Annotated in this window: 52 protein-coding genes (2 of these 52 only partly in view); 26 read left to right on the top strand and 26 right to left on the bottom strand. The window is 57.1% G+C overall.

The genetic code is table 11. The annotated features are described in order from the left end of the window. The 3 genes from ACI7MX_RS01600 to ACI7MX_RS01610 all read left to right on the top strand — a co-directional run. A protein-coding gene (locus ACI7MX_RS01600) for an alginate O-acetyltransferase AlgF (protein ID WP_405588858.1) crosses the window boundary here: on the top strand, positions 1-63 show its 3' end. The gene continues 594 nt to the left of window position 1, outside the view; only the last 63 of its 657 coding nucleotides appear in the window; its start codon lies off the left edge, out of view; the stop codon is at positions 61-63. Between the two features lie 31 nt (positions 64-94). Beyond that, positions 95-1,546, top strand: a complete 1,452-nt coding sequence (locus ACI7MX_RS01605; RefSeq protein WP_314485540.1) for a mannose-1-phosphate guanylyltransferase/mannose-6-phosphate isomerase — start codon at positions 95-97, stop codon at positions 1,544-1,546. A gap of 129 nt (positions 1,547-1,675) precedes the next feature. Continuing rightward, positions 1,676-2,140: a multidrug transporter gene (locus ACI7MX_RS01610; protein ID WP_405588774.1), complete on the top strand. Its 465-nt coding sequence runs from the start codon at positions 1,676-1,678 to the stop codon at positions 2,138-2,140. Between the two features lie 31 nt (positions 2,141-2,171). Here ACI7MX_RS01610 and ACI7MX_RS01615 read toward each other — a convergent pair whose 3' ends face one another. Next, positions 2,172-2,900, bottom strand: coding sequence for a hypothetical protein (locus ACI7MX_RS01615; protein ID WP_405588771.1), 729 nt, complete (start codon positions 2,898-2,900; stop codon positions 2,172-2,174). Between the two features lie 149 nt (positions 2,901-3,049). On the opposite strand from ACI7MX_RS01615, the gene ACI7MX_RS01620 reads away from it, so the two are divergent. Both ACI7MX_RS01620 and ACI7MX_RS01625 read left to right on the top strand, forming a co-directional pair. Continuing rightward, entirely contained in the window at positions 3,050-3,874 is an 825-nt protein-coding gene (locus ACI7MX_RS01620; RefSeq protein ID WP_405588768.1) for an SDR family oxidoreductase, read from the top strand. Between the two features lie 198 nt (positions 3,875-4,072). Next, positions 4,073-4,465, top strand: coding sequence for a DUF4440 domain-containing protein (locus ACI7MX_RS01625; protein ID WP_314485532.1), 393 nt, complete (start codon positions 4,073-4,075; stop codon positions 4,463-4,465). 7 nt (positions 4,466-4,472) lie between these two features. Here the strand turns inward: ACI7MX_RS01625 and ACI7MX_RS01630 are convergent, their stop codons facing one another. Genes ACI7MX_RS01630 through ACI7MX_RS01645 form a run of 4 tightly spaced genes read right to left on the bottom strand, consistent with a single transcriptional unit; the run spans position 4,473 to position 9,277 of the window. Continuing rightward, on the bottom strand, positions 4,473-5,342 hold the full coding sequence (locus ACI7MX_RS01630; RefSeq protein WP_314485530.1) for an HlyD family secretion protein: 870 nt from the start codon (positions 5,340-5,342) through the stop codon (positions 4,473-4,475). 10 nt (positions 5,343-5,352) lie between these two features. Continuing rightward, the gene (locus tag ACI7MX_RS01635) at positions 5,353-5,553 is read right to left on the bottom strand and encodes a DUF1656 domain-containing protein (RefSeq protein ID WP_314485528.1); all 201 of its coding nucleotides are present in this window, start codon (positions 5,551-5,553) and stop codon (positions 5,353-5,355) included. Beyond that, on the bottom strand, positions 5,543-7,729 hold the full coding sequence (locus ACI7MX_RS01640) for an FUSC family protein (RefSeq protein WP_405588764.1): 2,187 nt from the start codon (positions 7,727-7,729) through the stop codon (positions 5,543-5,545). The genes ACI7MX_RS01635 and ACI7MX_RS01640 overlap by 11 nt, the downstream gene beginning before the upstream one ends. 36 nt (positions 7,730-7,765) lie before the next feature. After that, entirely contained in the window at positions 7,766-9,277 is a 1,512-nt protein-coding gene (locus tag ACI7MX_RS01645) for an efflux transporter outer membrane subunit (RefSeq protein WP_314485525.1), read from the bottom strand. Positions 9,278-9,501: 224 nt separating this feature from the next. Between ACI7MX_RS01645 and ACI7MX_RS01650 the strand changes: the two genes are divergently transcribed. Then, entirely contained in the window at positions 9,502-10,434 is a 933-nt protein-coding gene (locus tag ACI7MX_RS01650) for a LysR family transcriptional regulator (protein ID WP_122786454.1), read from the top strand. 420 nt (positions 10,435-10,854) lie between these two features. On the opposite strand, the gene ACI7MX_RS01655 is transcribed toward ACI7MX_RS01650, so the two are convergent. Continuing rightward, positions 10,855-11,601: a 3-oxoacyl-ACP reductase family protein gene (locus tag ACI7MX_RS01655; RefSeq protein WP_405588759.1), complete on the bottom strand. Its 747-nt coding sequence runs from the start codon at positions 11,599-11,601 to the stop codon at positions 10,855-10,857. A gap of 125 nt (positions 11,602-11,726) precedes the next feature. On the opposite strand from ACI7MX_RS01655, the gene ACI7MX_RS01660 reads away from it, so the two are divergent. The 4 genes from ACI7MX_RS01660 to ACI7MX_RS01675 all read left to right on the top strand — a co-directional run bounded on the left by ACI7MX_RS01660 (position 11,727) and on the right by ACI7MX_RS01675 (position 17,587). Beyond that, positions 11,727-12,650 (top strand): LysR family transcriptional regulator, encoded by a 924-nt coding sequence (locus ACI7MX_RS01660; protein ID WP_405588855.1) that lies wholly within the window; start codon positions 11,727-11,729, stop codon positions 12,648-12,650. A 78-nt stretch (positions 12,651-12,728) separates the two neighbouring features. After that, positions 12,729-13,718 carry a D-glycerate dehydrogenase gene (locus tag ACI7MX_RS01665; protein ID WP_314485523.1) on the top strand — a complete coding sequence of 330 codons (990 nt, stop codon included), beginning with the start codon at positions 12,729-12,731 and terminating at the stop codon, positions 13,716-13,718. Between the two features lie 402 nt (positions 13,719-14,120). Beyond that, on the top strand, positions 14,121-14,309 hold the full coding sequence (locus ACI7MX_RS01670; RefSeq protein ID WP_314485521.1) for a ribbon-helix-helix protein, CopG family: 189 nt from the start codon (positions 14,121-14,123) through the stop codon (positions 14,307-14,309). A 131-nt stretch (positions 14,310-14,440) separates the two neighbouring features. Further along, positions 14,441-17,587: a Mur ligase family protein gene (locus tag ACI7MX_RS01675; protein ID WP_405588755.1), complete on the top strand. Its 3,147-nt coding sequence runs from the start codon at positions 14,441-14,443 to the stop codon at positions 17,585-17,587. Between the two features lie 26 nt (positions 17,588-17,613). Here the strand turns inward: ACI7MX_RS01675 and ACI7MX_RS01680 are convergent, their stop codons facing one another. The 6 genes from ACI7MX_RS01680 to ACI7MX_RS01705 all read right to left on the bottom strand — a co-directional run bounded on the left by ACI7MX_RS01680 (position 17,614) and on the right by ACI7MX_RS01705 (position 31,137). Beyond that, a complete protein-coding gene (locus tag ACI7MX_RS01680; RefSeq protein WP_405588752.1) occupies positions 17,614-18,474 on the bottom strand; it encodes an alpha/beta hydrolase family protein in 861 nt (286 codons plus the stop codon). A 203-nt stretch (positions 18,475-18,677) separates the two neighbouring features. Next, positions 18,678-19,892, bottom strand: a complete 1,215-nt coding sequence (locus ACI7MX_RS01685; RefSeq protein WP_405588749.1) for an HlyD family efflux transporter periplasmic adaptor subunit — start codon at positions 19,890-19,892, stop codon at positions 18,678-18,680. A gap of 42 nt (positions 19,893-19,934) precedes the next feature. Continuing rightward, positions 19,935-22,130, bottom strand: coding sequence for a type I secretion system permease/ATPase (locus tag ACI7MX_RS01690; protein WP_405588746.1), 2,196 nt, complete (start codon positions 22,128-22,130; stop codon positions 19,935-19,937). Then, complete coding sequence (locus ACI7MX_RS01695) at positions 22,127-23,494, bottom strand: TolC family outer membrane protein (protein ID WP_405588743.1); 1,368 nt, start codon at positions 23,492-23,494, stop codon at positions 22,127-22,129. The genes ACI7MX_RS01690 and ACI7MX_RS01695 overlap by 4 nt, the downstream gene beginning before the upstream one ends. 269 nt (positions 23,495-23,763) lie before the next feature. Then, a complete protein-coding gene (locus tag ACI7MX_RS01700) occupies positions 23,764-29,370 on the bottom strand; it encodes a BapA/Bap/LapF family large adhesin (RefSeq protein WP_405634545.1) in 5,607 nt (1,868 codons plus the stop codon). A gap of 861 nt (positions 29,371-30,231) precedes the next feature. Then, the gene (locus ACI7MX_RS01705) at positions 30,232-31,137 is read right to left on the bottom strand and encodes a DMT family transporter (RefSeq protein ID WP_314485507.1); all 906 of its coding nucleotides are present in this window, start codon (positions 31,135-31,137) and stop codon (positions 30,232-30,234) included. Between the two features lie 118 nt (positions 31,138-31,255). Between ACI7MX_RS01705 and ACI7MX_RS01710 the strand changes: the two genes are divergently transcribed. Further along, entirely contained in the window at positions 31,256-32,131 is an 876-nt protein-coding gene (locus ACI7MX_RS01710; RefSeq protein ID WP_405588736.1) for a helix-turn-helix domain-containing protein, read from the top strand. A gap of 8 nt (positions 32,132-32,139) precedes the next feature. On the opposite strand, the gene ACI7MX_RS01715 is transcribed toward ACI7MX_RS01710, so the two are convergent. The 3 genes from ACI7MX_RS01715 to ACI7MX_RS01725 all read right to left on the bottom strand — a co-directional run bounded on the left by ACI7MX_RS01715 (position 32,140) and on the right by ACI7MX_RS01725 (position 36,310). Next, entirely contained in the window at positions 32,140-34,560 is a 2,421-nt protein-coding gene (locus tag ACI7MX_RS01715; RefSeq protein WP_405588734.1) for a TonB-dependent siderophore receptor, read from the bottom strand. A 203-nt stretch (positions 34,561-34,763) separates the two neighbouring features. Next, entirely contained in the window at positions 34,764-35,753 is a 990-nt protein-coding gene (locus ACI7MX_RS01720; RefSeq protein WP_314485501.1) for a FecR domain-containing protein, read from the bottom strand. Further along, complete coding sequence (locus tag ACI7MX_RS01725) at positions 35,750-36,310, bottom strand: sigma-70 family RNA polymerase sigma factor (RefSeq protein WP_314485498.1); 561 nt, start codon at positions 36,308-36,310, stop codon at positions 35,750-35,752. Before ACI7MX_RS01725 ends, ACI7MX_RS01720 begins: the two co-directional genes overlap by 4 nt. Positions 36,311-36,488: 178 nt before the next feature. Here ACI7MX_RS01725 and ACI7MX_RS01730 point away from each other — a divergent pair, with 178 nt between their 5' ends. The 4 genes from ACI7MX_RS01730 (at position 36,489) to ACI7MX_RS01745 (ending at position 41,142) form a co-directional block, all read left to right on the top strand. After that, entirely contained in the window at positions 36,489-36,977 is a 489-nt protein-coding gene (locus ACI7MX_RS01730; protein ID WP_314485496.1) for a sigma-70 family RNA polymerase sigma factor, read from the top strand. Continuing rightward, positions 36,974-37,939: a FecR domain-containing protein gene (locus tag ACI7MX_RS01735; RefSeq protein WP_405588729.1), complete on the top strand. Its 966-nt coding sequence runs from the start codon at positions 36,974-36,976 to the stop codon at positions 37,937-37,939. Before ACI7MX_RS01730 ends, ACI7MX_RS01735 begins: the two co-directional genes overlap by 4 nt. A gap of 233 nt (positions 37,940-38,172) precedes the next feature. Next, positions 38,173-40,512 (top strand): TonB-dependent Fe(3+) dicitrate receptor FecA, encoded by a 2,340-nt coding sequence (gene fecA, locus ACI7MX_RS01740; RefSeq protein WP_405588726.1) that lies wholly within the window; start codon positions 38,173-38,175, stop codon positions 40,510-40,512. A 201-nt stretch (positions 40,513-40,713) separates the two neighbouring features. After that, a complete protein-coding gene (locus ACI7MX_RS01745) occupies positions 40,714-41,142 on the top strand; it encodes an HPF/RaiA family ribosome-associated protein (RefSeq protein WP_314485490.1) in 429 nt (142 codons plus the stop codon). A 78-nt stretch (positions 41,143-41,220) separates the two neighbouring features. On the opposite strand, the gene ACI7MX_RS01750 is transcribed toward ACI7MX_RS01745, so the two are convergent. Continuing rightward, positions 41,221-41,721, bottom strand: a complete 501-nt coding sequence (locus tag ACI7MX_RS01750; protein ID WP_146385394.1) for a phosphate-starvation-inducible protein PsiE — start codon at positions 41,719-41,721, stop codon at positions 41,221-41,223. 428 nt (positions 41,722-42,149) lie between these two features. Between ACI7MX_RS01750 and ACI7MX_RS01755 the strand changes: the two genes are divergently transcribed. Further along, a complete protein-coding gene (locus tag ACI7MX_RS01755; protein ID WP_019410845.1) occupies positions 42,150-42,407 on the top strand; it encodes a YebG family protein in 258 nt (85 codons plus the stop codon). 80 nt (positions 42,408-42,487) lie between these two features. Here ACI7MX_RS01755 and ACI7MX_RS01760 read toward each other — a convergent pair whose 3' ends face one another. The 4 genes from ACI7MX_RS01760 to hmgA all read right to left on the bottom strand — a co-directional run bounded on the left by ACI7MX_RS01760 (position 42,488) and on the right by hmgA (position 46,937). Next, positions 42,488-43,519 carry a Glu/Leu/Phe/Val dehydrogenase dimerization domain-containing protein gene (locus ACI7MX_RS01760; RefSeq protein ID WP_314490690.1) on the bottom strand — a complete coding sequence of 344 codons (1,032 nt, stop codon included), beginning with the start codon at positions 43,517-43,519 and terminating at the stop codon, positions 42,488-42,490. Positions 43,520-43,674: 155 nt separating this feature from the next. Then, on the bottom strand, positions 43,675-44,313 hold the full coding sequence (maiA, locus tag ACI7MX_RS01765) for a maleylacetoacetate isomerase (protein WP_405588720.1): 639 nt from the start codon (positions 44,311-44,313) through the stop codon (positions 43,675-43,677). A gap of 11 nt (positions 44,314-44,324) precedes the next feature. Further along, positions 44,325-45,629, bottom strand: a complete 1,305-nt coding sequence (gene fahA / locus ACI7MX_RS01770) for a fumarylacetoacetase (RefSeq protein WP_405588717.1) — start codon at positions 45,627-45,629, stop codon at positions 44,325-44,327. A gap of 3 nt (positions 45,630-45,632) precedes the next feature. After that, complete coding sequence (hmgA, locus tag ACI7MX_RS01775; RefSeq protein WP_314490683.1) at positions 45,633-46,937, bottom strand: homogentisate 1,2-dioxygenase; 1,305 nt, start codon at positions 46,935-46,937, stop codon at positions 45,633-45,635. A gap of 163 nt (positions 46,938-47,100) precedes the next feature. Between hmgA and ACI7MX_RS01780 the strand changes: the two genes are divergently transcribed. Continuing rightward, positions 47,101-47,895 carry an IclR family transcriptional regulator gene (locus ACI7MX_RS01780; RefSeq protein ID WP_314490680.1) on the top strand — a complete coding sequence of 265 codons (795 nt, stop codon included), beginning with the start codon at positions 47,101-47,103 and terminating at the stop codon, positions 47,893-47,895. Positions 47,896-47,907: 12 nt separating this feature from the next. Here the strand turns inward: ACI7MX_RS01780 and ACI7MX_RS01785 are convergent, their stop codons facing one another. The 3 genes from ACI7MX_RS01785 to ACI7MX_RS01795 all read right to left on the bottom strand — a co-directional run bounded on the left by ACI7MX_RS01785 (position 47,908) and on the right by ACI7MX_RS01795 (position 49,804). After that, complete coding sequence (locus ACI7MX_RS01785; protein WP_314490677.1) at positions 47,908-48,282, bottom strand: hypothetical protein; 375 nt, start codon at positions 48,280-48,282, stop codon at positions 47,908-47,910. Positions 48,283-48,741: 459 nt separating this feature from the next. Then, complete coding sequence (locus ACI7MX_RS01790) at positions 48,742-49,428, bottom strand: LrgB family protein (RefSeq protein ID WP_314490675.1); 687 nt, start codon at positions 49,426-49,428, stop codon at positions 48,742-48,744. Continuing rightward, entirely contained in the window at positions 49,418-49,804 is a 387-nt protein-coding gene (locus tag ACI7MX_RS01795; RefSeq protein WP_314490673.1) for a CidA/LrgA family protein, read from the bottom strand. The genes ACI7MX_RS01790 and ACI7MX_RS01795 overlap by 11 nt, the downstream gene beginning before the upstream one ends. Before the next feature lie 99 nt (positions 49,805-49,903). On the opposite strand from ACI7MX_RS01795, the gene ACI7MX_RS01800 reads away from it, so the two are divergent. Beyond that, complete coding sequence (locus ACI7MX_RS01800; protein ID WP_314490670.1) at positions 49,904-50,803, top strand: LysR family transcriptional regulator; 900 nt, start codon at positions 49,904-49,906, stop codon at positions 50,801-50,803. On the opposite strand, the gene ACI7MX_RS01805 is transcribed toward ACI7MX_RS01800, so the two are convergent. Further along, positions 50,781-51,236, bottom strand: coding sequence for a flavodoxin (locus ACI7MX_RS01805; protein WP_314490667.1), 456 nt, complete (start codon positions 51,234-51,236; stop codon positions 50,781-50,783). The genes ACI7MX_RS01800 and ACI7MX_RS01805 overlap by 23 nt on opposite strands. A 109-nt stretch (positions 51,237-51,345) precedes the next feature. Here ACI7MX_RS01805 and ACI7MX_RS01810 point away from each other — a divergent pair, with 109 nt between their 5' ends. Continuing rightward, positions 51,346-51,819 carry a PAS domain-containing protein gene (locus ACI7MX_RS01810; protein ID WP_314490664.1) on the top strand — a complete coding sequence of 158 codons (474 nt, stop codon included), beginning with the start codon at positions 51,346-51,348 and terminating at the stop codon, positions 51,817-51,819. A gap of 51 nt (positions 51,820-51,870) precedes the next feature. Then, a complete protein-coding gene (locus tag ACI7MX_RS01815) occupies positions 51,871-52,476 on the top strand; it encodes a hypothetical protein (protein WP_314490660.1) in 606 nt (201 codons plus the stop codon). A gap of 5 nt (positions 52,477-52,481) precedes the next feature. Here the strand turns inward: ACI7MX_RS01815 and ACI7MX_RS01820 are convergent, their stop codons facing one another. Beyond that, positions 52,482-53,435 carry a MerR family transcriptional regulator gene (locus ACI7MX_RS01820; RefSeq protein WP_314490657.1) on the bottom strand — a complete coding sequence of 318 codons (954 nt, stop codon included), beginning with the start codon at positions 53,433-53,435 and terminating at the stop codon, positions 52,482-52,484. A gap of 203 nt (positions 53,436-53,638) precedes the next feature. Between ACI7MX_RS01820 and ACI7MX_RS01825 the strand changes: the two genes are divergently transcribed. The 6 genes from ACI7MX_RS01825 (at position 53,639) to ACI7MX_RS01850 (ending at position 56,719) form a co-directional block, all read left to right on the top strand. Then, a complete protein-coding gene (locus ACI7MX_RS01825; protein WP_314490655.1) occupies positions 53,639-54,208 on the top strand; it encodes an antibiotic biosynthesis monooxygenase in 570 nt (189 codons plus the stop codon). Between the two features lie 87 nt (positions 54,209-54,295). Continuing rightward, complete coding sequence (gene folM, locus ACI7MX_RS01830) at positions 54,296-55,006, top strand: dihydromonapterin reductase (RefSeq protein ID WP_405588708.1); 711 nt, start codon at positions 54,296-54,298, stop codon at positions 55,004-55,006. A gap of 23 nt (positions 55,007-55,029) precedes the next feature. After that, entirely contained in the window at positions 55,030-55,590 is a 561-nt protein-coding gene (gene folE / locus ACI7MX_RS01835; RefSeq protein ID WP_314490648.1) for a GTP cyclohydrolase I FolE, read from the top strand. Next, entirely contained in the window at positions 55,590-55,961 is a 372-nt protein-coding gene (folX, locus tag ACI7MX_RS01840) for a dihydroneopterin triphosphate 2'-epimerase (RefSeq protein ID WP_314490645.1), read from the top strand. Before folE ends, folX begins: the two co-directional genes overlap by 1 nt. A gap of 127 nt (positions 55,962-56,088) precedes the next feature. Beyond that, entirely contained in the window at positions 56,089-56,385 is a 297-nt protein-coding gene (locus ACI7MX_RS01845) for a DUF1244 domain-containing protein (RefSeq protein ID WP_314490642.1), read from the top strand. Next, entirely contained in the window at positions 56,378-56,719 is a 342-nt protein-coding gene (locus ACI7MX_RS01850; protein ID WP_314490639.1) for a HopJ type III effector protein, read from the top strand. The genes ACI7MX_RS01845 and ACI7MX_RS01850 overlap by 8 nt, the downstream gene beginning before the upstream one ends. Before the next feature lie 209 nt (positions 56,720-56,928). Here the strand turns inward: ACI7MX_RS01850 and trxB are convergent, their stop codons facing one another. Continuing rightward, positions 56,929-57,671, bottom strand: partial view of a thioredoxin-disulfide reductase gene (trxB, locus tag ACI7MX_RS01855; RefSeq protein WP_405588703.1) — the 3' portion only. 223 nt of this gene lie beyond the right edge of the window; 743 of the gene's 966 nt are visible here — the last part of the coding sequence; the start codon falls outside the window, past its right edge; its stop codon occupies positions 56,929-56,931.

Raw genomic sequence — 57,671 nt, forward strand, 5'->3', positions numbered from 1 at the left:
ATCACGGGCAGCGGCAGCAGCCTGGCACCGACCTGGGTAAAACGCCCGGTATCGACTCGTTAATTCACCTTTTTTAAATTTTTGGAGAGACAACATGATTCCGGTAATTCTTTCAGGTGGTAGCGGTTCGCGTCTGTGGCCTTTGTCGCGCAAGCAATTTCCCAAGCAGTTTCTGGCCTTGACCGGCGAACAGACCCTGTTCCAGCAAACCCTGGAGCGTTTGGTATTTGACGGCATGGACACGCCGATTGTGGTCTGCAACAAAGAACACCGCTTCATCGTCAACGAACAACTGGCCAGCCGCAGGCTCGACACTCAGCGCATCCTGATGGAACCGTTTGGCCGCAACACTGCGCCGGCCGTGGCCCTGACTGCGATGATGCTGGTCAACGAAGGTCGCGACGAATTGATGCTGGTGCTGCCCGCCGACCATGTGCTCGAAGACCAGAAAGCCCTGCAACGTGCCTTGGCGCTGGCCACTGTCGCGGCGGAGCGTGGCGAGCTGGTGCTGTTCGGCGTTCCGGCCCTCAAGCCTGAAACCGGCTATGGCTATATCAAGTCAACCACAGACGCCCAATTGCCCGAAGGTGTTAGCCGGGTCGAGTCGTTTGTCGAAAAGCCGGATGCCAAGCGTGCCTCTGAATTCGTCAAAAGCGGCGGTTACTTCTGGAACAGCGGCATGTTTATGTTCCGCGCCAGCCGCTTCCTGGAAGAGCTGAAAAAGCATGACCCGGACATCTATGACACCTGCCTGCTGACGCTGGAACGAAGCCATCAGGACGCTGACACTGTGGACATTGATGAAGCCACTTTCGCCTGCTGCCCGGACAACTCCATCGACTACGCCGTGATGGAAAAAACCGAGCATGCGTGTGTGGTGCCGTTGTCGGCGGGCTGGAGCGATGTGGGATGCTGGTCGTCGCTGTGGGACGTCAATGAAAAGGACGCCAACGGCAACGTCAGCAAAGGCGATGTAGTGATTCAGGACAGTACCAACTGCATGATTCACGGCAATGGCAAGCTGGTGTCGGTCATCGGCCTGGACAACATCGTGGTGGTCGAAACCAAAGACGCCATGATGATTGCCCACAAAGACAGCGTTCAGGGCGTTAAACAGATGGTCAACACCCTTAACGCGCAAGGCCGCAGCGAAACCCAGAACCACTGCGAGGTCTATCGTCCTTGGGGTTCTTATGACTCCGTGGACATGGGCGGCCGTTTCCAGGTCAAACATATTTCGGTCAAGCCGGGTGCCTCGCTGTCCTTGCAAATGCACCACCACCGCGCTGAACACTGGATTGTGGTGTCGGGCACGGCGGAAGTGACCTGCGATGAAAATGTGTTTCTGCTCACCGAGAACCAGTCGACCTACATCCCGATTGCCTCGGTTCACCGCCTGCGCAACCCGGGCAAGATCCCGCTGGAAATCATTGAAGTCCAGTCCGGCAGCTACCTGGGCGAAGACGACATTGAGCGCTTTGAAGATGTGTACGGACGTTTGACGCCGGTTGAACGCGGCGTATCGATCAAAACCATCGCTCAGTAATACGATGCTGTAACAAGGCCAACCACGACACCAGTGTCTGTGGTTGGCTTTTTTTTGCCCTGCGAAACCCTCGCCATACGCGCCTTCCCTTGCGTAGGATGTTCGTTCACACGTTTTGAGACGAGCACCATGCTAATCGGCGGCCTGCTTATCATCACCTGGCTCATTCTGCTGCTGCGCTACCCGGCCAAGGCCTTGCCAGTGTCAATGGCTGCTCTTTTGGGGCTTGGGTTAGTGGCCGCATCGGTGGCATGGCTCGATTACCGCGAGGCCCGGCAATTGACACGCCTTGACCTTAGAATCATCTACGCCCCCGGCGAGTGTCCGGCCGACCGGCCTTTGCTACTGACGCTGCGCAATAACAATGACGTGCCCCTGATTGAACTCGGCTGGCGTGTCGGCGCTTATGCCCCCGGCGATACCGTTAACCTTGCCGACGACCTGTATACCGCGCCTCGTTATAGCGGGCCCGGCGAACTGCAACCGGCGCAGAGCTGGCAGGATTGTTTACCCCTGCCACCGTTACGCACCGGGTATCGCCCGCAAACGCTGGAGTTTAGTGCTGAACGCCTGCAAGGCAGTTTCTCAAACTAAAGCGTTTATGGCCTTGGAATAAACCAGCCCTTCAAATCACCCAAAATTTCCAGTGACGGGTGTTGCCCCATTGAAGCGGGGTACAACAATTGGAAGCCAATTGAAGGGGAGATGTCGGCTTGCGGGCAAGCTCACTGACAGGTTTAAACAACTTGATCACACCGATCTCTTCATCGAAGATCACGTCTGACCACGGCCGTTTATATAAGACTGTTCCTACAGGAACAGCAAATGAAACGCTCCATGTTTCAACGGAGGTTATATCAAGTTCAAAATACACTTCAAAACTGTATATCCACCCTTTAGTTATTAAATCTTGCCACTTCCCAAGCACCCTGCTTTTGACAGGCAGGGGGACTTCCAAGTGCGCAATGATGTTGGCCATGATCGGTATGGCGACACCCTTGACCCCTTGGTGGGTGTAGTACGTGAAACTGCCAATTTGCCTGATACCCGTGCCTTTCAAGTCCTCATCTGCGGTCAACCTCAAATAAGCGATGGGTTTCCAGGTATCCCCGATCAGCAACGCCCAAAAATTATAGTGACCATCGCGCTGGTTGCTGTGAAGCACAAAACCCTGCCTGAGATACGGCATGACGATGACTTTCATCCGGCAACCTGTATTCAAAATTGCCTCAATGCGGGCCTCTTCGTATTCAGGTTCCCCTGTGGTTTCTACGCCCATACGCAATTCGAATTCGTGCCCTGGCCTTACATCAGGGACATCCATTTGACTAAATCGACTGATCATCTGAAACATAAACAACACCTGCGTTAACAATGAAACCTAACGCTAGTGGATTGTTTAATCCGCTGAGAAACCAGTTATTTATAAATGTAACCATTGTCTTGTACCGTACGTAACGACAGCGTAAGTTCATTTTTTAAAATTCAAAAACAGGACCCTGTATGCCCATCGCTCTTATTACGGGTTGCTCCAGCGGGATTGGCCGTGCCTTGGCGGATGCTTTCAAAGCGGCGGGTTACGAAGTGTGGGCGACGGCGCGCAAAACCGCAGATGTCGACCCATTGAAAGCAGCAGGTTTTGTCGCGGTGCAATTGGATGTCAATGACAGCCTTGAAGTGGATCAACTCAGTGCCCGCCTCAAACAACACGGCAAAGGTCTGGATGTGTTGATCAACAATGCAGGTTACGGCGCTATGGGGCCGTTGCTGGATGGCGGCGTGAAGGGCTTGCAGCAACAGTTCGAAACCAATGTGTTCTCAGTAGTGGGCATCACCCGGGCGTTATTTGACCCCTTGCGCCGTAATCGGGGGCTGGTGATCAATATCGGGAGTGTTTCCGGGGTGCTGGTCACGCCTTTTGCCGGCGCTTACTGCGCCTCCAAAGCCGCCGTTCATGCCTTGAGTGATGCTTTGCGCATGGAGCTGGCCCCTTTCGGGATTCGACTGATGGAGGTACAGCCGGGCGCCATCGACACTCACTTTGGCAAAAATGCCAGCGCGCAAGCCGAACAACTGATTGCTGAAGATTCGCCGTGGTGGCCTGTGCGAGAGGGTATTCGCGCCAGAGCCAATGCCTCCCAAGACAACCCAACGCCTGTCGCGAAATGTGCTGAGGCGGTATTTAACGCTGCGCAAAAAAAACGTCCACCGGCCTTGCTGCGCGTGGGTAATGGCAGCCGAGCCATGCCCTTGCTGGCCGCATTGCTACCCCGAGCGCTGCTGCAAAAAATCCTGATGAAGCGCTTTGGCTTAACCACCTCGTTGTAACCGCGACCGTGTCATCCTTTTTACGGTCGCTTCGCAACCGGACGTCGCCTTCGGCAACTGCTACGCCAGTACACTCCCCCGTAGCAGCTGCCGAAGGCTGCGTCCGGCGGCGTAGCCGTCGTAACTTCGGGCTGGCAGCTCTCTCACCATGCCCTATGCTTGCACCTTCACAGTGCTGCCCTGCTCGAAGAGAGATTTATGACTGACTATTCGCCCTACTTTGACCTTGTCGAAGAAACACTTACTGAGATCGAGAACTGGTTCAGCGGCCTTTCCAGCGTGCTACCCACGCTGCTGGCGCGCTTTTCAAATGAATTTTCGATGATCACACCCAGCGCCAAGGTGCTTGATATTGACGGGATGGAGGAGTTGTTCGAGCAACTGCGAGGCACTCGTCCAGGGCTGGTGATTACCCTCAGCGACTTCAAAGGCATCGCCCTCTACAACGAAGGCGCAGTGATCAGTTATCGAGAGCTGCAAGAGGTCGACAATAAAACACTCACCGACCGCCGAGCCACCGTGGTGTTTGAAAAAGACGCCAGCGGCAAGGTGCTCTGGCGTCATTTGCATGAGACGTTTTTCCCGGGTTAACAACGGATCACTCCGCTGTTTCATCCGTCGGTTGGACGATCACGGTGCAGGTGGTGCCCGCCGCCAGCAAGAAACCGTCGGGAATCTCGTCGATGTGAATACGCACCGGCACCCGCTGGGCCAATCGCACCCAGTTGAAGGTCGGGTTGACGTCCGCCACCAACTCACGGCTCACCGGGTTGTCACGGTCATAGATACCGCGCGAGATGCTTTCGACGTGGCCCTTCAAGACTTCACCGCTCATCATTTGCAGCTCAGCTTTGTCGCCCACCCGGATATGCGGCAATTTGGTTTCTTCAAAGAAGCCATACACCCAGAACGAGTCCTTATCGATCACGGCCATTTTCGGGTCGCCGACACGGGCATAGTCGCCCTTGTGCACATTAAGGTTGGTCACATAACCATCGACCGTCGCTACCACTTTGGTGCGTTTGAGGTCGAGTTTCGCCGCTTCCAGTTGTTGCAGGGCATGCTGGTAGTCGGCAAACGCGGCACTGGCCAGGTTGCTGGCGTCATCGCGGTTTTCACGGGAAATCACCAGGTTGTCCATCTGCGCCCGACGCGAAGCGTTAACCTTGCGCATCTCCCATGTGGCTTTGCGCGAGGCGACCAGCGCTTCGGCTTGCTTGACGGCAATCTCGTAATGCTCGGGGTCGATTTCCAGCAGCACGTCGCCTTTTTTCACCAGCTGGTTATCTTTGACCGGCACGTTGACGACGTAGCCGTTTACGTCCGCTGCAACATTAATAATGTCAGCGCGCACCCGGCCATCACGGGTCCACGGGGTTTCCATGTAATGCACCCACAAGGTCCGGCCGATCCATATCGCAAGGGCCAGAACCAGCAAGGTGGCAAGCAGGCTAAAGAACTTTTTCATCGGATCAGTCTCAACGGTAAACAAGGAGCGCCATGGCGCCAAAAAGACAAGCAAACAGGCTCAGGCGCAACAGCGCCGGGTGCCAGAAAAAACGGTACAGGTCGTAGCCGGACAGCAGTCGGTCAAAGGCCCAGGCCAGCGCTGCCGCGATAAAAAACATCAGGGTCATGGTCGGCATATAGACGCCATGAAAGGCGATTTCACGAGGCATGTTCAACTCCTTGCGGCTGGGCATAAGCCGCCAGCGGTGATTGCGGGTCAAGCAGTGACGAACGAATGAAGTGAAGGTAGCTCTGCACGCGCACCAGTGCGGAAGTATCAAAGTTACGGGCAAAAGGTTCATCGGTCGCTTGCACTCGGTTGATCGCATGATCGACCGCTATCAACGCACGTTCCAAGTTGCTTTCACTCGGGGCAATAAAGAGCCGAACCAGCGCCCGGCCCATGACCCGAATAGCCTGACGCCAGGGTTGAGATTCGGCATACGCCGGGTGAACCGGCAACACAGCCTGCTCTTTACGCAACTCGATAATGGCGTGGCCCACTTCAAGTACCACAAACATCCAGCGCAGCAAGGTGCGTTGCACCTGCGGATTACCGGCGGCCAGGCCGTAGGCCTGGTGCATCAGGTCACGGGTGCGGCTTTCGAGGCTGGAACTCAAGCCGCGCAGCTTGCCACTGATGGCGTACACCACTTGTTCACGCAAGTCTTGCTCCAGACGGCTCCACAACCAGCGGCTGTTGGGCGGCAGAATAATTGCACCCGCCGCTGCGCAGACCAGCATGCCCAGTACCATTGCGATGTAGTCGTTGATGAACTGGTAAGGGTTGTAGATGGTCAGGTTATCGGGCACTGAGCCTGAGGTAAAAAAGATCAACAAGCCCAATCCGATCCCGGCGTAGTTAGCCCACGAGGTGAGGAACGAACCCAACACAATCACCGGCGTCAGCACCAGGCAAAGCAGTGCAAAGCCATCGATATGAGGCAGCACGAAGAACATTTCAACAAAGCCGATGATCGCCCCAAGGAACGTCCCGCAGGCCATTTGGAACGACATGCGTTTGGGGTTGGGCGTGGCCGCCGACAAACCCACCGTGGCCGCAGCGATGAGGGTCATGGTGGCGCCACTGGGCCACGCGGTCATCACCCAATAGGTGCCGAGCACGGCCAGAATAAACGCCGCCCGGATGCCTGACGCTGCCGCCGACCACCAGTTGGTCTGCGAAACAAAAGGCTGGTCCCACCGCTCGCGTTCGTGAACGTGATCGGCCAGCGAAGCATGGGTCAGCGCGTAGTTATGCAAGTCGTCGACAAAACGGAACAGCAGCTCATACGCGGTGTTGAAGTCGAGAAAGTCCGAAGGGCTCGGTTCACTCTCCAGAAACTTCACCCGCAAGGCACGCACATGTCCCGGCAGACCCGCCTTGAACGCGCTGAGCTGTTCAGCCAGTACGACGGCATCTTTGTCTGTCAATGAGCGACCGGCGTAGGTGTCGAGCAACTGGGCGAGTAATTCCAGCTCCGGCTCAATGGCCTCCACCACTTGCACCACCCCGCGACTGCGCAGACGGGCAAGCAACTGGTGCAAGGCGTTAAAGCGGGTGGTGATGGCCATGAACTCGCTGTTCAAACGGCTCAATCGCCCGCTACGACGACGCATGTGCGGGTCTTCGAAAACGGTCACGCTGCGCATGCCTTCAAGACCGACGCTCTCGCCGATGAAGCGCACATTCTGGGCTTCATAGTCTTCCAGCGAAGACTTGCCGCGCAGGCCTTCAGCGACAAAGCCGGCGAATACGCCAAAGCGTTTGTACAGCGCGTCATGCATCGCCGCACCCGCGGTTTTAGGCAGGATGGCAGCACTCACCAAGGTTGAGCAGAGGATGCCCAGCGAGATTTCAAGCACCCTCCACACGGCCGCCATAAACGCACCGTCCGGATGCGCCAGCGCAGGCAAGCCGACCATCGCGGCGGTATAACCGGCCAACACAAAGCCATAGGCGCGAAAGTTACGGCAACGGGCCGCACCCGCCGAGCATATACCGACCCAAATCGCCATCGCTCCGAGGAACAGCACGGTGTTTTGGGCAAACAGGGCAATCAGCGCAACGGTGACTGCCGAGCCGGTCAGGGTGCCTAAAAACCGGTAAAAGCTTTTGGCAAAGACCTGACCGCTTTGGGGCTGCATCACGATAAACACGGTGATCATCGCGGTGCGCGGCTGTGGCAACTCAAGGCGCATGGCCAGCCACAACGTCAGAAACGCAGCCGTCAGCACCTTGAAAATATGGACCCAGGTCACGCCGTCAGTGCGTGCCCATTCATAAAAGCCTCGGCGCCATTCCAGGGAATGCAGCCAGCGTACCGGGGCGGGTAAATGGTTCATCTACAGGCTCTCAAAATTAGCCATCAGGGTTGAATATCAGCGACTGAACATCGTCATGATTGCCGGTGGTTTGTCGGGCGCGTAACGATCGGCTTTTGGCACATCGTTACCGGCGCCAAGACCACCGCCCAACGCCGTCACCAGCTCGGCATGTGCACTCAGGCGTGAGGCTTCGACCACTTGCTGAACCTGCTGCTGCTGGAACAACAGGGTTTGCGCATTGAGCACGTCGAGGTAGTCGGTCAGGCCCCGTTGGTAAGCAACCATGGCAATGTCATAGGTTTTCTGCGCAGCTTCAACCGACTCACGGGCAAACACTTGCTGCTTGTCCATGGACTCGCGCTTGATCAACTGATCAGAAATTCCTTTAAGTGCATTGACCAGCGTCTGGTTGTACTTGGCCACGGCCATGTCATAACCACTGGAGGCAACGCCCAGTTCGGAGCGTAGACGACCCCCGTCAAAAATGGGCAGCGAGATCGCCGGGCCGACGTTGTAGGTCAGCTTTTTAGCGGCTAAAAACTCAAGCGCACCGCCACCTGTGGCCACAAAACCCAAGCTGGCCATCAAGTTGACATTAGGGTAAAAACCGGCGTGAGCGACGTCAATACCCCGCGCCTGTGCGGCCACTTCCCAACGACTGGCGACCACATCGGGACGTTGACCCAGCAGCTCAACCGGCAAGTTGGAAGGCAATTTAAGGGCGGTGCCCAGCATCAGTGTCGGGCGTTTGAGGCGTGCGCCTTCGCCCGGCCCTTTACCCGCCAACGCCGACAACTGATTACGCGTCAGGGCAATTTCTTCTTCCTGAGCGTCGATCTTGCGATGAATTTCGGGCAGTGGCGCTTGCGCCTGACTGACTTCGAAGTACGTCCCTATTCCGCCATCCAGACGTTTTTGCGCCAGATCGAGAATCTGCTCTTGCTGATGCAAGGTCGATTCAATGATGTCGAGCTGCGCATAATGCAACGACAACTGGATATAGGCGCGAATCACGTTGTTCTGCAATTCGAGTTGAGCCTGACGGGCTTCAGCAGCCGTCATGTGCGCCATGTCCACGGCTTTCTCGGTGGTGTTGCTGTCAAGGCCCCACAGGTCGAGGGAATAGCTGAAACCCAATGAGGCAGCGTTATCCCACGTAGTGGTCTTGTTCAAATCGCCGGGACCATAGAAGTTGTCCGATGGCCATCTGTGTCGTTTAAGCGCGGTTTCGCCGTTGACCTGCACAGACTCGGCCGATTCGGCTACACCCGCCATTGCCTTGGCCTGACGCACGCGCGCAGCGGCCATGGCCATGGTGGGGCTGCCCTGCACGGCCATGTTGATCCAGTCGTTGAGTTGTGGATCGCCATAGGCATTCCACCACTGGGCTTTGGGCCAATGTGCGTCTAGCGCGGCGCTTTGAATCGCCTCGTCGGTAGCTAAAGCATTGGGTGCGAGCATTGTGCCTTTGGGGGCGATGCCACCGAAACCGATGCAACCATTTAATGCTAACGATAAAGCCAAAACACTCAGTGTTTTAAGCTCTCTGCTCATGCGACGTGGCACTGCTGCTATTTCCTGAAAAGGAGGGGGGGATAATTCTTGAGGGAGCCTAGTTTAGGACGTGGCTAACGCAACGATAAGCTGGCAAAACGGTGAATCTTTATTACCGTTACTGGGATAATCCGTTAGTCGTATGTAAAGCTGTCGGTAATACCAGAAACTTCGTGTCACAATTTGGACCCTGTGTAACTGGTTGCTGTCCCCTTTTAGCCCCTTGAGAGCACTTCATGGACACTTTGCAAAACATGCGCGCCTTCAGTTGCGTAGCTGAAGCCGGAAGTTTCACGGCAGCGGCGGCGATGCTGGACACCACCACCGCTAACGTCTCGCGCGCGGTCTCCAACCTTGAGGCCCACCTGCAAACACGCCTGCTCAACCGCACCACCCGGCGCATCGCCCTGACCGAAGCCGGTAAACGTTATTTGCTGCGTTGCGAACAAATTCTGGCCTATGTCGAAGAAGCCGAAGCGGAGGCCAGTGACGCTCACTCACGCCCTGCCGGCCAACTCAAAGTGCACACCATGACCGGCATCGGTCAGCACTTTGTGATCGACGCGATTGCCCGCTACCGCAAAACCCACCCCGATGTGACCTTCGACCTGACGCTGGCCAACCGCGTGCCGGATTTACTCAACGAGGGTTACGACGTGTCCATCGTGCTGGCCAGCGAATTACCGGATTCGGGGTTTGTCTCCCAGCGGCTGGGCATTACGTACAGCATCGTCTGTGCCTCCCCCGGCTACGTAAAAGCCAATGGCACCGCGGACAAACCCAGCGACCTGCTCAATCATGCCTGCCTGCGCCTGGTCAGCCCGGTGATTGCGCTGGACAAGTGGGTGTTTGAAGGCCCGGAAGGCCAGGAAATGGTGCTGATCAATTCTTCGCCGTTTCTGGTCAACTCGGCCGATGCGATGAAAACGGCTATCACCAGCGGCATGGGCGTGGGCGTGTTGCCGGTGTACGCGGCGATTGATGGCCTGCGCAACGGCACGTTGGTGCGCATGCTGCCCAAGTACCGCTCGCAAGAACTGAACCTGTATGCCATCTACCCGTCGCGTCAGTACCTGGATGCGAAGATCAAAACTTGGGTCGAATACCTGAAAGGGTCATTGCCGGAGATTTTGGCGGCGCATCAGACTGAGCTGGCGGCGTATAGCTGATTGGGGTTTTGATCTTGATCTTGATCTACCGCCCTTTCGGGAGGCCGAACGGAATGTACTCGAAGCTTTTTATTGGCCCGCGTACATGTCCATTTGATGCATTAAATCTTTCTACGGGTTCCGCCCTTACGGCGGCTCACTTTTGCCAAACAGCCGAGTGTCGGACCACCACAAAAGTAAGCAAAAAGGCCTTGCCCCTGCGTACGGCTTTCGCTTCGCTCAAGTTCCCTCACTCCGGTCCCGCTCCGTGGGCACGCCGTGATGGGCCATCCTTGGCCCAACACGGCTCTCCCGGCATCCATGCCGGTCGACCCACTACGCGAAACCTCCATTCGGCCTCCCGATGGGGCGGTACATCAAGATCAAAAGCCAGATCAAGATCAAGATCTACTGCAACTGCAACTGCATCATTGCCATGCTTTACGCGCTGAACCCACCATCCGCCGTCAGACTGGCGCCGGTGATATAGCCACTTTCCGGGCCAGCCAGATAGGTCACGAAGCTGGCGATCTCATCCGCCTTTCCATATCGACCAATGGCCATCAAGGGAATCAGGCTTTGGGCGAAATCCCCGGTTGCCGGGTTCATATCGGTGTCCACCGGCCCCGGTTGTACGGTATTGATGGTAATCCCCCGCGGCCCCAGATCACGCGCCAGACCTTTGGTCAGCCCCACCAGCGCCGACTTGCTCATGGCATACGGGCCACCGCCCGCGAATGGCATACGCTCGGCATTGGTGCTGCCAATATTGATGATGCGCCCGCCCTCGGTCATGTATTTGGCCGCCGCTTGGGTTGCCACAAATACACTGCGTACGTTGATGGCCAACGTGCGGTCAAAATCTTCGAGACTGAAATCTTCGAGTGGCCCCACCGCCAGCACGCCCGCGTTGTTGACCAAAATATCGAGGCGGCCAAACGCTTTGACGGTGCTGTCGACCGCGTCACAAATGGCTTGGGCATCGGCACTGTCGGCATGAATGGCCAAGACCTTGCCACCACTGGCAGTGAGGCTGTCTTGCAGTGCCTGGGCCTTTGCCGTTGAGCTGACGTAAGTGAATGCAACGGCTGCCCCACTCGCTGCCAGACGTTTGACGATGGCCGCGCCGATCCCCCGCGAACCGCCTTGAACCAATGCGACTTTGCCCTGAAGGTTGTTGGTGCTCATAACTGTCTCCTGTCGTAGCAAGGCCTTATGCCTTGAAGTTGGGACCGAGTATCGACCTCGTCTCCACGTTAGAGTAGCCCGTGCTTGCTATAGTCTCTATAAACCAAAAGTTGTGAATGGCACTCATGGAAAGCTTTAGCAGTATCGAATGTTTTGTGCGCAGTGCAGAAGTCGGCAGTTTTGCTGAGGCCGCTCGGCGCTTAAGCTTGACCCCGGCCGCTGTGGGCAAAAGTGTCGCCAAACTGGAGGCGCGCATCGGTGTTCGTTTGTTTCAGCGCAGCACCCGCCGCCTGACTCTGACAGAAGCAGGCAAGCTGTTTTTGACTGAAGTCGGGCCAAGCCTGATGACTATTCAGAATGCTGTGGCGAATTTGGCGAGTGTTGAAGGACGCCCCTCCGGAACACTCAAAGTCAGCATGGGTGTGGGCACTGGCGTGATGTATATCGTGCCGCTGCTGGGTGAGTTTTTACGTCGTTACCCGGACATTACGCCCGACTGGGATTTCGATAATCGCCAAGTAGATTTGATTGGCCAGGGCTTCGATGCTGCCATTGGCGGGGGCTTTGAACTGCCCCAAGGGATGGTGGCCCGCAAGTTAACGCCTGCCCATCGAGTGCTCGTGGCCTCCACCGCCTACGTGGCACAACACTCGCACATAAATACCCCTGATCAGTTGCGGGGGTGTGACGGTATTTTGATCCGCTCGCCGCAAACGGGCCGAGTACGAACGTGGCAATTGACCAGCCGTTGGCGAGAACAGGCGCCGCTATTGCTTAAACCTCGCATGACCATGAGTGATTCACAGGCCGCCTGTGTAGCCGCCATTCAGGGGCTGGGCATTGCCTTAGTGAGCCTGCCTTTTGCTGCGCCGTTTCTGCACACAAATGAATTGGTACGTGTATTGCCCGATTGGTATGTCGACGACGGCACCATTTCGATCTATTACGCAGAACACAAACTGTTACCGGGCAAGACTCGGGCATTCGTTGACTTCCTTATCGAGCAATTCGCTGAACAGAAACTGGCTCAGCGTTTCAGCGCCGTGTAATCAAACAGGGGGCGCTGCAAAATGTTGCAATGAATGTTAGCGTGCTTACATTCCCGACAGCCGATGAGTCTTGTTCACATGAGTCTTTCCAGCCCCAAGAAAACCGTACTTGCTTTCAGCCGCGTCACCCCCGAGATGGTCGAACGCCTGCAACAGGATTTCAACGTCATCGTGCCCAACCCCAAAGCGGGCGACCTCAACGCGCAGTTTGAAGAAGCATTGCCCCATGCCCACGGCTTGATCGGTGTCGGTCGCAAGTTGGGCCGCCAGCAACTGGAAAACGCTAAACACCTTGAAGTGGTGTCCAGTGTCTCGGTGGGTTACGACAACTACGATGTCGACTACTTCAATGAACGCGGGATCATGCTGACCAACACCCCGGACGTGCTGACTGAGAGCACCGCCGACCTGGGTTTCACGCTGATCATGAGCACGGCCCGTCGGGCTGCCGAACTCGACGCCTGGACCAAGGCCGGTCACTGGCAAGCCAGTGTGCCGCCCGCATTGTTTGGCAGCGATGTGCATGGCAAGACATTGGGCATTGTCGGCATGGGCAATATCGGTGCCGCCGTGGCACGCCGGGGCCACCTGGGTTTTAACATGCCGATTCTGTACAGCGGCAACAGCCGCAAGACCGAGCTTGAGCAAGCGCTGGGCGCGCAGTTCCGCACGCTGGATCAGTTGTTGGCCGAGTCAGACTTTGTCTGCCTGGTGGTGCCGTTAAGCGAGAAAACCAAGCACCTGATCAGCCACCGCGAACTGGGACTGATGAAGAAAAGTGCCATTCTGGTGAATATTTCCCGTGGCCCGGTGGTGGATGAGCCGGCACTGATTGAAGCGCTGCAAAACAACACGATCCGGGGTGCCGGTCTGGATGTATACGAAAAAGAACCGTTGTCCGAATCGCCGTTGTTCCAGCTGAAAAATACCGTGACGTTGCCGCATATTGGCTCGGCCACCCATGAAACCCGCGAGGCGATGGCCAACCGCGCCCTGGCCAACCTGCGCAGTGCGCTGTTGGGTGAGCGTCCGCAGGATCTGGTCAACCCGCAGGTCTGGACGCGCTGATGATCGATGGGCGCCTGCGGTGTGCGGGCGCTTGTTCAATGACCACTCAGTACGACTCTTACCTTGTCTGTTATGAAGAGGGTTCTGTAATCGAACATTAACTTCGCAAGGGTTAAGGCGTCTCTTGTTTAGTTGCCAATGGGCAGACCTGCCGGTGCCCGGCCAGTCGATTTAACTCAAGGGGCACGGCAACTAATTCAGGACGAAGAGTGTCAACGGCACTGACTTCAAACACCGCAAAAAAGTATCAGACCTACTTATATAAATAAGACTGACTATCGTGCATGATGCTCAGGCTTCGTTTGAATAGATCCAATCGACTCCTGCATGCCCCTTATCTCGGATGGTGCACACACTGCACGCGGCAGCTGAACCCGCGCTCTACAAAAGGAATTCTAGCCCATGCCAAACAACACTACCCGCCTCACCGTGCTCATTGATGCGCCCACTAAAGAGAAGCTCGAAATTCTGTCCGAAGAAACCGACCAGACCATTTCACAAGTCATCCGCAAATTGATCAGAGACCATTTGCAGCAGTGCGAAGTGCGGTTGGAAGTTGCTTCAAAGGTTCGAGATAACGAAAAGTCGTAACGCGTCACTACTTACACACGAGTTAATACTTTGGTATTAACTCGTTGGAAGGTACAGCGCAGGTTTGCGGTGTAAGGAAGCTTCGTTCATATAAAAAACATCGTCTTTTTATCTCCTTTGTTGGATTTATCATGCCTTTGAGTCAGCAATTACTCGCAGCCCATGCTTTTTTCCGTCAAACCCAAGCCGTGCCCATCGCTGCCGATAATGCTCAACCCTGCACACTGTTTTTCTCGATCAGTGATACTCGGCAACGTGCTCACACTGTGCATATCAGTGCCGACAGTTTTGCAGAGGCCTGGGCGGGCGGAGTCAAGCAAATCGAGGAAAAACTCACAGTGCTGGCGGCTCGTTCAAGCGAGCATTTTGCGCTGTGGCTTCGAGTCGAACGTGCAATCAATATCACGCCCATGACTTGGGCATCGTTGACCGAGCGCCTGCATCGCCATAAACGAAATTACTTTCGCCGCGGCATTGCCTTTGACAGTCAGTTGCATTGCGCCCTGACGGAACAGGAACTCAACGCCAACGCCATTCTGTATGGCGGATCTCAGTGTGCACACGCCACATTCAACAACGGCAATTTCGCGATCTACGCCAAACGGCGATTTACCGGGGGCGCAGCGGTAGCCGCTGCTCAAAAAGTACACGAACAGCCTGAGACCACGGTTTATTTATTTGATACTGCAGGGGTGTTTTGCGCCGAAGACGCCATTGCCTACCCCCTCAACAGCACAGGTGCCGAGACCGGATGGCGTCACTTGGCTGCGCTGACGCCGGATAAGGCAATAAGCACCATCGAGACCTCGTCGGATTACTTGAGCCGGCAGGTTCAGGCCAGCGGGCAGTTCATTTACGGCTACTTTCCGTGTTTCGATCGGCCCATCAATGCCTACAACACCTTGCGTCACGCCAGCAGTACCTACTCAATGATTGAGGCTTGGGCACTGAGCGGAAATGAAACGCTCAAGGCCTCGATTGATCGCGCTCTGAACTACCTGACACAAGAGTTGATCAAGCTTTACACACTGCCTGATGGCAGCGCAGCGGCTTTTCTGCTGGATACCGGAAACGAGATCAAGCTGGGCGGCAATGCGGTGTGTCTGCTGGCCTTGGTCAAGTACAGCGAAGTCACCGGCTCAGATCACTACTTACCTTTGCTGGAGGCCCTCGCCAACGGCATGGCATGGATGCAAGACTCCGTCACCGGGGCGTTCGTGCATGTATTGCACGCCCATGACTTGAGCCTGAAAGAAGCCTTCAGGATCATTTATTACGATGGCGAAGCCGCCTTCGGCCTTATCCGCCTCTATGCCTTGAGTCGCAATGAGCGCTGGCTTTCGGTGGTGGAAAAAGCCTTCGACTACTTTATTCTCAAGGAACATTGGCGCGAGCATGATCACTGGCTCAGCTATTGCGTCAACGAGCTGACTCGCTACCGTCCTGACGAAAAGTATTTCCGCTTTGGGTTAAGCAACGTCGCGGGGTATCTGGGCTTTGTTCAGCAACGCATCACGACCTTCCCCACCCTGCTTGAACTGATGATGGCGGCCCAGCAAATGCTGGCGCGAATCGAGCAACTGCCCGCGCTGCGCCATTTGCTCAAAGCAATCGACTTGCAGGCGTTTTATACCGCCCTGCACCACCGGGCCCGCTATCTGCTCAATGGTTATTTCTGGCCGGAAATGGCGATGTTCATGCGCAATCCGGCACGCATCGTTGGCTCATTTTTCATTCGTCACCACGCCTTTCGGGTCCGTATAGACGATGTTGAACACTACCTGTCCGGCCTGATTGCCTATCACCGCTATCTGGTAGCAGGAGCCCCGCAGGTGCAGTCACCTGTTGAGCCCGAAGCGCCAGCCAGTGACCTGAGCTGGGACGCCACCACACTGGCCAACGCCACCCAAGGGACATGGGCTGAACTGCCCGATGCAGGCTGGCGCGCCAGTGGCCTGGCGCCTTCCATGGCGTATTTCAAGCCGCTGCGAATGCTGAATCGTCATCCCTCCAAAGTGCAACCCAGTGAGGCACGGCTGGCACGCATCTGGGCCAGCGCCACTCCTGAGCGCAGGCCATCCGCTTTTCTCTGCGTCGACCCGACGCCCTACCTGAACTGCGGTATACCGGCCCTGCAAGTGGCCGATACCCAGCAAGCCATGTTGCAAATGGGCCGCTCTATCCGCCAGCGTTTCGCAGGCAAGGTCGTGGGGGTGACCGGCAGCGTTGGCAAAACCACCGTGGTGGCCATGCTTGGCCATGCGCTGCGCCATTGGGGGGCAGTCGGGCAAACCGAGGGCAACGCCAACTTGCCCCACGGCATTGCCTGGAACATGGCCAGCCTGACAGCACCGAACCTGTTCTGGGTGCTGGAAATGGCCGTGGGCCGCATGCCTATGAATTCAGAACTGGTTCGCCCGCACATTGCCGTCGTGACAGGCCTGGCGCCGGCTCACTTGGAATATCACGGCACGCTGCAAAATCTGGCACGCAAAAAAAGCGCCATTTTCAGTGCCATGGCCCCTGGCGGTCATGCGGTGTTGTGCCGCGACATGCCGTTTTACGAGGTGTTTGCCAAAGCCGCCAACACCGCGCAGTTGCACATCATCAGTTTTGGTGAGCACCCGCAGGCCGATCTGCATCTACTGGATTGGCGCAATGAGACCGATCAGGTAAGCGTTCAGGCACGACACGGGGAGCACACCTTCGATTTCACCCTCAAAGCGCGCGGCAAACACATGGTCATCAACGCTCTGGCGGTGTTGGCCACCCTGCTGGCTGCCGGGCTGGAGGCCAGTCAGGCCTTGCACCTGTTGACTGAGTTCACCCCGGTTGAGGGCCGTGGCAATGTGCAGTCGTTCACCTGTGGCGAAGGCCAGTTTCAGTTGATTAACGATGCATACAATGCCAATCCTGGCTCCATGCAGGCCGCCTTGCAATCTGTGACGGACTTGCCGATTGCGCCCTCTCAGCGTGTGTTGATACTGGGTGACATGCTGGAATTGGGGCCAGACAGCCAGCGTTACCATCTGGAATTGGCTGAACACGTACGTAACGCTTCGCCCCGCCACGTGGTGTTGTGTGGCCCTTACATGCAGGCGCTTTACCACGCCTTGGGTGATGAACTGCCGATGTTGTGGTTTGAAAACGCTCAGGCACTGAACGAAGCGCTGCTGGAACAACGCGGTCACTGGTTTGCGCCGGGCGATTGGGTGCTGGTCAAAAGTTCGGGCGCAACGGGGCTTTCACAGGTAAGCAGGTGGCTGACGGCTTCATAGCGGTTGGCCATGCCGCAGGGGGTGTGTCAATTTTTGGCACAGGCTGCGGCGGTCTTGAGGCCGATGTCGTTGCGCAGCTGATGATTGGCGGGCGGCAACGCGGCGGCTTTGATCAACCGAGGCTGATGCCCTGCCCGCTTCAGCGCGTTGTAAAAACCTTGCTGCAAGCTAAAGGGCGCGATCTGATCGTCAGGGTTGCCGATGACGAACAGTTCACGCTCGGGCACCTTTTTGATGCCGTCGATGTGTTGCCCAGGATCATAGGGGTTGAGCAGCCCATTGGTATCGCGCCCCGGTCGGGAAGGCAGCCCTTTGCTCCGACGAATCATTTGTGCACGCTGCACCAAGTCGAACGCGCCACTGGTCATGACCGCACATTTCACATCAGTGCGGCCCAACGTTAACAACGCTGCGACCGCCGTCGCACCGCCGCTGTGCCCCAACAACACAAACTGGCCAATGCCGTAGCGCTGGCGTAATTCATCAAGGGCTGCATTCAACGCGAGAAACTCTTGTGCCTGACGCCGTTGCCCATGGTTGCCACTGGAGCCGTAGGTGCCCGGACGCGCCATGATCACCACTGGCACACCGGCCCGACGCGTCATCACGGCGGCTTGCCGTACCTTGGCCGCCAGGGTATTGCCCTGAATGGTTTCGGGAGCACGATGCATTTCAATGGTGCGATCGCCATGCAACATCACAATCGCCACGGGCGCACGGCTTAGCGCAGCCCCGACAAAGTAGCGAATGCAGGCGTGAGCTGAGCCAAACTCGACCCACAGCGCGGAGGTTGGCTGACTGCAGGTTGCCTTGTCTGCGGGGGTGTTCCACAGCAATGGAGGGGTGTTGTCGTTACGCTCCTGTGCGTTGGCGGCGCCTGCCAGCATCACAACGATCATCAAAACGAAAGAAACCCACATCCTCGTAGCAGCGGACGAGTAGCACGAGGCCGCGTCCGGGGACGCAGTCGCCGTAATCCAGTCAACGGGTTGCAACTGACACACCGCATTGAATGGTTTTACGGTTGCTACGCAACCGGACGCGGCCTCGTGCTACTCGTCCGCTGCTACGCAGATGAGCGGTAAGGCTCTTAGCGTTCACGCAATGCCTCGCGGGCGCGGTTCATCGGCTTGATCAAATAGTCGAGCACGGTTTTACGCCCGGTCTTGATGTCCACCGAGGCAATCATGCCCGGCACGATGGAGAAGGTTTTACCGGCTTTGTTCTTCAATACGTCAGCATCTGTGCGGATAAAGACGCGGTAATAGAACACCTCGGGCTTGGCTTCGTCTTGAATGGTGTCAGGGGAAATGGTCACTACTTTGCCGTCCATCCCGCCATAAATGGCATAGTCGTAAGCGGTGATTTTGACCTTGGCCACTTGATCCGGGTGAATGAAGGCTATGTCGCGCGGAGACACGCGGGCTTCAATCAGCAACTGTTCATCCAGCGGCACAATTTGCATCAAGCGACCATTGGGCGGGATAACGCCACCAATGGTGGTGACTTCAATCCCTTTGACAATTCCGCGAACAGGCGAACGCAGGGTCAGGCGCGTCACTGAGTCGGAACGTCCGCGCATGATCGAAGACAGGGTCTCGACTTCAGCATTGGCTTTGGCCAACTCCTCACCGGCATGCACCATGTAATCAGAACGGGCCTGAGTCAGTTTCAACTCCAGCTCGGCCTTTTGCCGCTTGAGCCGCAACACTTCAACATTACTGGCAGCGCCCACCTTGGCCAGATTCTCGGTGATGTCCAGCTCACTGCGCACCAGCGCCAATGAAGAGCGAACCCCGGCCAGTGACTCTTCCAGCCCCTTGCGCCGCGTCGTATACAAGTCAGTTTCTGCACGCATCAACGCCGGAAAACGCTGAAGCTCGTCGGGAAAGCTCAAGGGTTTGCTATTCACTTCGGCTTGCAAGCGCACCACACTGGCCAGCGACGCCCGATATTTGGCGGCGCTCTCATCGAAGTTGGATTCGGTTTTGGTCGGGTCGAGTCGGGCAAGCACCTGGCCACTTTTAACGATGTCGCCTTCGCTCACGTTTAATTCGGTAACGATACCGCCCTCCAGCGATTGAATGATTTGCTCACGCGAGGTCGGGATGACTTTGCCGGTGCCGTTGGAGACTTCATCCACCTCAAAGAAATAAGCCCAGGCACCAAAGGCGGCGAGCAAGGCAAAGGCATACCAGACCACCCGCGTAGCCCGCACCACGATGCTTTCATCGACCCCATCGTGGTACGACCGATCGCTGTCGTCTTCACGGGCGAGTATCGGGATTTTTTTATGCTTGTTCATGGGCGCAATCCTCAGCCATGACGACAGGGGGTGAAGTCATCTTCATTGCGGCGCCTTTTGAGGTTTGGAAAGCCGCGTTATGGCATTTTCCTTGGTGTCATCCACGACGATCCTGCCGTTATCGACGACAATGATTCGGTTCACCAGACTCAGCACGCTCATGCGGTGTGTGGCGATGATCAAGGTGCGATGCGCGGCCCATTTGTCCAGGTTCTGAATAAGGCTGCGCTCGGTTGCTTCATCCAGTGAGGCCGTCGGTTCATCCAGCAGGACGATGTGCGGCTGGCGGATAATCAGACGTGACAACAGCAATGACTGGCGTTGCCCGCCCGACAGGCCAAAGCCACCTTCGAGGATCAAGTGGTCCATACCATTGGCGAACTTTGCGACAAAATCCGCCGCCCCCGTCACCGACAGTGCGTGGAGTATTTCTGCGTCGGTGGCATGGGGGGCGCCCATGATCAAGTTGTCTCGCAGGGTGCCGTGAAACAGCCGGGAGTTCTGCGTCAGCAGCCCCAGGTCTCGACGCACATCGGCCGGGTCGATATGGGCCAGTGCCACGCCGTCAAGGCTGATGCTACCGGCCTTGAGGTCTAGCATCCCGGCCAATGCCTGAAGCAAACTCGATTTACCCGCTCCATTGCGCCCTAGAATGGCGATGCGCTCACCCGGCTTGATCTTCAGATCAGCCACCAGCAAGGCGGGCGTTGGCGCGTCGTCGGCGTACTGAAACGCAGCCTGCGACAGCACATAATCGCCTCGCACCACCGGCAAATGCACACGTTTGCTGCCCTCGGCGTGATCCACTGGCAGTTCCATGATGTTGTTGAGGCTTTTAAGCGCAACTTTGGCTTGCTGCCAACGGGTCAGCACCTGGGTGAGCTGCGCCATCGGCGCCATCATGCGTGACGACAGAATCGACGCGGCCACCAGACTGCCGGTGGTCATGTCGCTGGCCATCACCAAAGGCGCACCGAACACGATCACCAGTGCAAATACCGAGCCTTGAACCGTGTTGCTCCAGTTGATCAGCCGGTTAGTCAGCAAGCGCAGGTGCAAATTGGCATCCGCACAACTGGCGTTGTAGTGGTTCCATTGCTGCTGGAAGCGCTGTTCGGCTTGCAGGGCCTTGATGTCGTCCAGCCCTTGCACGGTTTCAACCAGCATTGCGCTGCGCAGCGAGCTTTCGCGCATCGACTCATTGGCCATGCGCGCCAGTTTCTTTTGCGACAACAGCCCCGGAATCACCATAAACAGCACCGCCACCAAGGGCACCGCGACGAGGGGGCCAGCAATAAACCAGAAAATCACCAGAAACAGCAGGAAAAATGGCAAGTCCGCCAAGGCTGTGGCGGTACTGGAGGTGATCAGTTCACGCACCTGCTCCAGCTCTTTGAGCTGGGAAATAAACGAGCCGGTGGACTTGGGCCGTGCGCTGTTGCGCAGGCGAATGGCATGCCCGAAGACCAGATCCGAGACGCGCATGTCCGCGCGCTTGCCCAGCATGTCGGTGATTCGTACACGGGTCATGCGCATGATGAAATCGAAGAGCAACGCCAGCAGCACGCCGCCGAACAGCACATACAAGGTCGGCAGCGACTCGGCCGGGATCACCCGGTCATAGACCTGCATTGAAAACAGCACTCCGGCCAGCCCCAGTACGCTGGTCACCAGTGACGCCAGCATCACATAGCCGTACGGGCGCACATCACGCAGCACAATATTTTTGAACCAGTCCTTTTGGTAGCTCTTTATATAGTCATCAACGCGAGCATCGCGCACCGCGCGCATGGGTCGCAGAATCAGGATTTTACAGGCGTGCTCAATCAGATCCTGACGCGTGATGCGGCTCTGCAGCCCGGCATCACCGCTGTAGATGATGCCTAAATCATCGTCATCCCCCACGGTTTGCAGCACGCCGATCTGGCCATCATCCAGTTGCACGACCAACGGCATTTGCCGCTGCATCAGGGTCGTGGCCGAAAAGTCTGCAATTATGCAGTTGAGTCCGGCCTGGCGGGCCATCTGCCGCACCACGTCCTCGACCACCGTACCTTCGGTCCACTGCACCGCCAGCCGCACGGTTTGCGCCGAGCATTCCAGCCGATAATGCCGGGCCACCAGCAAAATGGCGTCCAGCCACACTTCGTAGTCCAGCGCGCAAGAGCGATTGAGCGTTGTTTGCGCAGTTTGTGCAGCGGCTTGCGTATCAGCCTCAAGCATCACGGCATCGTTCATGGTTGGATCTCCACGCCTTGTATCGCGCTGTTGTCCAGATGGAACGCCGTGCGCAGTCCACCGGTGTTGTAGAGGCAATCGATCTTCAGGCGCCGCAAGTCGGCGGAGGTATTTTCACGGTCCATGCGCGCCTGATGGATTTCCTGCTCGGCATTGAGCAGGTCCAACAGCGGCCGGGTTCCCAGCTCTAAATATTGCTGTTGGTACAAGTCTTTGGTTTCCGTGATGCTGCGCTCGCGAAAATCCAGCGTGGTGAGGCGCTGTGCCAGGCTCGAAATCTGATCCCGCGCCTCCAGCAACCCCTGCCGGACCGATAGCCGGGCCGCGTCGCTGGCGGCCTGAGCCGTACGCAAAGCCTGTTCGGCCGAAGCCTTGCGGGCGTTGATCGCACCGCCCTGATAGATCGGCACTTTCACATTGAGGAACACCCCGTAGCGGGTTCTGTCGCGCCCGCCCTGAATATCGCTGTCGTTGTTGTCCAGGTACTGCGTCAGTTCCGGGTCCAGCGACAGGGTGGGCAAGCCCTCCGCGCGGGCGTTGGCAATTTGCGCCACCGCATCGACCTGTTGCGATTGCGCGATCAACAGCGAAGGCGTTACCGCTTCGTCGGGCACTACACCCTGACAAGAATGCTCAAGCGTGTCGGGGAAACCCGGCGAGACATTGACGGTGGTTTGCGTGCCCAACAGGCTGGCCAAGGCACTGCGCCAGCGATTCAACTGCGCGGCGTATTGCAACTGCGTGGCAATGGCCGCTTCGACCCGCGAACGCGCTTGAAACAGGTCAGAACGGGTACTGGCCCCCATATCGCTGCGTTTTTTCGCCAGTTCTGCGATGGCCGAAACACCCTTGACCTGGTCCCGCGCCAGCACCTCCAGGGTTTGCGCCCGTTGCAGTTCAATCACCGCAAACGAAGTTTCGCGCGTGACCTGATCAATGGCCAAGAGGATGCCCGCCTGACTCCCACTGACACGGGCCCGGGCACTGTCGACGGAACTCGACACCTTGCCGAAGTCATACAGCATCTGCGACATCGACAGCGTAAAGGCCTGGCTTTGGCCATTACCGGAGACCCCGCTGTCATAACCCGAGCGCAGGCCGCCGCTGATTTGCGGGTAATAACCGGAACGGGCAATGGTCACGTTCTGGTTCTGTTGAAACAACTTGCCAATGGATTCGGCAATTGCCGGATGCCACTCCACCACCAACTGCACGGCGCGGTTCAGGTCGAGGGTGTCCGGGATTACATGTTGCGGTGGCACAGGCGCACTGACGCCCATGGGTCCACCCGGTAAATTCGTGTCCAGTTTGCTTGGACTGATGATGCTGACGCCCTGGGCGTCGTCGGAAAACGGTTTGGCCATGATCCGCTCTACGGGCAGCGGAACTACTGCGACTGCCACACACAAGGCAGATAAATGTCTGACCAGCGTTTTATGCCTCAAATCCAGCCCCCAGATGAGTGTTACCCGATAAAGGCTCACTCAGCGAAACAGCAAAGGGGTATCACATGCACGCCGGTTAAGGCCGATGCACACAACAACAGACCGGGGCTAATCCAGGCCCCGGGCCATCGTCGCAATACCGTTAATGCATCAATCCGGGCCTTTCGGCCCGGGTTAAGGGGTGCGACTTACACCACGGTGATGCCGCTCTGAACCCAAAGTTGATGGGTCTGATCTTCCGGACTGGTGTAGATCACGTACTCAAGACCGTTCTGTACCTGACTGACGCCAGACGACCAGTTGCCGGTCAGGTGGACGCTGTCTTGATCGTCACCCTGAATCACCAGACGATCTGCCTCGGGGCCTGTGATGGACACCAGGTCTTCGAGACTCAAGGTCAGGTCAACCGCGCTGACGTTATTCAGGTCGATGGTGTCAATGCCACTGACCTTGCCGATCAGATCGGTGAGGTTGATGGCCGCATCACTGCCCTCCCACAACAGTCCCTCAGTACCCGCGTCTGAAGCGACGTGGGCAAAGTCGGTAGCAGGATCGGTGTGATCAGCATTAGCAGCCTCATCCGTGGGTGTCCCGTCATCCGCAGCAATCGACTGTTCATCGAGCGCCAGTGATGCAACGGCCGGAGCATTCGTGGCCGGAGCCCCCGGGTTTGCATCGTCCCAGACAAGACCGCTGTCTGGCTTGTCCAGGCGAATGTACAGATCGGCCGTGTCGGACTCGCCTGTGGGTGAGGTGAGTTTGTAGGTGAAGTGATCCACCTGACCGATTTTGTCAGCCCCAAGTCCTTGGGTCGGGGTGTACGTGTATTTGCCATCGGCAAACAGGATCAGCGTGCCGAACTCACCGGCAACCACGGTGCCCGCCTGCCCTGGTATCACGTAGGCGCCGTTGGCGAAGACACTGAGGACCGTCAGTTCAGAGCCGAGTTTGTCCGGCCCGGCCAATGTATCGGTCAGCACGTTTCCGGTCGCTGCACTGGCTGGGCCAAACACGAGAGTCCCCGGATCTGTGATCGTGATTTTTTCATTCACGGTAACCGTACCGGCAGACAAGACAGAACCCGTTGTGGCCTTGAATCTATACGTCCCCGCTTCCAGCCCGGAAACCGTGGCCGGGTTACCCGTCAGCGTCCTGAAATCAGTCCAGACGTTGGGACTCGTTTCCTTCTGCACCACAAAGGTAGTGCCGCTGATCACCCCGACCCCGCCTAGCTGTGCCACAACATCGACGCTGGCTGTTTTACCTGCGGCCACCGTGAAACTGCCACCCTGACCAGAGCCACCAAAGACCAGCACGCCATAGTTAAAGGTTGCTGTTGATTCAACGGCTTGTGGTACCAGCGTAATAAGGGTGGTGCCCAAGTCATTATTGGCAACCGGAATCACTACGCCAGGTGCCGATGGATCAGCCGGGTTCCAGGTTATCTCTGCATTCGGCGTGTCTATGCGGATATAAAGCTTGGCTGTGGAGGAACCGGATGCATTGACCAGTTGATATTCGAAGGTATCAACCTGACCAATGCTGCCCAAGTTGCCGTTGGCGGTGTATTTGTAGCTGCCGTCAGCAGAGATCGTCAGTTGCCCATACTGCCCCTCCAGAACGGTACCGTTGGTATCGGGGTCGACAAACACACCGTTCACTTTGATCTGTAGCGTGACAGGGCCACCTGTACCTGGAACGTCCGGATTTCCGCCGATACCGGCATCTGTGATGACGTTCCCGATGATTGCTTCACCCGCTTCACCCGTGAAGTCGGTCAGGCTTTGCTCGGTGACACTGAGTTTGGCAACTGCACTGGCAACAACCGTCACCAGGTTAGGGTCAAGTTTGAAGGTGAAGCGGTACTGACCGGCTGCCAGGCCTTCCACTTTTGCCTCAGACGTACCACCAAACAAGCCCAGCAAATCAAGCAATCCGGAACCCGCACTGCCTTGGGCAACAGGCGACCAATTGCCGGCTGCATCTTTCACTTCAAGTTGAGCAGTCACCCCCCCGCCTAACAGCGAGAGCAAATCGCCCTGACCCGCAGACAAATTCAGTGTCCCTGAAGAGCCCGACGAGATAGTGAACTCTTGAACCTGTTCACTTTGCCCGACACCAATGACTCCACCGACGCCCAACACGGTATAAACGCGCATATCGTTAAGCAACTGGTTAGAAGACACCGGTTTGATAGTTACATCGGCAGTTGCTAGATCGTCATAAGCGACCGGATCAGCATCGGCATCGGCATCGGCGTCAGCATCGGCGTCAGCGTCAGCGTCAGCGTCAGCGTCAGCGTCAGCGTCAGCATCCGCATCCGCATCAGCGTCGGCATCAGCGTCGGCGTCGGCGTCAGCGTCAGCGTCGGCGTCGGCGTCGGCGTCGGCGTCGGCGTCGGCGTCGGCGTCGGCGTCAGCATCAGCGTCCGCATCGGCATCCGCGTCGGCATCCGCGTCGGCGTCGGCATCGGCATCGGCATCCGCATCCGCATCAGCATCCGCATCAGCGTCGGCGTCAGCGTCAGCGTCAGCGTCGGCATCGGCATCGGCATCGGCATCGGCGTCAGCATCAGCGTCGGCATCCGCATCCGCATCCGCATCCGCATCAGCGTCAGCGTCAGCGTCAGCGTCAGCGTCAGCGTCGGCATCAGCATCAGCATCCGCATCCGCATCCGCATCAGCGTCAGCATCCGCATCCGCATCAGCGTCGGCATCGGCATCGGCATCGGCATCGGCATCGGCATCAGCGTCAGCATCCGCATCAGCGTCGGCATCGGCATCGGCATCGGCGTCAGCGTCAGCATCAGCGTCGGCATCCGCATCCGCATCCGCATCCGCATCCGCATCCGCATCCGCATCCGCATCAGCGTCAGCATCCGCATCCGCATCCGCATCCGCATCAGCGTCGGCATCGGCATCGGCATCAGCGTCAGCATCGGCATCGGCATCGGCATCGGCATCGGCATCAGCATCAGCATCGGCATCCGCGTCGGCATCCGCGTCGGCATCGGCATCGGCATCGGCATCAGCATCAGCATCAGCGTCAGCATCCGCATCAGCGTCGGCATCCGCATCGGCATCGGCATCGGCGTCGGCATCGGCATCGGCATCGGCATCGGCGTCAACGTCAGCGTCAGCGTCAGCGTCAGCATCCGCGTCGGCATCGGCATCGGCATCGGCATCGGCATCGGCATCGGCATCAGCATCAGCATCGGCATCGGCATCAGCATCAGCATCAGCATCAGCATCAGCATCAGCATCAGCATCAGCATCAGCATCCGCATCAGCGTCAGCATCGGCATCGGCATCGGCATCGGCATCGGCATCAGCATCCGCATCAGCGTCAGCGTCGGCATCAGCGTCGGCATCGGCATCAGCATCAGCATCAGCGTCGGCATCTGCGTCAGCATCGGCATCGGCATCGGCATCGGCATCGGCATCGGCGTCAGCATCCGCATCCGCATCCGCATCAGCGTCGGCGTCAGCATCCGCATCCGCATCGGCATCAGCGTCTGTGTCATCAGTATCCGGTGCAGTTACATTCGCCGAGTTAGAGACGTTATCGGCGCGGTCAGTCAATGTGACATCCAGTACCTCGCCATTAACCTGAGCCGGGGTGAGGGGTATTTCAAAATTACCGTCAAAACCCACAACACCAATGCCAATCACAATGCCAGCAATGTTTTTGGCGGTGACGGTAGAACCTGGCTCACCCTGACCGGTCAGTAACATGCCATCTGCGCTGACAAGCAAGTCCGTGGGGGCATCGGGAGCGGTGTTGTCGGTGTAAATAACGCTGCTGACAGGGGACACGCCACCTGCCGTATTGGTCAATGTGACATCTACGCGATCCCCGGAGGTAAGAGCAGAACCGAAGGTAATCGTGAAGTTGCCATCGGTGCCCACGAAACCTGTACCGATCACAGTTCCCGCAGCATCCTTGACGATAACCAGGGTCTGAGGTTGCCCCTTGCCGGTCAGAGACAATCCATTCTGGGCCACGACCAGATCAGAAGGCGGCAAAGGACGGGGAGGCTCCACGCCCGGGCCACCTCCCAGTACAAGAAAACTGGTCGCCAGCGACTGGTTCAACGCGGCGTCTGTCAGTGTGGTGCCCGTTTGATCGCCGGCAATCTGCGCCGGGTTCAGGGTCACGGCAAAGTTGCCGTCGGCACCTACAGTGCCAGTGCCCAGTAAATTGCCGTTGTTGTCTCTGACGTGAACAGTGCTGCCCACTTCACCTTTGCCGGTGAAAGACACTCCGTCAGCCGCCAGTGCAAGCTCGGTCGGGGCATTAGGCGCCGTGGTATCGCCCGCCAACACGTTGGTGGCGGGCGACTCATTACCGGCACCATCTGTGAGGGTCACGTCAAGCGGTTGGCCGTTGGTCTGGGACGTGTCCAGTTTGACTGCAAAAGTGCCGTCGGCCGCCACAGTGCCTGTGCCGAGCACATTGCCAGCGGCATCTTTGACGGTGGCTGTCGTGCCTGGCTCGCCTTTGCCTGTGAGGGTCCCGCCATTAACGTTAACGGCTAGAACAGTCGGAGCGTCTGGGGCCGTAGTATCCCCCGCTGTCACCGGAGTGGACGACGATTGATTACCGGCCGCGTCAGTTTGTGTCACGTTGAGGGGCTGACCATTGGTCTGCGGGGCGTTGGGGATGACCGCAAAGGTGCCATCAGTGGCCACTGTGCCGGAGCCAATGACATTGCCAGCACTGTCTTTGACGGTGACTGATGCGCCGGGCTCACCCTTACCGGTGACGCTCAGGCCGTCGGTGCTGACGGCCAGTTCTGTCGGCGCATCAGGCGCCGTGGTATCGCCCGCCACCACAGTCGTGGGCACAGATTGATTGCCCGCAGCGTCGGTAAGGGTTACATCAAGGGGCTGGCCATTGGTTTGCGGGCTATTCGGGGTGACCGCAAAGGTGCCATCAGCGGCCACTGTGCCGTTGCCGATGACATTGCCAGCACTGTCTTTGACGGTGACTGACGCGCCGGGCTCACCTTTACCCGTCACGGTCAGGCCGTCGGTGCTGACGGCCAGTTCTGTCGGCGCATCAGGCGCCGTGGTATCGCCCGCTGTAACCTCACTGACAGGCGACTGATTGCCCGCACCATCGGTCAACGAGACCTCAAGCTTCTCGCCATTGGTCTTGGGCGGATCCAGATTGACCTGAAAATTGCCGTCCGTGCCGACAGTGCCTTTACCGATAACATTACCGGCGGCGTCCTTGACGGTGACTTGCGTACCGGCCTCACCTTTACCCGTTAAAAAAGTGCCATCCTTGCTGACTTCCAAACCGCTCGCGGCCGAGGGAGCCGTGGTATCGACGGGAGTGTCACCGCCACCTCCGCCACCTCCGCCGCCCCCACCGCCGCTAACAGCCGCAATTGCGCCGGCTGCGCCGAGCAAACTCAGCCCCCACACGACCCAATCCGGCACGCTGCTATCACCTGCAGCGGCCAGTGTCAGGTCATCGAGCCCGGAAATGGGGGTGTACGTGAAACCGCTATAAGGCGAGGAATATTGCGCCAACATCAAACTACCGTCAGCGTTCTCCAGCACCAACTGACTCTGTGCACCCTGCACGCCCAAGGTAAAGAAGTTCTGAACCGTTACCGTCTCGCCAGACTTAAGCACAACAACCAGGTCATTACCTATTTGCTGGGAAGACTGAATGCTTTCAGGGCCAAAGGGTAACTTTACAATGCTGGTGCCTTTTAAATTGACACTGCCCGCCGCTTCAGTCACCGCCCCCGTCGCCTTATCGACAACCATTATATTGTTCATATCCCACCTTTTTTCTTGGATTAATACGCGGCAAGCAAACGCACTATTAAAGTCAGCGCGAGCAAATACCCAGCGTCGGCGCTCGCACCGAGCCTTCGTTTAAAGAGTTAGAGATTGAGGCGTGAGAACAGCATTGACGTTTCAACCGACGCCAGCGGGCTCTTGTAGGCCTCTGGTTACGGCATCTCTGCGACTTTGCCTACTGGGCCGTTCAATGCATGCATGGGCGTCGAACAAGCACGTGGAGTTCTGCACCAAGAGCGGGCATAGCACCGTAGAGAGTAACGGCGCGACATAACCATTGAGTTGAGTCCATTCATTATCCATTCCGTTTAAACCTGTACTGCACGCGATGAAATCACGGGGGTAAAGAGTGTGAATTCACTGTGCAAGTAAACTGCACACAGAAAAGTTCTAACCATACTAGCCAGTTGAGTCTCAATATGAAAACGACGACGATCAGGTTTAAAAAAAACGGATTAAAACGCACACACACACTCAACATTCACTGCCAACGGTATTTGAACACAGTGCACACAGGGTGTTATTTAATGATAAGGCAACGCACATAGAACACTCACCCGAGCCCCCTCAAAGTTATTAAATAGCGTTATATACAAAGTACTACCGATGACGAAAAAGCCCTGTAATCATTGGGTTTGCCGCCATGGGTATTTAAATGCCTATAACCCACCCTTCAAGAGGTGTCATTTCGGCGTGAAATAGTGGGTATGGTAAGGGGGTGACGCGCAGCATGATCAGTGTAAAGCAGGGGCATTGTCATAGCTCAAGGTGAGCCGTCATGTGCCTTGCGAGTGATCAGGATGGGATACGCCCACCCTCCTGATCACTCGCTGTGACTTAGCGGGCCGGGGCTACGTTTAGCGGCGCGGCTACAGATTTGGGTTTACGAAACACCAGTACATTGCCCAGCATGACCAGCACCAGCCCCATCAATGCAGGTGCTGTCCACTGATAACCTTCAGCAAAGGCCGACACGTTCAGCGCCACCAACGGGAACAATACGGTGCAATACGCAGCCCTCTCCGGCCCCATGCGACCCACTAGGGTGAGGTAGGCGGTAAAGCCAATCACCGATCCCGGTACCACCAGATACAGCAATGAGCCCATGTAGCGCGCATTCCATTCCATCGTGAACGGGATGCCGCTCAGTGCGCAGTAAAGCGCCAGCATGCTTGCGCCATACAACATGCCCCATGCATTGGTGGTCAGAGGCCTGAGGCCGGCCTTTTGTTGAAGGCTGGACAGCATGTTGCCTGCTGAAAAACACATCGTGCCGAGCAATGCCAATCCCAACCCCAGCAACGTTTGAGGGGTGGCGGTGTGTGCGCTCAGTTCCGGCCAAAATAGAAATGCCAGTCCCAGCAAGCCCAGCGCACCGCCCAGCAATACGTTGCGGGCGATCTTTTGTTTGAAGAAGATCCGCGCGTTCAAGGCGTTCCACAGGGTGGCCGTGGAAAACACCACGGCAATCAAGCCGGTGGTGACCCACTGGCTGGCGGTCAGAAAACACATGAAGTTCACGCAAAACAGGCACACCCCCTGAGCCAGACAAATCAAGTGCCCGCGTCTGTTCATCACCTGCAATTTGCGGCTCAGCAATAACAGGGCGAACAACACCAGTGCAGCCAGCCCAAAGCGGTACACGATGGACACGGGAATGGCCACTTCGCCCAGTTGCAGCTTGAGCGCCAACCAAGTAGTGCCCCAAATCAACACGGTCAATAAGTACAAGGATAGGTTCATGGCACGCTCCTGAAGATGGCCTTCAGTGTGCGTCCTGCTCTGCACGCGCACTTGCAGATTCTTGCGCTTTTGTGGCGCCGGGGCTGGCAGTCGTGAGGCGAGGGAGTACGATGGCCTCATGCCCGTTTTCGATACCCTGCAAGTCTTTCAATCCATGAGCCGCTCGCCCAATGCTCGCCTTGAGCACTGTGCCGAGCTCGGTGACGGAATGGCTGCGGCCTTGTGGACCAACCACCACGACGCCCGCGATTATGAGGCGCCGAGTCATCACACCCTGTCTTGCTACATTTCGGGTGGCACCGGTACGTTTCGCCGCGACCAGCCCAGTGCCAAGGGCGCGCCGGGCAAGCTCTGCGTGTTGCCTGCCGAGCATCAGTCGGCGTGGGTCATCAATGGCGAAATTCGTTTGGCCCATGTGTATGTCAGTCAGGAGCAATTCGCGCTGGGGTGTATCAGCCTGCTGGATAAAGAGCCGCGTACCCTGCAACTGCGTGAGTTTACCTTTTTGGATGATGCGCGCCAGACTCAGCGGTTTCATCAACTGCTGACGTTGAACTGGAATGAACCGGGCGAGCGATTGCTCACCAGCAGCCTGGCCAGCGCCCTGCTCGATCATGCCCTGCTGACTCAGGTGGGGATGCGCAACGGGCTGCAACTCAAGGGTGGGCTGGCCGCCTGGCAACGCCGCCAGCTGGTGGAGCGCATTGAACATTCGTTGGCCGAGCCACTGAGCATTGGTCAACTGGCCGACCAGTGCGCGCTGTCGCCCTATCACTTTGCGCGCATGTTTCGAGAAAGCTTCGGTGTACCGCCGCATCAATACCTGCTAACGCGTCGACTGGCCCGCGCCCGCGAACTGCTGCGCAACAGCACCTTGGGTTTGGGAGACATCGCCTTGGCGTGCGGTTTTGCCAACGCCAGCCATTTTGCCAATCGCTTCAGGCAGAGCCTGGGCGCCACGCCGGGCGAGTACCGCGCGGCGTTCAAGCCATAAACCTGACTCTAAAACTCCAATGTGGTGGAAATGGACACCTGCCTTGCATCGCCCATGGAGACAAACATGCGGCTGGCCGCCGAGGTGTAATACACGCGGTTGAAGAGGTTTTTGACGTTGAGCTGTACCTTCACTTTTTGCCCTTCAACATGGGTGTCGTAGGTGGCAAACGCATCCGCCACGGTGTAGGCCGGCAATTCGAAATCGTTCAGCGCATCACCCGCGCGCTCACCCACATAACGCGCCCCGCCGCCCACGCGCAATGTGTCGCCACCGACCACATTGCCAAAGTCATACACCGCCGACAACGAGCCGCTGTTTTTCGCCACATTCTGCAAGCGCATGCCTTGATAGGTCGCGTCTTTGGTCACTTCGGCATCGGTGTAGGCATAGCTGCCGATCAGGCTCCACTGATCGCTCAACTGACCGCTGACATCCAGCTCCAGCCCCCGCGAACGCACCTGCCCGGCGGTTGAGTAGACGGTATCTTCACCCACCGTAGTCGACACCAGCACGTTGCGTTTTTTAATGTCGTAAAGGGCCACGGTGCCGGTGATGCGCCCCGGAATATCCAGCTTGGCGCCCAGCTCCCAAGACTTGGATTGCTCCGGGGCAATGGCCGAATCCAGCACCAGGCCACCGGTCAACGGCGCGATGGTGGAGTTGGGTTTGAACGACTCGGTGTAGCTGCCATAGAACGACAGCTCATCGGTGTAGCGGTACACCAGGCCGGCTCGCGGTATCCACTTCACACCGTTGGTGTCGGTGTTGGCCTTAAACGGAATACCTTTGCCCGCCAGTTGGTCGTACTTCTGAAAGCGCGCACCGGCCACCAGAATCCATTGATCGGTCAGATGGATCGAATCCTGGGCAAACAGTGAGTCGCTGCGCAGCAGATCGGTCTGATTGCTGTCACTGGCGCTCACCGTGGTGCCGGCCACTTCATTGCCGTACACCGGGTTCAGGTAGCTGAAGTTGGACGCGCTGTTTTGTCGAATCAATTCGGCGCGGTAGATTTTGCGGTACTCATCATCCACCCCGAACACCAGGTCATGCTGCATGCCGGCCGCTTGCACCTTGCCTTGCAGGCTGACGGTGGCGAAACGGTCGGTGGTGATGGCGCCTTGAGTGCCGTCCATTTTGCGGGTCAGAGTGCCCGTCGTCGGGTTGACCGCCGTGACTCGCACTTGACTGGCATCGTAGGTTTCGCGGTTCCAGCTGTAACCAAGGTGGGCGTTCCAGTCATCGTTAAGGTCGTGATCGACTTCAAGGCGGTACAGATCAGAACGTCCTTCCATGTTGTTGAACGGTTCATCGAGTCGGCGTGTGGCCGGAATATCCAGCGGGTGATTGGTGGCCGGGTTGATCGCCGTACCGCGATCGAAAGGGGTCAGAAATTCGCGGTGCTCGTACGCCAGCAGCACGTGTGTGTTATCGCCAAACCAGGCCAGCGACGGGGCGATCAGGGTTTCGCGGTGCAGGCCGAAATTGCGCCAGTAGTCTTCATCCTCGTGGTCGATGATCATCCGGTAAGCCAGCCCCGAATCGCCCAAGGGGCCGGTGCTGTCCAGGCTGCCGCCGCTGCCGTTTTTGCCCGAGCCGTAAGTTGAGCCACGCACGGTCAGCGCGTTGTACTGCTCAAGTTGCGGTTTTTTACTGACCACGTTCACTACGCCCCCCGGATCTTGAATGCCGTAAAGCAGCGAGGCTGGCCCTTTAAGCACTTCAACGCGTTCCGTGGCGGCATTCAATGCCCGCCCCTGCACCAGCGGCATGCCATCGCGCATGATCGAACCGTCACGGTTGTCGCCGAAACCGCGTTTCATCACCGAGTCCTGAGTACCGCCCAATGTGTTGCCCTGGGTGATGCCACTGATATTGTTCAGCGCATCATCCAGATTGCGCGGCGCTTGATCGCGAATCACCTGTGCCGCGACCACGTTGATGGTCTGCGGGACTTCCATGGACGAACCGGTGCCACGCATCACCGATGACACGGCGGGTGGCTGGTAGCGGGTGTCGATGGAGGTCTGCGAAATGATGCTGGTAGCCCCCAGGTTCAGTGCACCGACAGTGGGCAAGGGTTCGAGCGCAAAGGTATTGGCGTCCGTGCGTCGGGCATTGAAGCCTGTCAGTGCAAGCAACTGCTGCAAGGCGTTGTCAGCTGTCATGCGGCCCTTGACCGACGGCGCTTGCAGGCCAAGGGGCGCTTGATCGGTGTAGACCACGCTGAGTCCCGTCAAACGACTGAAATCGTTCAAGGCCTGCGGCAAGTGTTTGGCCGCCAGATTGAAATCAAAAAGCGCACTGGCTTGTTGTAGCGGCGCCTCGCCCGCCATTGCCACGTACAGCGGGTTCAGCGCCAACCCGGCCATCACGAGTGCCGAAGCCCCCAACCACTGTTTCACTGAACTTGCCCTGCACTTCATGCTCATGACCTGTGTGCGACTCGATACGGAATACGAATTTTTCGCATTTTCAAGCACTACACGGATGAGCCTTGGGTTTACCTCACTTGCGCAGTGAAAATAATTTTTACCCTCTCCCGAAGGGAGCTGACCGCATGCAAATTCAAATACACCGCACACCTGCCCCCTCTCCCTATGGGAGAGGGTTGGGGTGAGGGTTAAAGTCAACGCAACACAATCAGCCCAAGCACCCGATGCTGCTCAAACCCGAGCACACCCTGCAACGAATTGAGCACCGCTTGAGGGTCATGACTGGGAAAACTGCCGCTGATTCGCCGTGAACCCAGTTGACTGTCCAGCAGCACAATATTCCCCGAGTCATAGCGTTTGAGATCCGCCACGACCTCCGCCAGCGGCGTATTGGCATAGGTTAACCAACCCGTGCGCCAGGCCAGACGGCTCTGGCTGTCGACTCGATGCACCGCATCGCTTACAACTCCCGCGTCATAAGCAATGTGTTGATCGGCGGCGACTATCTGTTGCGTCGCATTTTTATCCGCCTTGACCCCCACCCGCCCGGACAGCACCGTCACTTGCGCGCCCTCAGGCTGCAAACGCACTTCAAACTCGGTGCCCAATACCCGCGCTTCACCACCGTGAGCCTCCACCACAAAAGGCTCGCCCGTGTGGGTCACGTGAAAAAACGCCACGCCCCGGCGAAGCTCTACATGGCGCTCACCCCCGCTAAAGTTAACGGCAATGGCACTGTCAGCATCCAGCGTGACCTGGGATTGATCGGCCAATCGCACAGTTCGCACCTGCCCCGGCGCAGTAACGTAATCCGCGCCCAGATCATCGACCCAACGCCCGGGCTGCCAGCCCGCCAACACGCCCACCATCACCAACAGGCTGGCCGCGATCGCTAACCCGCCCGTCCAATACTTGCGTCTGCTGCGCCGGTTTACGTCCATTTCAGATAGATAACGCTGCAACACCAGCGCCTCTTCATCCGCCAGCGTCGTGCCCGCCACTTCACTCAACTCCCACACAACCTGTGCCTGAGCATACGCTTGGGCATGAGCCGGGTCGGCCTGGAGCCAGCGACTGAAAGTCGCTTGATCGCCACTGTCGGGCTGATCGTGCAACACACTGAGCCACGCCAGCGCCGTGCGCTCCTGCTGCGGGGTGACGGGGACACTCGAACGATTGTTCACGACACTTTCTCTGCACAGGGCTCACGCACACTGGCCTTGCAGGCCTCCAGGGCACGCATCATATGTTTTTCGACGGCGCTTTGAGACACGCCCATGACCTTGGCGATGTCGGCATAGGTGCGGCCGTGAATGCGATTAAGCAAAAAAATGTGCCGCGTGCGTTCAGGCAAACCGCGCAAGGCGGCCTCAACCTGACGCAAATCATTGCCCGCCTCCAGGGCGGCTTGAGGCTCGCTGCCTTGGGTATCCGACTCGCATTGCCAATGTTGGTCCACTCGACCGCGCACCCCTTCGTTGCGCAGGTGATCAATCGCGATATTGCCAGCACTGCGCAGTAAATAGGTGCTGAGTTCTTCAACCTGCACCAGCGGCCTGCGCCAAAAACGCAAAAACAAATCCTGCACCAGATCAGCCGCCGTGGCCCGACAGCCCACACGGCGACTGACCAGTGCTTCCATCTGCAAACGCTGGGACAAAAACACCTGCAAAAAATGCGCTCGCCCGTGGCGCGCTTCGCGGCCAGGGCCATCCTGAAGTTCGGGGGGATTCATGAGCATCGCAGTACAGGTCGAAAGGGAGAGCGATACTAATGATAAATATTCTCATACGCAAAGCTTGATGAGGCCCTGCGCGCCCGTGTTTGATCAGCGGTGATTGCTCAATACAATCACCCGACCCTACAATGCGAACAATTCTTGTTCTCTAAAGCGTCACCCGCGCGCCATGGAGTGGTCGTTGCCACCGTCAAATACCGTCGAAGTCCTGTATCTGGACCACCACAACTGGCTCACCGGCTGGTTGCGGCGCAGGCTCGGCTGCCCGCACAGTGCTGCCGATCTGGCTCAGGACACCTTCATGCGACTGCTGAGCGCGCGCGAAACACCCAGCATTGCCGAGCCTCGTGCATTTTTGACCGTGGTCGCCAAGCGCGTGCTGTTCAATCATTACCGCCGTCAGGATCTGGAACGCGCCTATCTGCAAGCGCTGGCCGACATGCCCGAACAGCTCGCACCCTCTGAAGAAGAACGCGCCATCATTCTGCAAACCCTGATGGAGCTGGACCAATTGCTCGACGGCCTGCCCAACCCCGTCAAACGCGCTTTTTTGCTGGCTCAGGTCGACGGTTTGAGTTACGCCGACATCGGTGCTCAACTCGGTGTTTCGATTGCCACGGTGAAACGCCATTTGAATAAAGCCGCCCTGCGCTGCTACTTCGCCCTGTGAACGGCGCGCTCAATAGCCCGGTCGATATTTCCTCGGGCGTCGCCGAACAGGCCGTGAGCTGGCTGGTGGAAATGCAGGAAGGACCGCTTGGGCCACACCGCCAGCACGCTTGGGAACAGTGGTTGCAGGCTCACAGTGAACATCAACGTGCGTGGGCGCATATTCAGCAGATCAACCAGCGCTTGCGCGGTTTATCCTCGCCCCTCGCCCACGCGGCTCTGAATGCACCGCAACGCAACGGCCGGCGTCAGGCGCTGAAACTGTTGCTGTTATTGGGGGCTGGTACAGCATTGACCTACGGCTTGCGCGATCAATTGCCCATCACGCCCCTGTTGGCGGACTACAGCAGCCCGTTAGGCCAGCGACGCACGCTGCACCTGCACGACGGCAGCCAGATCCAGCTCAACACAGCCAGTTCCGTGGATGTGCGTTTTGATGGGCAGCAGCGTGTGATTCGCTTGCTCGAAGGCGAGATGCAACTCACCGTCGCCCAAGATGCACGTCCCCTTCATGTAGTGACCGCCCACGGTCGCGTGCGACTGCAAATGGCACGCCTCAACGTGCGTCAGTTCGCCGAGCGCACAGAGCTGGCGGTCTTTGAGGGGCAGGTCGCCCTTGCGCCCACCGCCCACTCGGGCAGTCCGTTGCTTGTGCCCGCCCATCAACAACTGAGCTTTAACCCTCAGGCATGGAGCACTCCGCGCCCGCTGGACGCCGGTACGGGTGCCTGGACTGACGGCATGCTGGTGGCCGCGCACATGCGTCTGGGCGACTTTCTGGCAGAACTGGGACGTTATCGCCGTGGCCAGTTGAACTGCGACCCCAAGGTGGCTGATCTGCTGATTTCCGGCACCTACCCGGTAGATGACAGCGAACGGGTACTCGACTTGCTGACTGTCAGCTTGCCCGTGCAAATCAAGCGCTTCACCCGGTACTGGGTAACCGTTGAAGCAAAAGCCTGAGTGAATGCGCTGCACATCCCCGTAGCAGCTGCCGTAGGCTGCGTCCGGTTGCGCAGCGATCGTAAACCTGAGCGTGCGGTCTTCTGGTTTTACGACGGCTTCGCCGCCGGACGCAGCCTTCGGCAGCTGCTACGGGTTACGGAACTAATTGTTTAAAAAAACATGAGCTGTTTTCAAATCTGGCGTGACAGAGAAGGTAAGCCCTTCAATTTTGACCTTCTCAGGATGTTTTCATGCCCGTCCAGCCTTATCGCCTCACGTCCTTGGCCCGCTTGTTGTTAGGCGCCAGCTTGAGCTTCAGCGCACTGCCGATGGCCTTTGCCGAACCCGCAAAAAGCTATCACATTGCCCCGTCTAACCTGGAAAACGCGCTGAACCAGTTCGGTCGTGAAGCGGGCGTGATGATTTCATTCAGCTCCGAAGTCGCCAGCGGCATTCAGAGCAAGGGCCTCAATGGCGACTACAGCCCTGAACAGGGCTTGCAGACGCTGCTTGAAGGCACCGGGCTGCAAGCCCGCGCCGAAGGGCAAGGCGCATTCAGCCTGCAACCCATGCCTGAGCAGAGCGCCCCGAAAAGCGTTGAATTGGGCGCCTCGACAGTCGTAGGGGACTGGTTGGGCGATGCCGCACAAACCAATGTTTTCGAGCACGCCGGCGCGCGTGACGTGATCCGCCGCGAGGAGTTTGAGCGTCAGGGCGCAACGTCCGCCCGTGAAGTGCTCAACCGTATCCCAGGTGTCAACGCGCCGGAAAACAACGGCACCGGCAGCCATGACATGGCGATGAACTTCGGCATTCGCGGGCTCAACCCGCGCCTTGCCACCCGTTCGACGGTGCTGATGGACGGCATTCCCGTGCCCTTCGCCCCTTACGGTCAACCGCAGCTGTCCTTCGCCCCCATCAGCATGGGCAATATGGAAGCGGTAGACGTCGTACGCGGCGGCGGCGCGGTACGCTATGGGCCGCAAAACGTTGGCGGCATCGTTAACTTTGTGACACGTGCGATCCCCGACCAACCGACCGTCAAAGCCGGCTTCCAAACTGAGACCAGTCCCTCGTCGACCCAAGACGGCTTCAAAAAAACCGCCAACCTGCTGGCGGGTGGAACCGCCGACAATGGGCTGGGCGGCGCGTTGCTGTATTCCGGCGTGCGCGGCGGCGACTGGCGTGAACACAGCGATACGCGCATTGACGACCTGATTCTCAAGGGCAATTTTCAGCTCGACGATGCCAATAGCTTTAATGCGATGGCCCAGTATTACGATGGCGAAGCTGACATGCCCGGCGGCCTGAGCACTGCGGCCTTCAAAGCTGACCCGTATCAGTCCACACGCCCGAACGACAAGTTCTGGGGCCGTCGCACATTGGTCAACTTCGGCTATCGCTATCAGGAGGAACGCCGCGAATTCACGGTCAACAGCTTCTTCACCAAGACCTTGCGCAGCGGCTACCTGGATCAGGGCACGTTCCTCTCACTGTCACCGCGCGAGTATTGGGTTCGGGGCATTGAAACCCGTCTGGCTCAAGGCTTTGATCTGGGCGACAGCCAACATGAAGTGGGCATGGGGTATCGCTATATCAACGAAGCCGGGCACGAGTTGCGCTACCGCACACCGATAGCCGCCAACGAACTGCCGACCACCAACAGCCGCAATGACCGTGACACCCGCGGTGCCACTGAAGCCCACGCATTCTTTATCGACGACAAAATCGACATCGGAAAATGGACGTTCACGCCCGGCATTCGCTATGAAATGATCCAGCAGCAGCAAACCAACCTGCTGACCCACGTGAAGTACAAGGGCGATTACAACACCCCGCTGCCGGCCCTCAACGTGATGTACCACGTCACGGACACCTGGAATATTTACGCCAACACTGAAGGCTCATTCGGCAGCGTGCAGTACAGCCAGATGCCCAACCGCGTCACCGGCGGCGAAGTTAAACCGGAAAAAGCCCGCACTTGGGAAATCGGCACACGCTACGACAATGGCAACCTGAGAGCGGAAATCGGCGCATTTCTTATCAACTTTAATAATCAATATGACAGCAACCAGACCACCGACACGGTGATCGCACGAGGTAAAACCCGCCATCAAGGCATTGAAGCGAGCATCAACTACGCACTCGACGACGTCAGCCCGATACTGTCCGGTTTTGATGTGTACGCCAGCTACGCCTATGTTGACGCAACTATCCGCGAAGATGGCCCCAACAAGGGCAATCGTGTGCCGTTCTCCTCAAAAAACAAGGGCACCTTGGGCGTTGGTTACACCCAGGGCCCATGGAAGGCCAACCTCGACAGCAACTTCCAGAGCAATCAGTTCGCCGATAACGCCAACACCCGCGCAGAAAGTGCCGACGGCAGCACGGGTCTGATCCCTGGCTATATGATTTTCAACAGCCGCGTCGCCTACGATTTCGGCCCAAAACTGGCTGACCTGAATGTTGCCATCGGGGTTAAAAACATCCTCAACCACGAGTACTACACGCGCTCGTTTGACGACAACAACAAAGGCAAATACGTGGGTGAGCCACGAACCTTATACGTCCAGACCTCTGTTGCATTTTGATATGAATCGGCAAAGGCCCGCCCACGCGGGTCTTGGCCTGCATCAAAGACTGACGCCGGTCACAACCTGCATGACTTCCTGAAAATAGTGCTTGAAATATTTGCCCATCGGCCCAAACACTGTAATTGAGCGATGACGATGAACCTTTGACCACACGAGGCCGTCAGACCTCACACGAGCACGCTATATAAGGGAAGAATTATGCAAACTGAAGTCTTTTCCGATAAGAACATCGCCGTTGACGTACGTACTCAGCAGTGGGTTACAGCAACAGTAGAAGTTACGCTCGAACGCCACCTGGAAGACCTGTCCAGAGTCATCGTACATCTCACCGACGAAAACGGTGGTAAGTCAGGCCCTAAAGACAAACGTTGCAAAATGGAGGCTCGACCTAAAGGCCACCAACCTATTGTGGTGACTCAGGATGCAGACACACTGACCCAAGCAGTGGAGGGTGCCGCTGAAAAACTGGAGCACGCTCTGGAACACCTGTTCGGCAAACTGCGCGGCAAGCACACGCCAAAACTTCCCGCTGAAGGGTTTGAAGAGAATGAACTCAAGCAAAGTGCTGACGATCTGCTCGAAGAAGAGTTTTTAGAGAAAGAAAAAGAACTCGATAAAATCAGCTGATTCATCGCTCAGGACGCATAAAAAAGGGCGGGCCTACTTCGGTAGGCTCGCCCTTTTTATTTACCTGAAGCAAAAACACTACAGCTCGCCCTTCTCCACTTCGGGATGCTCACTGGAACCTGCTCCGGTTTTTCGGCGCGGATTCTCGATCTTTACCGACGGGAACTGCGAAGACGCATAGCGCACCACCAGAATGGCTATCGCCAGCAACAAGATTGCCCCGGTCAAATACACCACGCCCATGTCCGGTGGATTGTGGTGAGACACGTTGGAAATCAACAAACGGGTCAAGGCCGTGATTGCCACATAAATAAGGAAGCGCACCGGCATGTGGTTGGTCTTGAAATAAATCCCGACCATGGCGCCCAGTTCAAGGTAGATAAACAGCAGCAAAATATCGTCGATCGAAATATTGCCCTTCTCGACCATCTGCAAAAATTCCATTACCGCGGCCCAGGCGGTCACCGCACCAATGGCGAACAACGCCAGATAGTGGAAGGTTTCAACGAACAAATTGCCCATCGACTCCGCCAGCTCATGTACCTGACGACGTAGCTTTTCAGCTTTGTTAATTCTCACGATGCAGCTCCTTGAATCGACTCGTACGGATCATCCGCGATGCACATGACACTTTCTGCATGCAGTAAAAAGGCCAGCCATTGCCAATGAGATGATAGACGGCGCCGATTAGGCACGTCTGTGGCCGTTGCAGGCATCAATTGCAGCTAGATTAAAAAGGCACTATTCAAATCCAGAGGATTGGCTTATCCTTTTAGCTGTATATAAATACAGTAATCATTAGGATCTGTACGAAATGTGTTCGAGCGAAGGTTAGGCAAGGCGAAAACAGGCGAGGAACGGCCGGGGTCGCGCACGACTCTACGGGTTGTAAATGAGCATTCCGATCGGACTCGCGCACGAGCCTGTTTTCAACGCCGCATAACCGAGCGCAGATACATTCCGTACAGATCCTGGATAAATTATCGTGAAGGCATATGAGGTGGTAAATGGCCGTCGAAGTGGTATACCGCAGCAGCCGAGATCTGGAGCGTTTGTTCATGGATAAAGCCGAAGCTGACCGTCATGACAAAATGCTGGAGTTGGCCGAGCTGCTGGCCGAAGTGTTGCAAAAAGCTGTGCCGTCGTTGAGCGAGCAGCAAGTTGAAGAAGCCGGTATTTACATGGCGAAGAATCGCGATGTTTTTGCCAAGGCGTTTAAAAGCCAGCCGGACGCCCTGTCCGAGTTACTGGTCGATAGCGAATAACCGAACCGACTGTTCGCTTGCCCTGACCCTGAAAGACGCTCTTTCAGGTTGGGCATTTCCTTAAGCCGCTTCCAGCGTCGCTAGTGAGTCTCTTTGCCATAGAGCAGGCGTTGCGCCAGTTCATCCGATACCCTGGCCGGTGACCGTTTTTCAGCTTGAGCGTGAGCGTAAATACCCGTCAACCGTTCGCTGATGCGCAGCAACTGTTGGTTGATTGCCTCAGGGGCAGCGCCCTGATAGGTCAGGGCCATATAGATCAATCCGCCCGAATTGATCACATAGTCGGGGGCATACAAAATGCCCCGGCGCTCCAGTTGATCGGCTACTTGCAGATTGGTCAGCTGGTTATTGGCGCAACCAGCCACTGCCGAACATCGCAATTGTGCCACGCTGTGCCAGTTGAGCACCCCGCCCAAACCACAGGGTGCCAAAATATCGCAGGGTGTACTGAGCAAGGCCTCGCATGCGATGGGGAGTGCCCCCAACTGCTCCATGGCCATACGCACTTTTGCAGGATCAATGTCGCACACCAGCAACTCCGCACCGGCCATGTGCAGTTGCTCAGCCAGGGCGAAACCGACTTTGCCCAACCCCTGAATTGCCACACGCAAACCTTCAAGGTTGTCGCTGCCCAAGCGCGAAGAGGCTGTGCTCCGAATACCGGCAAACACGCCCATGGCCGTATGCGTAGAAGGATCACCCGCCGCCGTGGTGCTGGCAACATGCCGGGTATGCTGGGCGATGCAGTCCATGTCCACGGTGGACGTACCGCTGTCGATGGCCGTGATGTAGCGGCCATCGAGCTGTTCAACGCAGCGCCCAAATGCTTCAAACAGTGCAGCACGGCTTTCGACATGGGGCGCTCGCATAATCACGGCCTTGGCTCCTCCCACCGCCAGACCGGCGAGCGCCGCTTTATAGCTCATGTCCTGAGCCAGGCGAATGGCATCGCTGACGGCGCTTTCATCGTTGGGATACGCCAAATACCGGCACCCTCCCAACGCTGGCCCCAACCGGGTGCTATGAATGGCGATCACGGCTTTGAGCCCCGTAACGGGATCAACGCTAAGGTGCAGCGACTCAACGTGAGCGCTTTGCATGAGAGCAAACATTCACAGGCCCTCGAATGATTTCAGGTATTCGGCAGTATAGGCGGCAGGTAAAACTTCGCCGAAGCACGCGGGAATAAGTCAGCACCCTTTTCAGATTTTCGGACATAACCCTGTAGCAGCTGCCGAACGCAGCCTTCGGCAGCTGCCACGCAGTTTTAAACCGGGGTATCGGGCTGTTGCGAGGGATGGGCCTTGAAAAAGGCCGGATGGTGGTGTGCCAGTGCCGCCACCCGCGCAATGCGCGGGCAGGCGTCCAGCGAGACCTTGAACCGTTCAGCGGCGTATACCTGTGGAATCAAATACACATCGGCCAATCCGGGCTCAGGACCAAAGCAGAAACCGTGGTCGCCAATCATGTGTTCAATGGCCGCCAGCCCTTGGCCAATCCAGAGGCTGATCCACTGCATCACCTGCTCTTCATCCTGCCCCATCTGACGCAGCTGATTGAGCACACTGACGTTGTGCAGCGGATGAATGTCGCACGCCACCAAGGCCGCCACAGCGCGCTCATGGGCGCGAGTAATCAAGTCTGCGGACAGCAACGGAACCTGAGGGTAACGCTCTTCAAGGTATTCGATGATGGCCGGCGACTGGCTTAAAAGGCTGCCTTCGTCAGTGCGCAACGTCGGTACGCGGCCTTGCGGGTTGATCGCCCGGTACTCAGGCTGGCGATGCTCGCCCCCTCCCGAAGCGATCAGATTGACCGGTATCGACTGATAATCCAGACCTTTAAGCGCCAGCGCAATGCGCACCCGGTAAGACGACGTGGAGCGGTAATAGGTAAAGAGCTGCATGACTCACTCCCTTAACACGCGGCCACGACCTTGCCACGGCACTCGCCAAACCCGATTGAGGCGAAACCTTCACAGACGCAACGCGCGCGCAGAATAATTTCGTCGCCATCCTCCAGAAACCGGCGAATCTCGCCTCCAGGCAGCTCGATCGGGTGCTTACCGCCTTCGGTGATTTCCAGCAGACTGCCCAGTTGCGAACGCTGCGGCCCCGATAATGTGCCTGAGCCGAACAAATCACCCGCCTGCAATTGGCAACCGTTGACACTGTGATGCGCCACCAACTGCGCAGCGGTCCAGTACATGTTCAAGCTGTTGCTCAAGCCCAGGCGATGGGCCGGCAGGTTACGCTCTCGCATCGACTCGGTCAGCAACAGTACTTCCAGTTCGATGTCCAGTGCGCCTTTGGCCTGATCATGAGCATCCAGCAAGTAAGCAAGCGGCTGCGGGTCGCCTTCAGGACGAGCCGGCTGTGGTCGGCGGAACGGCTCGAGCGCTTCGGCTGTGACCACCCAAGGCGAAATGCTGGTGATAAAACTCTTGGACAGAAACGGCCCCAACGGCTGGTATTCCCACGCTTGAATATCACGCGCTGACCAGTCATTGAGCAGGCAGAAACCGGCAATGTGCTCGCCCGCCTCACTCACCGGTATTGCATGGCCCATGTCATTGCCCTGCCCGATCCAGATGCCCAATTCCAGCTCGTAATCCAGCCGGGAGCAAGGGCCAAAGCTCGGCTCTGTCTGCCCGGCAGGTAAGGTTTGACCTTTTGGGCGCCGCACTTCGACACCGGACGGGCGAATGGTCGAAGCACGGCCGTGGTATCCAATCGGGACGTACTTGTAGTTAGGCAGCAGCGGGTTATCAGGGCGGAACAATTTACCGACATTTTTGGCGTGTTCGATACCGACATAAAAATCGGTGTAATCGCCAATTTTGGCCGGCAGGTGCATTTCACACTCGCAGGCTAAAGGCAGCAGCCGCGCACCTTGAGCTTCAATCTTGCCGCGCAGGGTGCTGCCTTCGCTGAGCAGTTCCATCAATCGCGCGCGCAAAGCAACTCGCGCGTTGCGGCCCAATGCAAAGAAAGCGTTCAGCGCGCCGCCCAGTGAGGCTTCAACAGCGGCTTTGGCCTCACTTTCAAACAAACCCGCAGCCAGTGCAGCTTCCAGATCAAGGATATGCTCGCCAATGGCGACACCGCTACGAGGCGCAGAGCCCTTGTGACTGAACACGCCCAGCGGCAAGTTTTGCAGTGTGAAATCACTGTGTCCGTTGGCAGACGCCACCCAACTGCGAGCAAGTGAGGACTGGGTCATGGGTTATCTCCGATTCGGGTTGAACGTGGCAGGCAGCGAGGCCCAGCACGCGTCATAACTGGATTGCAATTGCGGGCACTCAAGGGCGAACCGGCTGGGGCGCAACACTTGGCTGGTCTCAAACATAAAGGCCATGGTGTTGTCGATCTTGCTCGGTTGCAGGTCGGCGGCAATGGCTTTGGTACAGGTTTCAGCGTCTGGACCGTGGGCGCTCATGCAACTGTGCAGCGAGGCACCGCCCGGTAGAAAGCCTTCTGCTTTGGCGTCGTAGCTGCCTTGAATCAGGCCCATGTATTCATTCATCAGGTTGCGATGGAACCAGGGAGGCCTGAATGTATTTTCAGCCACCATCCAGCGCGGCGGGAAGATTACGAAGTCGAGGTTAGCCATGCCCGGCACGCTGGTGGGTGAGGTCAAGACAGTAAAAATCGAAGGATCGGGGTGATCGAAGCTGACCGTACCCAAGGTGTTGAAACGGCGCAGGTCATATTTGTAAGGCACGTTATTGCCATGCCACGCGACTACGTTCAGAGGCGAGTGGTCCAGCTCACAGCCCCACAGTTCACCCAGAAATTTCTGCACCAGCGGGGTGCATTGTTGGCCGTCTTCGTAACAGGCAACCGGCGCCAGAAAGTCTCGCGGGTTGGCCAGACCGTTGCTGCCGATCGGCCCCAGGTCAGGCAGGCGCAGCGGCGCGCCATGATTCTCGGCTACGTAACCACGGGCGTTCGCATCGAGCAGTTCAACCCGAAATTTCATACCCCGCGGGATCACGGCAATTTCCAGCGGCTCAAGGTCCAGACAGCCCACCTCAGTTGCAATCCGCAAACGGCCGTGTTCGGGCACCAGCAGCAGTTCACCATCGGCATCGAAGAACACGCGCTGCATCGATGTGTTGGCGCGGTAGTTATAAATGCTGATACCGGCTGGTTTTTCCGAGCTGCTGTTAGCAACCATCGCCACCAGCCCATCGATAAAGTCTGTAGGTTCTTCAGGAATGGGTAGAGGATTCCAGCGCAAGCGGTTGGGTGTGACAGCACCTAATGCGCCGCCCGCTAATTGCCGCTCCAGCTTGACGAAGGCCGGGTGATTGGCTGAAGGCTTGATGCGGTACATCCAGGTTCGCCGCGATTCGCTGCGCGCTATGGTAAACGCGGTCCCCGATAACAACTCGGCGTACAAACCGTAAGGGACTTTTTGCGGTGAGTTCTGACCAATCGGCAAGGCGCCGGGCAGTGCCTCACTGCTGAATTCGTTGCCAAAACCAGACTGATAGGCCAAGGCTGAAGCAGGCGGGTCGAGGTTCATGGAGCCTCCGAAATGGAGAAGGCAGCGACTGCACAGGGTGGTGAATAAGCCTGTGCGTCATTGCGTTATTTTTGTCGTAATTCAATTACGCATAACGTAATTTGATTGGTTTTAAGCGTCAAGCTATAAAGACGCCCTCCCGTCTCGAGGTCACAGCACCACCATGGAAAAGCCCCGCAGTAGCAACGACAGCACTGGCAAGCAAAAAGTGCGCTCCGCCGAGGTGGGTACTGACATTCTCAAAGCCTTGGCAGAGCTTTCACCGTCAACCTCGCTGTCGCGCTTGGCCGAGCATGTGCATATGCCCGCAAGCAAAGTGCATCGCTATTTACAGGCGCTGATTGCCAGTGGCTTTGCCGAGCAAAATGTGGCCACCAATCATTACGGCCTGGGTCGCGAGGCGTTGCGCGTAGGGTTAGCGGCGCTAAACAGCATGGATGTACTGAAAGTCGCTGCTCTGCCCTTGGCCCAATTACGCGACGACTTGAATGAGACCTGCTTTTTGGCGGTGTGGGGCAATCAAGGTGCCACCGTGGTACACATTGAGGCGGCCGTGCGCGCTGTAACGGTAGTGACCAAGCCAGGGTCGGTTCTGCCCTTGTTGAGCTCATCCACAGGCCTGGTGTTCAATGCTTTTTTACCCGATCGCGAAACCGCCGAGCTGCGCGAGCGGGAATTAAGCAGTGATCAGGTTCATCCCCTTGAAACACCCGCTGCCTATGCGTTACTGAGTGAGCAGATCCGCCAACGCGGGTTGCATTTCGTACACGGTTTGCTGATGCCCGGCGTAGATGCGCTATCGGCTCCTGTCTTTGATGCCACCGGCCAAGTCGCAGGCGTATTGACCGTTGTAGGCCCGGCGTCGCTGTTTCATGCCGATGAGCATGGACCCGCAGCCAAACAGCTATTGGCTGCGAGCCAGGCCGTCAGTTGGCGGATGGGTTTTCAGCCGGATTAGGGGTTGATGGCATCACACCATCCACTCGTATTTGGCAGCATCGAGCAGGTCTTTCATGATGATTTCAATATGCTCCAGCGACGGTTTTTTTACCCGATAAAGGTCGTCGAATGTCCAGTCCTCCGAAAACACACCGGTCACCCAATCATCGAACGACTGCACCACGCCCCACTCCAACGTATCCATGCCCAGATCCAGCAGGGTTTGGCTGAAGACCACGCGAAGTTCGACGATGTCATTCACTGTATTCATATGAAGGCTTTCACACTCTATTGAATACGCCTGCAGTTGCTCATTTAGAAAGTCACGTGCGCGCTCAACGACTTTCGGGCTGGGTTTAAGGGTGAAGTCATGCGTGTCGAATATATCCATGTCTACTTTTTTCATGCTGTAGCTCCTGTCATTACTTCCGGCCCACCCGGCGTCTTGCCGTGATGAAGTCTGCCGAAAGGAACCCTGTAGCCACGCATTTAATCTGCACCGTCCCTGCGCTATGCAGTACATAGTTATTGAGCGTTTTATAAGTTGCCAAAGCCTTGTTCCAGAGCCTTCCAAGCTTCCTAAAACTATTGCCGAAGTTGTAAAAGTGATTGTCGCAAAGCAGGCTTACTCTGCTTGAGGTGAAGTTTTATGCTTGTCGAACTTTCCAGCAGCTATGCTGGTACACGCATCGAGTCGCACTGACTCTGCGCGACATTTTTACCCTGACGTTGATTTGTAGCTCCTTGATGAACGTCTTCTTTGGCCGCTGCCTTGCAGCGGCCTTTTTTATGCCTGAAATAAATACGGGGCATGCTACGCCCTTGGCAGGTGCCGAAGATGAGGTTGGACGACCGCCTCGTCGCCTTACAAAAGCTTCATCAATAGCGGCGCTGCGAACAGGTTGAGAATACCGGTCAGTACCATCACCAGACCCGCCACCGAGCCTTCCTCACTGCCCACTTCGCGGGCACGGCTGACACCCGCCCCGTGAGCGCCGATACCAAACAGAGCACCCCGCGCCAGACTGCTGCGCAGCGGCAGCCACTTGAGCAAGATACCGCCGAGCAAGGCACCGAACACACCGGTAAACATTACAAATACGGCTGTGAGTTCCGGCACGCCGCCCAGGTTTTGCGCCATCGGCATGGCAAAAGGTGTGGTGATGGAACGCGGCACCAATGACATCGCCAGCGAGGTGTCCAGCGCTAGCGCCTTGGCCAGCCAGAATGAACTGCCGATGGACGCTGCGCTGCCTGCCAGCATTCCCAGCAACAAGGCCATCCAGTGGCGCGCCAACATCTGGCGTTGTTGCCAGATGGGCACGGCGAATGCGACGGTGACCGGCCCCAATACCAGCATCAACCAATGGGTATCGGCCGAGTACTCGGCATACGCGGTGTGCATCGGCACAGCCACCGCCAGCAATAATGCAGGCACCAGAATCAGCGGCGACAACAGGTAGCGCCCGGTACGACGGTATATCCAGCGGCTGAAGCCATACGCCCCAAGGGTGAGCAACAGCCAGAACACGGGCATCCATTCAAGCGTCATGACGCATCCTCCAGCGGCACACCGCTTCCACGGTAAAAGCCGTCACCACCATCACCAGTAAGGTGCTGACGCCAATCACCAGCAAAATGCGCCAACCGTCTGTGCGCACCAGCGTGCCGTAATCGAGCAGGCTCATCAGCGCAGGAATAAAAAACAGCAGCATCTCAGCCATCAATATGCCAGCGCCCAATTGCAGGGTCGCCGGTTTGACCCAGCCTGTGGCAAACGCCAGCAGTAATAGGGCCATGCCTATAACGCCTCCCGGTATTGGCCACTGCAGCGCTGCTGCTATTTGGCAACCGACCCAGTAAATAGCCAGCAACACGCCCATTTCACTGACAACTCTTGCCGCACGTCTTACATCGAAGCGTTTCATGTAGTTTCCATCGCAGACTGGGCTTCAGTTTAAAGACAGCCCTTCCATCCCGAAAACGAATTGTTAGACTGCAAGCCATTCCAAAATGGAATCACCTTCATGGAATTCAAACACCTGCGTACATTTGTTGAAGTCGTGCAATTGGGCGGCTTCACTCAAGCGGCTCATTCACTGCACATCAGCCAGTCAGCCGTCAGCAAACAGGTCGCGCAACTGGAGCACAGCCTGGGCACCCCACTGTTTGACCGACTGGGTTCGCATGTACGCCTGACAGCGGCGGGTAACGTGGTGCTACAACGCGCCAACAGCATGCTGCGCCTGCACAACGAATTACTCAGCGAGCTCGATGATCTCACCCATTTGACCCGCGGCGAATTGCGCCTTGGCCTGCCATTGCTGGGCAGCAGTACCTTGTTTGCCAGCCTGATTGCCGAGTACCGCCGGCGTTACCCCAATATCCAGGTGAGTCTGCTCGAAGGAGGCAGCCTGAATATTGAGCAGGCGGTATTAAGTGGTGAGCTGGAACTGGGGGGGAGTTTGACGCCGAAGAATCCGTTATTCGCCTATCAGGCTTTTTGCGATGAACCGCTGGACGCGTTGCTGCCGGCTGATCATCCGCTGGCGCAGGGAGGCAGCGTGCGTCTGGAGCAACTGGCGCAAACGCCGTTTTTGCTTTATCAGCGCAGCTTTGTGCTGAACGACCGTCTGTTGCTCGCCTGCCAACAACTGGGCTTCACGCCAAAAGAAGGCGGCCGCAGCGGGCAATCGGACTTTCTGGTTGCCTTGGTAGCTGCAGGTCAGGGCGTGGTCCTGCTGCCCAGTGTGGTCGCACGCGCATTGGTACGGCCGGGCGTCGTGCGCCTCAAACTGGTCGCACCTGACTACCTGCGCTGGGATATTGCTTTTATCTGGCGCGATGGCGCTTATTTGTCACGCGCAGCCCAAGCCTGGCTTGAACTGCTGCGTGAACGACCGGTTATTGCGTCAGTGCCTGGATGAAGTCTTCAACCCATGGTTCAGAATCGCTTTCCGGGGTGACGGATTCACTAGCGTCCAGTCGCAGCATAGGCTGAACCTCACGCAGGCCCAGCTCAGTAAACAATTCGCGCATTTGCTCGCCACCTCCGCAGAACGTGTCGCCATAACTCTCGTCACCCAGTGCGATCACGGCACCCGGCAAGCCACGCCAGGCCGCTGGCAACTGATCGCGAATCGCGCAATACAGCGGCATGAGATTGTCAGGAAGCTCACCCATGCCGGTGGTTGAGGTCACCGCCAGAAAAGCGTCCGGGGCAAAGGCCTGTACATCAGCCAGTGTGGCGCGCGGGTTGAGCAGCACCTCAAATTGTGCGGCGGTCAGCAATTGTCTGGCGTTACGAGCGACTTCTTCAGCGGTGCCGTACACCGAGCCGCAAAGGATGGCTACTTTCATCAAACTGATCCTGTAACAGACTTAAAGGCCGGATATTAACAGGTGAGGCACGGCTTTCGGTCATGCCTTACTATGCGTCAACCCACTCGCAGATCCAGAGAACAGCACGATGATCAATGCTCGCTTGTTACAACGCATGGTTGACGCGTCTCAAGACGGTATTGTGGTCGCCGAACAGGAAGGCGAAGACAACATTCTTATCTATGTGAACAAGTCGTTTGAAAACCTGACGGGGTACAGCCGTGATGACATCCTCTATCAGGACTGCCGATTTTTGCAGGCCGGGGACCGCGATCAAATTGGCCTGCAACTCATACGCGAAGCCATTGCCAGCGGTTTGCCGACCCGCCAGATCCTGCGTAATTACCGCAAGGACGGCTCACACTTCTGGAATGAGCTGTCGATCACTCCGGTCTTTAATGAGGCCGATCAACTGACCTACTTCATTGGCGTGCAAAAAGACGTCTCCGCGCAAGTCAAAGCACAGCAAAAGGTAGAGCAACTAGAAGCCGAACTCGCGGCGGTTAAAGCTGAACTTGAAGCGCTCAAGGCGACGAACGGTATAAACAAACCGTCTATTTGACGGTCTGAGGATCACCACCCCTGTTGCGTCAGTGAACTTTAGAGCCGGATCATGTCTTACGAGACCCTTCTGACTCAGGATGAGTTGGACTTTATTCAATCAGTACATCAGAGCCCGTTGCTAAATCCGCGGGACGTGCTGTCGAGCCTCACGGTTAAAGGCGGCACGCAGGTGCGCGACCTTCTGACTCGCTTGGCCGCCCACGAACAAGTCACCATTCAGGCTCAGGTTGCCGATCAGAAAATGAGTTTTCCACTGCGTTTGGTAGAGGATGAATTTCATGCTCAACACTTGCAGTTGGGCGCACCCAGTATTTTCGAAGAGGGGCCGGTGATCCGCCCGTGGCGCCTGACACTGGCTGAGCCGGTGGCGCTGGAGGACGTTCGGGCAAGGCCCGGGCACTTGTGGATTACTGAGGTTTCATTCAAGGGACTGTTGGTCGATGTGCGTAACAACAGACGCCCGCCTCGTCAATTTTCACAATGGTTCAGCCCTCTCGGGTATGAGCGCATCGCCATTCGCGCCACGTTAGAGCGCAAAACCGAACAAGGCCTCTATGCCTACCGTTTGAGCCAACGCGATGTGGATGAAACCGAGCGCCTGCGCCAGTTCATCCTGCAACAGCATCGTCTTGCGCACCCTGCCCTGCACGCCTGATTGGTCTAAAAAGCCACATGCCCTTTGAGCTCGGCGTCGAGCCTTTGGCTCATCAAACGGGCGTCGTGCCCCAGACAGCCAATAGAGGAGTCACTCAGCGCAGGCTGGGCGACATTCGCAGCCTCACCGGCCAACAAGGTTGAACAGTCAAGGGTTTGCGCCAGCTTCAGCAGACGTCGATGGTGAACAGTGCTCAACGCACGCTGGGCAAAAACCACCACGGCAGCGGGCTGGATTTTTTCACAGACCAGAGCCAGTTCATCCAAAGGCTGCCCCATCGGCAATACACGGATGACGCGATCCGCGCGACTAAGCAGCAGACCCGCGACCAACAGTTCCAACTCACGACACACGTCGGGCAGCGCAACCAGCACAACACACGTCGATGCTGGAGCGGGCTGTAGCTGAAAGTGCAGACGATGCTGCACCCTTCCCCGCAAGAACCCATCCAGTAACAGCCATTCACTGGTGCGGCCAAATTCATCCCGCGTTTTGAAGAGTTGATGCCACAGCGGCATCAGGATGTCCTGAAACACGACTTCAGGTGGGTAGCTGGAAAAAATCTGCCCGTACACACGTTCCAGTTGCGCCTCATTGAATGCGCTGAGCGCTGCGCTGATTTGCAACTGCCATTCACGGTATTCCGTTGACTGGACACCCTCATGCGGCGAAATGGCAGGGGTTGCGCGAGCGAGCAGCTCACCCACTTTGCTGACCGAAACACCGCGCTCTATCCAGCCTTGTACACGGCGTACCGTTTCAATATCGGTCACTGAATACAGCCGATGCCCACTATTGGTGCGTTTTGGCTCGATAAAACCATAACGCCGCTCCCAGGCACGCAATGTCACGGGGTTGATGCCGGTGAGACGAGACACTTCTCTGATCGGATATAAACCATTCGATTCAGTGGCATCAACATTCACCGCAACGGGCTCGATATCAGTAATCACGGGCATGGGAGGGGCACGTACCAAGAAGGGGATGGGGGCATTCTACGCGTTGTGAGATTAGCGCGCGCCCTGCTCAACTTCCATCCTCCTCGTTGTGATAACCACGCAAGGAACAATTTTTGCTTGTTTGTAGGCTCACAGCCCATCACCCCGGTGCTGTGTTTTATGCCTGACCTACCCGGACAGCATCAGCCTCATGGAGATACACAATGTCTACCTCCCCTGTCACCCTGCTCGTTGCACGCCGTGTCACCAAAGGCCGCTATCAGGAACTGATCGCCTGGCTGCACGAAGGCGAACAATTGGCCACGGATTTTCCCGGTTATCTGGGTTCCGGCGTATTGGCTCCGCCACCCGGCGACGATGAATTTCAGATTATTTTTCGCTTTGCTGATGAAGTCACCCTGCACGCCTGGGAGCATTCCGTTTCGCGCAAGGCTTGGTTACTGCGCGGCAGTGACCTGTTTGCCCATCCCTCAGAACACCGTGTCAGCGGTATTGACGGTTGGTTCGGCGCTGCCGGACAACGTCCACCCCGCTGGAAACAAGCCGTCGCCATCTGGCTGGCCTTTTTTCCGGTCTCGCTGTTGTTCAACTTTGTTCTGGGCCCGTTATTGAGCGATTTGAGCTTATTGCCACGGGTATTGGTCAGTACGCTGGCCCTGACACCCTTGATGGTTTATCTATTTATTCCGCTTTCCACCCATTGGCTGGCCGGCTGGCTGCACAGCGCTCCCCGGAAAACAGTGCGAAACGCCTTGGTGAGCCATCGTCACTAAATTCGGACTTGGCCGTGAGGTCGCGGACGCTGGTATAGTTTTGCCATTGCGCCGCGACGGTTTGCGGCTTCCTGCTCCGAGTCCGACATGCCCACTTCATCTGCCCCTATTCTGATCACGGGTGCAGGCCAACGCGTTGGCCTGCATTGTGCCCAACAACTGCTGGCTGACGGCTATCCGGTCATTTTCAGCTATCGCAGTGAAAAGCCCGGCGTTCAAGCGCTGCGCGAACGGGGCGCCATCGGACTGTTTGCCGACTTTTCCAGCGAAGCCGGCATTCTTGATTTTATTCAACGCCTCAAAGACCACACCGACTGCCTGCGTGGGATAGTCCACAACGCTTCGGCCTGGTTGACCGATACACCTGATACCCAAGCCACTGCGTTTGCCCAGATGTTTAGCGTGCATATGCTCGCCCCTTACTTGATCAACCTGCATTGCAGCGAGTTGCTGATGCGCTCGACACCCGCAGATATCATCCATATCAGCGACGATGTCACGCGCAAAGGCAGCAGCAAACACATCGCCTATTGCGCCACGAAGGCTGGCTTGGACAGCCTGACCCTGTCATTCGCCGCTAAACTGGCGCCACACATTAAAGTGAACGGCATCGCCCCGGCCTTGCTGATGTTCAACACCGACGACGACGCGGCGTATCGCGCCACTGCCTTGGCCAAGTCTGCACTGGGCATCGAGCCCGGCGCCGAGGTGATTTACCAAAGCCTGCGCTACCTGCTGGACAACCCGTATGTAACCGGCACCACCCTGACCGTCAACGGCGGACGCCACCTAAAGTAAGTCGTCCGCGAGGAAGCCATTCCATGAGCACCACACTGCCTGAGCAATACCGCGAAATTCTTCTGGGACTTGGCGAAGACCCCGACCGCGAAGGCTTGCTCGACACCCCCAAGCGTGCTGCCAAAGCCATGCAGTACCTGTGTCACGGCTATGCGCAAAGCGTGGAAGAGATCGTCAACGGCGCACTCTTTACTTCTGATAGCGATGAGATGGTCATCGTTGCCAACATAGAGCTCTACTCCCTGTGCGAGCACCATTTACTGCCATTTATCGGCAAGGCGCATGTGGCTTATATACCGACCGGTAAAGTGCTGGGTCTATCAAAAGTGGCTCGCATCGTTGACATGTTTGCCCGCCGCCTGCAAATCCAGGAGAACCTCACCCGAGAAATCGCCGATGCGATTCAGGGCATTACCCAAGCCGCCGGGGTTGCTGTTGTGATTGAAGCCCAACACATGTGCATGATGATGCGCGGCGTAGAGAAACAGAATTCGACCATGAACACATCGGTGATGCTTGGCGCCTTCCGCGAACCGACCACCCGTATGGAGTTCCTGCAATTGATTGGACGGAGCAAGTCGTAATGCCACAACTTCAGCCAGGAATGGCCCGCATTCGCGTCAAGGACCTGTGCCTGCGCACCTATATCGGGATCAATGAAGACGAAATCCTCAACAAGCAGGATGTACTGATCAACCTCACCATCCTTTACGCCGCCCAAGAAGCGGTGCGCGATAACGACATCGATCACGCGCTGAACTACCGCACCATCACCAAAGCGGTGATTCAACACGTCGAAGAAAACCGCTTCGCCCTGCTGGAGCGTCTGACCCAAGAATTGCTCGACCTGGTGATGGCCAACACCGCCGTGCTGTATGCCGAAGTCGAAGTCGACAAACCGCATGCCTTGCGCTTTGCCGAATCAGTGTCGATTACGCTAGCGGCTAGCCGCTAAGAGGAAAGCGGCAAGCGGCAAGCGGCAAGAGACCAGCAGAACCGGCTTTGGCTTTGGCTTTGGCTTGCAGCTTAAAACTTGCAGCTTGAAACTGCTTCACCCCCCTATTTATCCAGCGAGAATCAACATGACGCCCCAAGAACAACTGGAACTCGAAGCCGCTGCCTTCCGTCGTCTCGTCGCGCATCTGGACAGCCGCAAGGATGTGCAAAACATTGACCTGATGAACCTCGCCGGGTTTTGCCGCAATTGCCTGTCCAAGTGGTACAAGGCCGAAGCAGACGAGCGTCACATCGAACTAAGCCTCGATGACGCCCGTGAAGCGGTATACGGCATGCCGTACGCCGAATGGAAATCCCTCTATCAGAAAGAAGCCAGCGCCGAACAAGCACACGCGTTTGCCCAAGGAAAAAAGCATGACTGATTTAAATACCCTGCGCGCCAGCCTTATCAGCGGCGATCATCTGTTTGCGGACACGCTGGCCTTTATTGCCGCGAACTATGAGTACCAGCCGCAAGCGTTCATCAACGGCGGTGTTGAAAACGCAGCCGGGCAAAATGAAGGTTCGTGCAAAACGTTAGGCATGGCATTGCTGGAAGGCTTGAGCGACCAAGAGGCCTTGCTGGCTTTTGGCGAGCACTACCGCTCAGTGCTGGCGACCCCTGAAGGCACAGATCACAGCAACATTCGTGCTTTGATTGCCCACGGCTTGGCCGGGGTTAAATTCGACGCTCAACCGTTGACGCGTAAAGCCTGAATCTATGCCCTCGTAGCAGCTGTCGAGCTCTGCGAGGCTGCGATCGGCGGCGAAGCCGTCGCAAAACCAGAGACAACAAGATGGCCCATTTTGCGACCGCTTCGCGCTCGATCGCAGCCTTCGGCAGCGGCTACACGTTATTGGCCAAGGCCACTTTTCTTCCAAACACAAAAAAACCGGCCGAAGCCGGTTTTTTTTGGGAGTGACGCTTACTTGAATTCGGCGTTCTGCAAACCGTCCAGGTAGCGTTCGGTGTCCAGCGCAGCCATGCAACCGGCACCTGCCGAGGTGATGGCTTGACGGTACACGTGATCAGCCACGTCACCCGCTGCAAACACACCTTCGATGCTGGTGGCCGTAGCGTTGCCTTCACGGCCGCCCTGCACAACCAGGTAACCGTCTTTAAGCGCCAGCTGACCTTCGAACAGCGAGGTGTTCGGGGTGTGACCGATGGCAATGAACACGCCATCGACTTTCAGCTCATCGAAGCTGCCGTCGTTGTTTTTCAAACGAGCGCCGGTAACACCCATGTTGTCGCCCAACACTTCGTCCAGCGTGGCGTTCAGCTTGAGCTCGATCTTGCCTTCTGCCACACGGGCGTTGAGCTTGTCGATCAAGATTTTCTCGGCGCGGAAGGTTTCGCGACGGTGTACCAGCGTCACCTTACTGGCGATATTGGCCAGGTACAGAGCCTCTTCAACAGCGGTATTACCGCCACCAACCACGGCAACCGGTTTGTTGCGGTAGAAGAAACCATCACAGGTCGCACAAGCCGAGACGCCTTTGCCCATGAACGCTTCTTCAGATGGCAGGCCCAGGTAACGAGCGCTGGCGCCTGTCGCGATGATCAGCGCGTCACAGGTGTAAGTGCCACTGTCGCCCGTCAGGCTGAACGGTTTGTTTTTAAGATCAACAGCGTTGATGTGATCAAACACGATCTCGGTTTCGAAAC

Origin of the sequence: Pseudomonas sp. 2024-210, from assembly GCF_045062345.1 — a bacterium.
In the GTDB taxonomy this organism is placed as follows: Bacteria; Pseudomonadota; Gammaproteobacteria; order Pseudomonadales; family Pseudomonadaceae; genus Aquipseudomonas.

Coding starts and splice junctions, on each gene's coding strand:
- ACI7MX_RS01620 (WP_405588768.1), top strand. CDS start 3,050: ATGCCCATCGCTCTTATTACGGGTTGCTCCAGCGGGATTGGCCGTGCC.
- ACI7MX_RS01795 (WP_314490673.1), bottom strand. CDS start 49,804: ATGAAACGCTTCGATGTAAGACGTGCGGCAAGAGTTGTCAGTGAAATG.
- folM (WP_405588708.1), top strand. CDS start 54,296: ATGCCCACTTCATCTGCCCCTATTCTGATCACGGGTGCAGGCCAACGC.
- ACI7MX_RS01710 (WP_405588736.1), top strand. CDS start 31,256: ATGCCCGTTTTCGATACCCTGCAAGTCTTTCAATCCATGAGCCGCTCG.
- ACI7MX_RS01675 (WP_405588755.1), top strand. CDS start 14,441: ATGCCTTTGAGTCAGCAATTACTCGCAGCCCATGCTTTTTTCCGTCAA.
- ACI7MX_RS01665 (WP_314485523.1), top strand. CDS start 12,729: ATGAGTCTTTCCAGCCCCAAGAAAACCGTACTTGCTTTCAGCCGCGTC.
- ACI7MX_RS01685 (WP_405588749.1), bottom strand. CDS start 19,892: ATGAACAAGCATAAAAAAATCCCGATACTCGCCCGTGAAGACGACAGC.
- ACI7MX_RS01785 (WP_314490677.1), bottom strand. CDS start 48,282: ATGAAAAAAGTAGACATGGATATATTCGACACGCATGACTTCACCCTT.
- ACI7MX_RS01850 (WP_314490639.1), top strand. CDS start 56,378: ATGACTGATTTAAATACCCTGCGCGCCAGCCTTATCAGCGGCGATCAT.
- ACI7MX_RS01615 (WP_405588771.1), bottom strand. CDS start 2,900: ATGTTTCAGATGATCAGTCGATTTAGTCAAATGGATGTCCCTGATGTA.
- ACI7MX_RS01670 (WP_314485521.1), top strand. CDS start 14,121: ATGCCAAACAACACTACCCGCCTCACCGTGCTCATTGATGCGCCCACT.
- folE (WP_314490648.1), top strand. CDS start 55,030: ATGAGCACCACACTGCCTGAGCAATACCGCGAAATTCTTCTGGGACTT.
- ACI7MX_RS01805 (WP_314490667.1), bottom strand. CDS start 51,236: ATGAAAGTAGCCATCCTTTGCGGCTCGGTGTACGGCACCGCTGAAGAA.
- ACI7MX_RS01845 (WP_314490642.1), top strand. CDS start 56,089: ATGACGCCCCAAGAACAACTGGAACTCGAAGCCGCTGCCTTCCGTCGT.
- ACI7MX_RS01790 (WP_314490675.1), bottom strand. CDS start 49,428: ATGACGCTTGAATGGATGCCCGTGTTCTGGCTGTTGCTCACCCTTGGG.
- fahA (WP_405588717.1), bottom strand. CDS start 45,629: ATGACCCAGTCCTCACTTGCTCGCAGTTGGGTGGCGTCTGCCAACGGA.
- ACI7MX_RS01760 (WP_314490690.1), bottom strand. CDS start 43,519: ATGTTTGCTCTCATGCAAAGCGCTCACGTTGAGTCGCTGCACCTTAGC.
- maiA (WP_405588720.1), bottom strand. CDS start 44,313: ATGCAGCTCTTTACCTATTACCGCTCCACGTCGTCTTACCGGGTGCGC.
- folX (WP_314490645.1), top strand. CDS start 55,590: ATGCCACAACTTCAGCCAGGAATGGCCCGCATTCGCGTCAAGGACCTG.
- ACI7MX_RS01635 (WP_314485528.1), bottom strand. CDS start 5,553: ATGCCTCGTGAAATCGCCTTTCATGGCGTCTATATGCCGACCATGACC.
- ACI7MX_RS01755 (WP_019410845.1), top strand. CDS start 42,150: ATGGCCGTCGAAGTGGTATACCGCAGCAGCCGAGATCTGGAGCGTTTG.
- ACI7MX_RS01725 (WP_314485498.1), bottom strand. CDS start 36,310: ATGCTCATGAATCCCCCCGAACTTCAGGATGGCCCTGGCCGCGAAGCG.
- ACI7MX_RS01745 (WP_314485490.1), top strand. CDS start 40,714: ATGCAAACTGAAGTCTTTTCCGATAAGAACATCGCCGTTGACGTACGT.
- ACI7MX_RS01700 (WP_405634545.1), bottom strand. CDS start 29,370: ATGAACAATATAATGGTTGTCGATAAGGCGACGGGGGCGGTGACTGAA.
- ACI7MX_RS01715 (WP_405588734.1), bottom strand. CDS start 34,560: ATGAAGTGCAGGGCAAGTTCAGTGAAACAGTGGTTGGGGGCTTCGGCA.
- ACI7MX_RS01820 (WP_314490657.1), bottom strand. CDS start 53,435: ATGCCCGTGATTACTGATATCGAGCCCGTTGCGGTGAATGTTGATGCC.
- ACI7MX_RS01625 (WP_314485532.1), top strand. CDS start 4,073: ATGACTGACTATTCGCCCTACTTTGACCTTGTCGAAGAAACACTTACT.
- ACI7MX_RS01650 (WP_122786454.1), top strand. CDS start 9,502: ATGGACACTTTGCAAAACATGCGCGCCTTCAGTTGCGTAGCTGAAGCC.
- ACI7MX_RS01690 (WP_405588746.1), bottom strand. CDS start 22,130: ATGAACGATGCCGTGATGCTTGAGGCTGATACGCAAGCCGCTGCACAA.
- ACI7MX_RS01815 (WP_314490660.1), top strand. CDS start 51,871: ATGTCTTACGAGACCCTTCTGACTCAGGATGAGTTGGACTTTATTCAA.
- hmgA (WP_314490683.1), bottom strand. CDS start 46,937: ATGAACCTCGACCCGCCTGCTTCAGCCTTGGCCTATCAGTCTGGTTTT.
- ACI7MX_RS01605 (WP_314485540.1), top strand. CDS start 95: ATGATTCCGGTAATTCTTTCAGGTGGTAGCGGTTCGCGTCTGTGGCCT.
- ACI7MX_RS01660 (WP_405588855.1), top strand. CDS start 11,727: ATGGAAAGCTTTAGCAGTATCGAATGTTTTGTGCGCAGTGCAGAAGTC.
- ACI7MX_RS01810 (WP_314490664.1), top strand. CDS start 51,346: ATGATCAATGCTCGCTTGTTACAACGCATGGTTGACGCGTCTCAAGAC.
- ACI7MX_RS01630 (WP_314485530.1), bottom strand. CDS start 5,342: ATGAAAAAGTTCTTTAGCCTGCTTGCCACCTTGCTGGTTCTGGCCCTT.
- ACI7MX_RS01610 (WP_405588774.1), top strand. CDS start 1,676: ATGCTAATCGGCGGCCTGCTTATCATCACCTGGCTCATTCTGCTGCTG.
- ACI7MX_RS01825 (WP_314490655.1), top strand. CDS start 53,639: ATGTCTACCTCCCCTGTCACCCTGCTCGTTGCACGCCGTGTCACCAAA.
- ACI7MX_RS01705 (WP_314485507.1), bottom strand. CDS start 31,137: ATGAACCTATCCTTGTACTTATTGACCGTGTTGATTTGGGGCACTACT.
- fecA (WP_405588726.1), top strand. CDS start 38,173: ATGCCCGTCCAGCCTTATCGCCTCACGTCCTTGGCCCGCTTGTTGTTA.
- ACI7MX_RS01655 (WP_405588759.1), bottom strand. CDS start 11,601: ATGAGCACCAACAACCTTCAGGGCAAAGTCGCATTGGTTCAAGGCGGT.
- ACI7MX_RS01640 (WP_405588764.1), bottom strand. CDS start 7,729: ATGAACCATTTACCCGCCCCGGTACGCTGGCTGCATTCCCTGGAATGG.
- ACI7MX_RS01800 (WP_314490670.1), top strand. CDS start 49,904: ATGGAATTCAAACACCTGCGTACATTTGTTGAAGTCGTGCAATTGGGC.
- ACI7MX_RS01680 (WP_405588752.1), bottom strand. CDS start 18,474: ATGCTGGCAGGCGCCGCCAACGCACAGGAGCGTAACGACAACACCCCT.
- ACI7MX_RS01780 (WP_314490680.1), top strand. CDS start 47,101: ATGGAAAAGCCCCGCAGTAGCAACGACAGCACTGGCAAGCAAAAAGTG.
- ACI7MX_RS01695 (WP_405588743.1), bottom strand. CDS start 23,494: ATGGCCAAACCGTTTTCCGACGACGCCCAGGGCGTCAGCATCATCAGT.